This is a genomic window from Streptomyces sp. NPDC033221 (assembly GCF_055577005.1).
In genome coordinates this window covers 1-57,018 of record NZ_JBVIQN010000009.1, presented here as the reverse complement: position 1 = coordinate 57,018, position 57,018 = coordinate 1, and the positions used below count along the sequence as shown (strand labels likewise).

Genomic DNA, 57,018 nt, shown 5'->3' with positions numbered 1-57,018 from the left:
CCCGTACGCTCGCCGGGGAACTGCGGGTCTCCCGGGGCGTGGTCACCGAGGCGTACCAGCGGCTGATCGAGGACGGGCACGCGGCCGGCCGCGGACGGGGCGGTACGGTCGTGGTCGCCGCTCCCGTCACCGCGGCGGTACCGGTGCCCGCGCGCCCGGCCGAAGGGCCGCCGCCGGGCGCGGTGTTCACCGCCGAGCCCGGCGCGGACGTCTTCGACGCGGTACGGGCGGCCCCGGCCCGTATCGACCTCAGCCCCGGCACGCCCGACCTGGCCTCCTTCCCGCGCGCCGCCTGGCTGCGCGCGGAACGCCGGGTGCTCGGCACGCTCGCCGCCCCCGGTTTCGGTTACGGGGACCCGCGCGGCGCGCCGGAGTTGCGGCACGCCGTCGCGAAGTGGCTGGCCCGCAACCGTGGCCTCTCGGTCGCCCCGGACGAGGTGCTGATCGTCTCCGGCACCGCGCAGACGCTCGGCCTCCTGGCCCAGGTGCTGCGCGGCCGGGGCGTCCGCGAGCTGGCGGTGGAGGACCCCGGGTCGCTCGGGGCCCGCCAGCATCTCCGGCACTGGGGGATGCGCACGCCACCGGTACCGGTCGACGCGGACGGCATCCGCGTCCGGGAGCTGCGGGCCTCCGGCGCACCCGCCGTTTTGGTGACACCGGCACACCAGTTCCCGACCGGGGTGGTGCTCGGCGGCGCCCGGCGCCGTGAGCTGATGCGCTGGGCGGCCGACGGCGGCGGCCTGATCATCGAGGACGATTACGACGCCGAGCACCGCTACGACCGGCCGCCGGTGCCCGCCCTGCGCGCGATGCTGCCCGAGCACGTCTGCTACGCCGGAAGCATCTCGAAGCTGCTGGCGCCGGCGCTGCGGACCGGCTGGGCCGTCGCCCCGCCGGAGCTGCACGGTGCGCTGGTGGACGCCAAGCGGTTCACCGATCTCGGCAATGCCGCGCTGCCGCAGCTGGTGCTGGCCGACCTGATGGAGACCGGCGAGTTGGAACGCCGGCTGCGGCAGCTGCGCAAGCGGCACCGGGCGCGTCGCGACGCGATGATCCGGGCGATCGGCACCCATCTGCCGGGAGCGGCCGTGCAGGGCGCGGCGGCGGGCCTGCACCTGACGATCACCTTCGACGCGGACTTCGCCGACACGGACCTGGCAGCGGCCGCGCTCGCCCGGGGCGTCAAGGCGCAGCCACTGTCCTGGCACCGGCAGGGCCCCGGGCGGCCGGGGCTGGTGCTGGGCTACGCCGCGAGCACGGCGACCGAGATCGCGGAGGGATTGGCGGTCATCGGAAGCGCGCTGGGGTGAGCGCGGCGCCGCCGTACGGTCGGGGTGGGCGGGTCGGCCCGCCGCGTGCTTTCCGGGCGCAGGGGGTGGCTCCGCCGCGTACGTTCCGGGTGGTGCGTGCCCGTTCGTGACCGGTGCGCCGCACTCGCACGGCGTGTCGCGCGCGGCGCGTACGCCCGTCCGACACGCCGTACGTTTCTCCGATTCCGCAGCGACGACGCGGCGAAGAGCCGCCGGGTCCGCGGCCGCCCGGCAGGCAGGCACCCGGACCGTAATCCCGTACTGCTCTTGGAATACCAGGCGGTACGGGCCGGAGGGCAACGTTCCGGAAGGTGACACGCCGCCTCGCCATCACCCGTACGGTCCCGGCCACGACCGGCGGAACCGACCGCTCAGCATGGGCCGTTCAGCGCGGTCCGCGCAGCGATCTCCCGGCCGGGGCGCCCGCAGTTTGCCTACCCGCGACACCCGGTCACCGAACCCCCGGCAGTGGCACGCGCGGTGACGGTGGTACAGGCGGCGGGCGGCGTGGCGCACGCTTCGGAAGGCGGTGGCCACTCGGAAGGCGGTGGCGCCTCAGGAAGCAGCGGGAGCGGTCTTCTCCTGCTCTGCCTCGACCTGCTGGTTCCACAGCTGCTTGGACGCCTGCCAGCCGTCCTCGTCGTGCCCGTTGCGCCAGTAGCCGGAGATCGACAGGTCCTCGCGCGGCACGTTCCGTTCGACGCGCAGCAACTTGCGCAACTCCTTCACGAAGCCGGCCTCGCCGTGCACGAAGGCGTGCACCCGGCCCGCGGGGAAGTCCAGCGCGCGGACGGCCTCGACCAGCCGCTCGCCGACCGGCGTGTTGCCGCGGTGCAGCCAGGTGATCGCGGCGCCGGCCGGAGCTTCCAGCTTCTGCTCCTCCTCCGGTCCCGCGACCTCGATGAAGGCGTGTACGGGCACCTCCTCCGGCGCCCGGGCCAGCGAGGCGGCGATGGCCGGCAGGGCGCTCTCGTCACCGGCGAGCAGGTGCCAGTCGGCGTCCGCGTCGGGGGCGTAGGCGCCGCCGGGGCCGAGGAGCAGCGCCTCGTCACCCGGACGGGCGTGCGCGGCCCACGGACCCGCGAGGCCCGAGTCGCCGTGCACCACGAAGTCGACGGCCAGCTCCCGGGTGTCCGGGTCCCAGGTGCGCACGGTGTACGTACGGGTCTTGGGCCACTGGTGGCGCGGGAAGGCGGCGCGGATCTCCGCGATGTCCAGCGGCTGCGGGTAGTCCACGCCGGGGACCGGGAAGACCAGCTTGACGTAATGGTCGGTGTACTCGCCCGCCGAAAATTCCGCCAGGCCGTCACCGCCCAGCACCACGCGCACCATGTGCGGCGTGAGCTGTTCGGTGCGCAGCACCTGGGCGTGAATGAGCTTGGGCTTCTTGCGGGCCGGACGCTCTGCTGCCACGACGATCTCCCCTGCCACGGTCTTGTTAGGTTTACCTAACCTAACAGTTCAGGGGTGGAGCGTCGCGAGGAGCCTCTGCAGAGAGCCGCCCAGTCCCCACTGCTCGGCGAGCGATTCCAGCCGTTCCGGATCGGCCGGCTCACCGGGCAGCGCGGCATCGAAATCCGGCACCGGCACGTCGGCGGCCACCCGTACGACCTTCGGCGCCACCTCGACGTACGGGCGCGCCGCGGACAGCCGCTTGCGCTGCGAGGGGGTGAGCCTGGACGCCGGGTCGTCGGCCGCGGCCATGATTCCCGCCAGGTCCCCGTACTGGGCCAGCAGTTTGGCGGCGGTCTTCTCGCCGATGCCCGGCACGCCCGGCAGGCCGTCGCTGGGGTCGCCGCGCAGCAGCGCCAGATCGGCGTACCCCGGGCCGTCCACGCCGTACTTCTCGCGCAGCAGGGCCTCGTCGGTCATCTGGAGGGTGCCGACGCCCTTGATCGGATACAGGATGCGGATGCCGCGTGCGTCGTCGGCCAGCTGGAACAGGTCGCGGTCGCCGGTGACGATGTCGACCGGCCCGGCGGCGCGGGCGGTCAGGGTGCCGATGACGTCGTCCGCCTCGTAACCCGCGGCGCCCACCCGGGCGATGCCGAGCGCGTCGAGCACCTCCTCGATCACCGGGACCTGCGGCGAGAGGGTGTCCGGGATCTCCTCGGCGTCCGGTTCGGGGGAGCCGGCCGGCGCCTCCTCGGCGACGCGGTGCGCTTTGTACGAGGGGATCAGGTCGACCCGCCATTGGGGACGCCAGTCGAAGTCCATGCAGGCCACCAGGTCGTCGGGCTGGTGGTCCTGGACGAGCCGGGCGATGAAGTCCAGCAGCCCGCGCACCGCGTTGACCGGGGTGCCGTCCGGTGCCCGGACCGACTCCGGCACGCCGAAATAGGCCCGGAAGTAGAGGGAGGCGGTGTCGAGGAGCATCAGGCGTCGAGTCACACCCCGATGATGCCGCACCCCTGTGACAGGCGCGGAGGGTGCGCGGCGGCGAGCCGGGTGGGTGGTGTGAACCGGGTCACTTTTGTGTTTGTCATTTTTGAAAGGGGGCAGGCGCGCGGCCGGAGCGGAGCCGGTGGATATTCAACATTTCCACGGGTTAACGGCGGGCCCGACCCGTACCGCGCCACGACCTGCCGACGGGGGAGGCGGGTCGTACACAGTCAAATCGAGAGGTGTATGTGGCCAGGCTGCAAGCCGAGCACGTGTACAAAGTGTTCGGGAGACGACCCGAGGACGCGGTACGACGGCTCGAAGACGGTGCAAGCCGCGAAGAGCTACGGGCCGACGGTACGACCGCCGCGGTGATCGACGCGTCGTTCTCCGTGGACGAGGGCCAGATATTCGTCGTCATGGGTCTGTCCGGATCCGGTAAGTCCACGCTGCTGCGGACCCTCAACGGGCTGCTGGAGCCGACCTCCGGAAGCGTCCGGTTCGACGGTCAGGACCTGACCTCGCTCAGCGACAAGGAGCTGCGCAAGGTCCGCTCCGAGAAGATCTCCATGGTTTTCCAGCACTTCGCGCTCTTCCCGCACCGCAGCGTTCTGGAGAACGCCGCGTACGGGCTGGAGGTCCAGGGCGTACCGCGTGCGGAGCGCGAGAAGCGCGCCACCGAGGCACTGCACCTCGCGGGCCTCAAGGGCTGGGAGAAGTCCTGGCCCGACGAACTGTCCGGCGGTATGCAGCAGCGCGTCGGGCTGGCCCGCGCGCTGGCCACCGACGCCGACCTCCTGCTGATGGACGAGTCCTTCAGCGCGCTGGACCCGCTGATCCGCCGCGATATGCAGGACCAGCTCCTGGAGCTCCAGAAGACGCTGAAGAAGACCATCGTCTTCATCACCCACGACCTGAACGAGGCCATGCGCCTCGGCGACCGGATCGCCGTCATGCGCGACGGCCGCATCGTGCAGACCGGCAGCGCCGAGGACATCCTCCTCACCCCCGCCAACGACTACGTCGCGTCCTTCATCCAGGACGTGGACCGCTCCCGGGTGCTCACCGCCGGAGCCATCATGGTCGAGCCCGGCGAGGTGCTGGGCGGTACGGCGGAAGGCGGCGCGGAGCTGCGTACGGCCGAGGACCTCCTGGCCGCCACGCCCGCCAAGGTGCACCGGGACACGCCGGTCGCCGAGCTGTTCGGCCCCTGCTCGGCCGGGACCGTGCCGGTCGCCGTCGTCGGCGAGAACGGCGAGCTGGTCGGCGCGGTGCCGGTGCGGCGGCTGCTGTCCGTGCTCGGCGAGGGCGGGCAGCAGGACACGAACGCCGGGACGGCTCAGAAGGCTGACACGGCCGACGAGGCCGAGAAGGCCGGCAAGGCGGGGGCCGCTCAGGCCTCGGGCAAGGGCCGGGCGTCCGAGGGCAAGGTGACCGCCGGTGCCTAGGATCGACGTCGGCTCCTGGGCCAACACCTGTGTCGAATGGCTGCGCCACCACCTCACGTGGCTCTTCGACTTCGTCTCGCACGTCCTGACGGACATGTACAACGGCATCGAGGCGGTCCTGACCGCCCCGCAGCCGTTCCTGCTGATGGGCATCTTCGCGGTGCTCGCCTGGTGGCTGCGCGGCCTGCCCGCCGCGGTGCTCACCTTCGCCGGCTTCGCGCTGATCGACTCGATCGAGCAGTGGCAGGCCACCATGCAGTCCCTGTCGCTGGTGCTGGTCGCCTGCATCATCACCATCGTCGTGGCGGTGCCGCTCGGCATCTGGGCGGCCCGCAACCGTGTGGTCGGCGGCGCGCTGCGCCCGGTCCTGGACCTGATGCAGACGATGCCCGCGATGGTCTACCTGATCCCCGGCATCCTCTTCTTCGGCATCGGCGTGATGCCCGGCATGGTGGCGACCATCATCTTCTCGATGCCGCCCGCCGTCCGGATGACCGAGCTGGGCATCCGCCAGGTCGACGGGGAACTGGTCGAGGCGGCCGAGGCGTTCGGTACGCACCCGCGCCGCACCCTCTTCCGGGTGCAGCTGCCGCTGGCGCTGCCCACGATCATGGCCGGTATCAACCAGGTCATCATGCTGGCGCTGTCCATGGTCGTCATCGCCGGCATGGTCGGCGCGGAGGGCCTGGGGTCGTCGGTCTACAACGCGGTCAGCTCCGTGAACGTGGCCCTCGGCTTCGAGGCCGGTCTCGCCGTCGTCATCCTCGCCATGTACCTGGACCGGATGACCGGCGCCCTCAACGAGCGGGTCTCGCCGCTGGGCCGCCGCGCGCTGGCCAAGGCGCAGGCCGCGCTGGGCGGCGCGAAGTTCCTGTACTGGAAGCCCGCCACTTCCGTCGCGATGGTCGGTGTGGTCGTCCTGGCGCTGGTCGCGGGCGGTCTGAACGTCTTCGGCAAGGAAGGCGCGAAGTCCGACGGCGGCGGCCGTCCGATCACCCTCGGGTACGTCAACTGGGACGAGGGCAAGGCCACCACGTACCTGTGGAAGGAAATCCTCGAACAGCGCGGCTTCAAGCCGAAGGCGCAGGCCCTGGAGGCCGGCGCGCTGTTCACCGGGCAGGCTCGCGGCGACATCGACGTGCAGACCAACGCCTGGCTGCCCACCACGCACGCCGAGTACTACAAGAAATACAAGGACAAGCTGGAGGATCTGGGCGCCTGGTACGACAAAACCTCGCTGGAGATCGCGGTCCCGTCGTACATGAAGGACGTCAAGACCCTCGACGACCTCAAGGGCAAGGCGGGCGAGTTCGGCGGCAGGATCACCGGCATCGAGCCGGGCGCCGGCGAGATGAAGATCCTCAAGGACAAGGTCCTCAAGGACTACGGCCTGGAGGGTGAGTACAAGGTCGCCGAGTCCAGCACCGCGTCCATGCTCACCGAACTGGACCGCGCGTACGCGGCGAAGAAGCCGATCGCCGTGACGCTGTGGTCGCCGCACTGGGCGTACGACAAGTACGACCTGACCAAGCTGGAGGACCCCAAGGGCTCCTTCGGCTCCGGTGACGGCCTGCACCTGCTCGGCCGCAAGGGCTTCGCCAAGGACGAGCCCGAGGTCGCCAAGTGGATGAAGAACTTCCACCTGGACGAGAAGCAGCTCACCAGCCTGGAGAACGAGGTCAAGGGCGCCGGCGAGGGCCACGAGCAGGACGGCGTGCGCAGCTGGCTGAAGAAGAACCCGGGCCTGGTGGACAAGTTCGCCCCGTCGGCGAACGTCACCTACGCCAAGGGCAAGGACGCCGGTGCCGCGCCGAACATCGGCTACCCGGCGTGGGACGAGGGCATCGCCACCACGTACCTGTGGAAGAACGTCCTGGAGAAGCGCGGCTACAAGCCCAACATCCGCAACCTGGACGTGGGCCCGATGTGGACCGGCCTGTCCAGCGGGCAGATCGACGTCGAGTTCGACGGCTGGCTGCCGGTCGCGCAGAAGCAGTACTGGGACCAGTACAAGAACGATCTCGTCGATATCGGCGCGTGGTACGACAAGACGTCCCTGGAGATCGCGGTGCCGTCCTACGTCAAGGGCGTCAAGACGCTGGACGACCTGCGCGAGCACCAGGACGAGTTCAAGGGCAAGATCATCGGCATCGAGCCGGGCACCGGTGAGATGAAGCGCCTGAAGGACACCGTCGCGCCCGCGTACGGCCTGGGGGACTTCCAGGTCACCGAGGCCGGCACCAGCTCCATGCTGGCCGAACTGGACCGCGCCTACGCCGAGAAGGAGCCGATCGCGGTCGTGCTCTGGTCGCCGCACTGGGCGTACAGCAAGTACGACCTGACCAAGCTGGCGGACCCCAAGCACACCTGGGGCGACAACAACCAGATCAAGTCGCTGGGCCACAAGAGCTTCCCGGAGAAGTTCCCGGAGTTCAACGGCTGGCTGAAGAACTGGAAGATGTCGCCCGACGAGCTGGGCAGCCTGGAGCAGGCCATCCAGGACGCCGGCAAGGGCCACGAGAACGACGGTGTCGAGAAGTGGATCGACGCCCACCCGGGCATCGTCGACAAGATGGCGCCGGTGAAGTGAGGCGCTGACCGCACCACACGGGCCCCGCCCCCGGCCGTGCGCCGGGGGCGGGGCTTTCGGCTGTCCGGCCCGCCCGTCCGCCGTGCCGCGTACGGTGGGGCGATGACGACCGGTCAGCAGCGCCGCGCCCCGCGCGTGGTCTCCCTCGTGCCCTCGCTCACCGAGGCCGTGGCCGCCACCGCGCCCGACCTGCTCGTCGGCGCCACCGACTGGTGCAGCCACCCCGCCGGACTGGACGTGCCGCGCGTCGGCGGCACCAAGAACCCGGACACCGCCCGGATCGCCGCCCTCGCGCCCGACCTCGTGCTGGCCAACGAGGAGGAGAACCGCGCGCCGGACCTCGGGGCGCTGCGGGCCGCCGGGCTGGACGTCCTGGTCACCGAGATCCGGGACCTGGACCAGGCGCTGCGCGAACTGGAACGGGTGCTGGTACGCGGCTGCCGGCTGCCCAGGCCCGGCTGGCTGGACGACGCGGCGGACGCCTGGCGGGACCTGCGGGCCGGGGCGGCGGACGCGCGCGGCGCGATCGTGCCGATCTGGCGGCGGCCCTGGATGGTGCTGGGCCGGGACACCTTCGCGGGCGATCTGCTCGCCCGGCTGGGCGTCACCAACCTGTACGCGGACCACACCGACCGGTACCCGCGCATCCCGGTCGAGGAGCTGAACGCGCGTGGCGCCGACCTGGTGGTGCTCCCGGACGAGCCGTACCGCTTCACGGCGGACGACGGCCCCGAGGCGTTCCCGGGGCTGCCGTCCGCGCTGGTCAGCGGGCGTCATCTGACCTGGTACGGCCCGTCGTTGGCCGAGGCGCCCGCGGTGCTCAGGGCCGCGCTGGAAGCGGCTCACTGAGCGGTGCCGGCGCCGCCGTCGGCAGCGGCTTTTCCGGCGGCGGCGCGAGGAGCTGCCCGCGCGCCAGCCCCAGCGCGGTACGGACCCCGGCCACCAGCCAGGCCGCCACCAGGACGGCGAACAGCCCCACCGCGAGCCAGGTGAAGGCCGCCAGCCCCGAGTGCCGCGCCAGGCCCGCCGCGCCCGTCACACACGTACCGACCGGGAAGGTGAACGCCCACCAGGTCATCGAGAACGTCATCCCGGCCCGGAAGGCGCGTACGACCAGCGCCGTCGCCAGCGCCAGCCACAGCAGCGCGAAACCCGTCACCGGCACGCCGTACAGCAGCGCGAAGCCGCTCATCGCCTGTGCGTACCCGGCGCCGACCGCGCCCGGCGCGGCGTCGGCGAGGTTGTTGACCGCGGTCGTGGACTGGCCGAGCGGGCCGAGGACGAGGAACAGCGTCGGGGTCAGCGCGAGCGGCAGCGGGCCGTGGTGGATCAACCGGGCCAGCACCAGCGGCAGCACCAGCAGCGTGGCCAGCAGCGACATTCCGAACATCGCGTAACAGGCCAGCAGCATCGCCTCCTGCCACTGCCCGGCGGGCAGGTGCGGCACCAGGCCCGGGCCGAGCGCGGCCGAGACCATCGGGGCGACCAGCGGCAGGATCCACACCGGGGAGGCGCTGCCGGCCTCGACCCGGTGCCGGGCCACCATCAGGTACGGCACCGCCGCGGCCGCCGCCAGCCCGGTCGCCGTACCGGCGCACCACAGGACCGCGTCGACGGCGACGGCAGCGCGCTCACCCAGCACGTCCGGGCCGACGGCGAGCGTCCCGCCGCCGACCGCCAGCAGCGCCATCGCCAGACAGCCGTAGAACGGCGCCATCGCCGGGTCGAGCAGGTGGCGCCGCGCCTGGTCGGCATGGCGGAGCCAGTGGCCGGTACGGGCGGCGAGCAGGGCCAGGAGCAGGGCTGCGGACAGCGCCCAGACCGCGACGTACGCGCCGCGCAGGCCGGGGGAGTGCGACGGCAGGGCCGCTCCGGCGTTGGCGACGATGGCGGTGCCCATGACGGCGGCGTACCAGTTGGGGCCGAGGTGACGCAGGGCCGGCGGCGCTTCGGGGGAGCGGGCGGACATGCGGGGACCGGTGCGCGCGGAGGACTGCGTCAGGGTTGCCATGCCTCCAGGGTCGCGGCGCGCACCGCCGCCCACCAGGGACCCCGCGCCTATGGGGACATAAGGTGGAGTTATGACCAGCGTGAACACCGAGCCGTCCGGAACCGGGCCCGTGACCCCGCTCTCGCACCGTGTACCGGACCTCGGCGCGCTGGAGCTGCTGCTCGCCGTCGCCCGGCTCGGCAGCCTCGGCCGGGCCGCCCGCGAACGCGGCATCAGCCAGCCCGCCGCCAGCAGCCGGATCCGCTCGATGGAACAGCAGCTGGGCGTGGCCCTCGTCGAGCGCTCGCCGCGCGGATCGCGCCTGACGGACGCGGGCGCGCTGGTCACGGACTGGGCGCGGCGGGTGGTGGAGGCGGCCGAGGCGTTCGACGCGGGCGCCCAGGCGCTGCGCGGGCGCCGGGACTCGCGGCTGCGGGTCGCCGCCAGTATGACCATCGCCGAGTACCTGCTGCCGGGCTGGCTCATCGCGCTGCGCGGGCAGCGCCCGGACACCGCGGTGTCCCTGCTGGCCGGGAACTCCGCCGCGGTAGCCGAACGGCTCCTCGCGGGCGAGGCCGACCTCGGGTTCGTGGAGGGACTGGACGTGCCCGCCGGACTGGACGGCGCGGTCATCGGCCACGACCGGCTGGTGGTGGTCGTCGCGCCCGCCCACCCGTGGGCCCGGCGCCGTACGGACCTGACGCTGGCCGAACTGGCCGCAACCGCGCTGATCCTGCGCGAACGCGGCTCCGGCACCCGCCAGGTCCTGGACGCGGCACTGGCCGGGCACGGCGGACTCGCGGCGCCGCTGCTGGAACTGGCCTCCACGACGGCGGTCAAGGCCGCGGCGGTGAGCGGCGCCGGCCCGTCGGTGCTGAGCGAACTGGCCGTGGGGGAGGAGCTGGCGGCGCGGCGGCTGGTCGAGGTGCCCGTACTCGGTACGGGCTTCGGCCGCGACCTGCGGGCCGTCTGGCCGTCCGGGCACCGGCCGGCGGGCCCGGCCCGCCATCTGCTGGGGCTGACCCGGGCCCTGCCGTGAGGGCTCGGCTCAGCGGTCGGCCTGGTATGCGGCGTCCGCGCCGGTGGCCGTCCGGCCGTTGGGGGCGATGACGGTGACCGTGCGGTCGCCTCTGATCTGGAAGACGTTGGTGGGCCGCTGCCGGTTACGCGGGTTGCAGACCGGGACGGGGACGGTGAAGACGGTGCGGTAGCGCGCTCCGTCGGACGTGGTCACCTGCGTCACGAAGGTGACCACTCCCCTCTTGGCGGGATTGCTGCCGTTCGGTGCTTCGAAGATCCAGTTGCCCTGCGCCGTGCTCGCGGAGTCCGTCGGCACGACCGTGAGCGAGTTGTTCGCGTCGAACTGCACGGTCCGTACTTTGGTGCCGTCCTGGGTGTACGGCTTGGACAGCTCGAACGCCGCTCTCGCGCCGGCCTGCGGCGCCTGGATGTAGTCGTTCTCACTGCCGCCGCACTGGCCGGGGGCGGCCACGGCGGCGGAGCCGGACTGGGTGAGGATGCCGAGGGCCAGGGTGGCGGACAGCCCCACGGCGGCGGCGGACTTCAGGTGGCGTCGGTACGTCATGGCAGGACCCACTTCCGTAGGCAGGACAGCACGAAGCCGGGCTCCGCCGAAATCGGCCGAGCCCCCGGCGTTGACGCAGGTCAGCGTCGGTTCAGCGAGCGTATCCAGGCTGCGGTGCGGGAGGGCATCGCTGAAACGGGTGGGTTTGCCGCCGCAATTTGCAGTTCTCGGGAGCGGTTTTCAGGAACCGCCCGCCGCCCGCACCAGCGCGTCCATCACCCGGGTGTCGTCCCCGGCCTCCGGATGCCACTGCACGGACAGCACGAAGTGCCCGGCGCCGGGCAGCTCCAGGGCCTCGACCGTGCCGTCCGCCGCGTGGGCGGAGGGGAGCAGGCCGCTGCCGAGCCGGTCCACGGCCTGGTGGTGGTACGTCGGTACGGACACCGCCTCGGGAAGAATCCCGCCGAGCAGGGTGTCCGGCTCCGGCTTGACCTCGTGGCGGCCGAAGACACCGACCGGGCCCGCGTGCCCGTCGATGTGCTGGACGAGGGTGCCGCCCAGGGCGACGTTCAGCAACTGCATCCCGCGGCAGACACCGAGCAGCGGTACGCGCGCCTCCAGCGCGGCGTCGATCAGCGCCAGCTCCCAGGTGTCCCGGTCGCGCGCCGGAGGGCCGGTGCGCGGGTCGGTGTCGGCTCCGTACCGTACGGGCTCCACGTCCGGGCCGCCCGCGATCACCAGGCCGTCCAGCCGGGCGACGGCCGCGGCCGCGGTGCCCGGGTCGCCGGGCGGCAGCAGCGCGGCGAGGCCCCCGCAGCGCTGGACGAGACGGTGGTAGCCGGCCGGAAGCACGGCGGCGGGCAGGGCCCAGACGCCCCAGCGGGCGTCGTCGGCGACATAGGTGGTGACGCCGATGAGGGGCGGGGGCGTGGGCACGGGTCCTCCGGAGGGTGCGGGGGCGGACTTCGGGGTGACGGTCCCGGCGGGCTGCCGGTCAGTCGCGTTCCAGCTCGGCCTCGGCCGCGGCGAGCGCCGCGAACTCCTCCTCCGGGGCCGCCGCGACCAGCCGGTGCCGGGAGTAGAACGCGAAGTACGCCAGGGCGATGACGTAGACGCCGAGAGCCATCAGGGCGGCCTGCTTGTCGACGAGGAACGTCGCCACCAGCGCGGCACAGGCCAGGACGAAGGCGGTGGACGAGGTGAGGATGCCGCCGGGGGTGCGGTACGGGCGGTGCAGCTCCGGTTCGCGGCGGCGCAGCACGATGTGCGAGAGCGACATCAGGGCGTAGGAGATGGTGGCGCCGAAGACGGCGATGTTGAGCATCCGGGCGCCGTCGCCGGTCGCGGCGGCCAGCGCGAAGCCCAGCGCGCCGGGCACCAGCAGCGCCAGGTACGGGGCCTTGCGGCGGCTGGTCAGGGACAGGAAGCGGGGCAGGTAGCCGGCCCGGGAAAGCGCGAAGAGCTGCCGCGAACCGGCGAAGATCAGGGAGAAGAAGGAGGCCACCAGGCCCGCCAGACCCGCGTAGTTGACGATGCGGGAGACGGTGGTGGGCGCGCCGTGCGGCTGGAGCGCCTGCACGAGTGGGTCGCCCACGGACTGGATGGCGGCGGAGCCGCGGGCGCCGGTCGCGGCGACGAAGGTGACCAGGGCGAGCAGCAGCAGGATGCCCATCGCGGCGGCCATCGCCTTCGGCAGCGTACGGGCCGGGTCCCTGGTCTCCTCGGCGGCCAGCGGTACGCCCTCGATGCCGAGGAAGAACCACATGCCGAACGGGAACGCGGCCCAGATGCCGAGGATTCCGAAGGGCAGCCAGGAACTGGCGCCGAAGGCTCCCGCGTCGACGGGGATGTCGTCCAGCGCGCTGACGTGGAAGTCGCTGAGCGCGCCGAACGCGAAGACGACGACCGCGGCGACCGCGACGGCGGTGACGGCCAGGCTGAAGCGCAGGGCCTCGCCCACGCCCCACAGGTGGATTCCGATGAAGACCACGAAGCAGGCGAGGTACACGGGCCAGCTGGAGGTCAGGCCGAACAGGCCGAGGGATTCGACGTAGTCGCCGATGAAGATGGAGATCGCCGCGGGCGCGAGTACGTACTCGATGAGGATGGCGGTACCGGTCAGGAAGCCGCCCCAGGTGCCCAGCGCGCGCCGCGCGAAGCCGTAACCGCCGCCCGCCGTCGGCAGGATGGAGGCCAGTTCGGCGAGCGCGAAGACCAGACAGGTGTACATCAGGCCCATCAGGACCGCGGCGATGGCCAGGCCGCCGAAGCCGCCCTGTGCCAGGCCGTTGTTCCAGCCGGAGAAGTCGCCGGAGACGACGTACGCGACGCCCAGGCCGGTGAGCAGGAGCGGGCCGGCGCTGCCGCGCCGCAGGATGCGCTTCTGGAGGTAGGCGTCCTGCGGTGCCGGGTCGCCGGCCGCGGTGGCGGGGGGCGGTGCGGTACGGGGGTCCGTGCTGTCGGCCATGAGCCGCTCCTGCCTCGCCGAGGGGTGAGTGAGGGGGAAGTGCAGTAATGGTTTAGCCGCATACCTTTGTCGCGCGGTGCGGCCGAGCGCAAGCCCCCTGCGTAAAAGACTGGTTACGAAGGCGGCCCCGTCAAGAACCCCCGCAGCAGCGCGGCCGTACCCGCGCAGTGCTCGCGCATCACTTCCCGCGCGCCGTCCGCGTCCCCCTCCAGCACGGCCTCGACCAGGGCGGTGTGCTGCGCCTGCGAGTGCTCCAGGTTGCGTACCAGCAGCGGGATGCAGTCCAGCAGCTCGTTGACGCCCGCCCGCACCGCGGCGTACTGGGCCGCCAGCGACGGCGAACCGGCCAGTTCGGCCAGCGTCAGGTGCAGCAGCGTGTCGCGCCGCCGGTAGTCCGCCAGCGGCGCGTCGTGGGTGGCGGACAGGGCCTCCCGCAGCCGCCGCGCCTGCGCGTCGTCCAGGCCGTGCGCGGCGCACAGCCCGGCGGCGCCCACCTCCAGCACCTCGCGGAACCGCAGCGTGTCCTCGACGTCGACCTTCTCGACGCGGCGCCGCAGCTCGTCCTCGCCCGCGGTCTCCCGGCGCGGCCGGACGAACGTACCGCCGTACCGGCCGCGCCGGCTCTCCACCAGGCCCTCGTCCTGGAGGACCTTGAGCACCTCGCGCAGCGTGACCCGGCTGATGTGCAGCCGCTCCGCCAACTCCCGCTCGGCGGGCAGGCGTTCGCCGCCGGGGACCAGGCCCAGCCGGACGACCTGGAGTATCTGCTCCAGCGCCTCCTCGAAGCCGTTGCCCGCCCGTACCGGCCGCAGTACGGGCGCCAGCCGGTCCGCCGGGCCGTCCTCCGTACCGTGTCCCCGTCCGCCCGACACGCCGTTGTCCGCACCGTCCACCGGAACCCCTTCCCAACCAATGGTTCGCGGGCCTACCTTATGACCTCCGGATGCAGCGACAGGAGGCACCACCGTGGCAGACCGCACGCCCCCGCTCTCCGTCGACGAGCTGAGAAGGCTCGTCGACGCCGGGGAGATCGACACTGTCGTCCTCGCCTTCACCGACATGCAAGGCAGGCTCACCGGCAAGCGGTTCGCCGCCCGTCACTTCCTCGACGAGGTGCTGGAGCACGGGACCGAGGGCTGCAACTACCTCCTGGCCGTGGACGTGGACGTCAACACCGTCCAGGGCTACGCGATGTCCTCCTGGGAGCGCGGCTACGGGGACTTCGCCATGCACGGCGACGCCGCCACCCTGCGCCGCACCCCGTGGAACCCCGGCACCGCCCTGCTCACCGCCGACCTCGCCTGGCACGACGGCTCGCCCGTCGTCGCCTCACCGCGGCAGATCCTGCGCCGCCAGCTCGACCGGCTCGCCGAGCGCGGCTGGAGCGCGTACGCGGGTACGGAGCTGGAGTTCATCGTCTTCCGCGACACCTACGAGGACGCCTGGAACCGCGGCTACCGCGGCATGACACCGGCCAACCAGTACAACACCGATTACTCCGTCCTCGGCACCGGCCGCGTCGAGCCCCTGCTGCGCCGCATCCGCAACGAGATGGGCGCCGCCGGGATGACCGTGGAGTCCGCCAAGGGTGAGTGCAACCTCGGCCAGCACGAGATCGCCTTCCGCTACGACGAGGCGCTGACCACCTGCGACCAGCACGCCGTCTACAAGACCGGCGCCAAGGAGATCGCCGCCCAGGAGGGCATGGCGCTGACCTTCATGGCCAAGTACGACGAGCGCGAGGGCAACTCCTGCCACATCCACCTCTCGCTGCGCGACGAGGCCGGACAGCCCGTACTGGCCGACGACGCGGGACCGCACGGCATGTCGCAGGTCATGCGGCACTTCCTGGCCGGACAGCTCGCCGCGCTGCGCGACTTCACGCTCTTCTACGCCCCCAACATCAACTCCTACAAGCGCTTCCGGCCCGGCTCCTTCGCCCCCACCGCCGTCGCCTGGGGCCCGGACAACCGCACCTGCGCGTTGCGCGTCATCGGCCACGGCCACGGGCACCGCCTGGAGAACCGCCTGCCCGGCGGCGACGTCAACCCGTACCTCGCGGTCGCCGCCATGGTCGCCGCGGGCCTGTACGGCATAGAGCACGAACTCGAACTCCCCGAGGCGTGTACCGGCAACGCCTACACCGGCGACGCCGACCACGTCCCCGCCACCCTGCGCGAGGCCGCCGCCCTGTGGGAGGCCAGCCCCATCGCCCGCGAGGCCTTCGGCGACGAGGTCGTCGAGCACTACCTCCACATGGCCCGCGTCGAACAGGACGCGTACGACGCCGCCGTCACGGACTGGGAGCGCTTCCGCTCCTTCGAGCGCATGTAAGGAAAGCTGCGACGTGTTGCAAGAGCTGCGCATCATCAACCCGGCGACCGAGGAACCGGAAGCCGTCGTCCCCGTCACCACCCCCGCCGAGGTGGACGCCGCGGTCCGGCGGGCCGCGGCGGCGCAGGAGAAGTGGGCCGCACTGCCGCCCGGCGACCGGGCCCGCGTACTGCGGCAGTTCGCCAGGGTCGTCGAGGAGAACACCGAGCGGCTGGCCCGGCTGGAGCTGGCCGAGGCCGGGCACCCGCTGGGCAACGCCCGGTGGGAGGCGAACAACGTCGTCGACCTGCTGGACTACGCCGCCGGGGGAGTGGAACGGCTGACCGGCACCCAGATCCCCGTCGCGGGCGGTCTGAACATCACCGTCCAGGAGCCGCTGGGCGTCGTCGCGGTCATCGCGCCCTGGAACTTCCCGATGCCGATCGCCGCCTGGGGCGCCGCCCCCGCGCTCGCGGCGGGCAACGCCGTCCTCCTCAAGCCCGCCGAGACCACCCCGCTCACCGCCCTGCGCCTCGCCGAGTACGCGCTGGAGGCGGGCCTGCCCGAGGGCCTGTTCCAGGTCCTGCCGGGCGAGGGCGCGGTGACCGGCAACGCCCTCGTCGAAAACCCCGGCGTCGCCAAGGTCGTCTTCACCGGCTCCACCGCCACCGGCCGCCACATCGCCGCCAAGTGCGCCGCGCAGACCAAGCGCCTCACCCTCGAACTCGGCGGCAAGAGCCCCAACATCGTCTTCGCCGACGCCGACATCGAACGGGCCGCGGCCGCCGCGCCCGGCTCCTTCCTCGACAACACCGGCCAGGACTGCTGCGCCCGCAGCCGCATCCTGGTCCAGCGCTCGGTCTACGACCGCTTCATGGAACTGCTGGAGCCCGCCGTGAAGGCGTTCGTCGCGGGCGACCCGGCCGACCCCGCGACGCAGATGGGCCCGCTGATCTCCGCGGCCCAGCGCGAGCGCGTACGGTCGTACGTCTCCGAGGACGCGCCCGCCGCCATCCGCGGCGAGGCGCCCAAGGGCAAGGGCTTCTGGTACCCGGCCACCGTCCTGGAGGGCAGGCCGGACGACCGCACCGCCGTCGAGGAGATCTTCGGCCCGGTCGCCGTCGCGATCCCCTTCGAGGACGAGGCCGAGGCCGTACGGCTCGCCAACGCCACCGAGTACGGCCTGTCCGGCTCCATCTGGACCCGCGACGTGGCCCGCGCGCTGCGGGTGTCGGGCGCGGTCGCCGCAGGCAACCTCTCCGTCAACTCCCACAGCAGCGTCCGCTACTGGACCCCGTTCGGCGGCTACAAGCAGTCCGGCCTCGGCCGGGAGCTGGGCCCCGGCGCGCTCGCCGCCTTCACCGAGACCAAGAACATCTTCATCAGCACCGAGGAGAGCTAAGTGACCGACCAGACCCCCGCGGCCACCGGCGCCGAGTCCCCCGTGTGCCGCCGCCTCGTCGGCCGCACCGCCGTCATCACCGGCGCCGGCAGCGGCATCGGCCTGGCCACCGCCCGCCGCCTGGCCTCCGAGGGCGCCAACGTGGTCTGCGCCGACATCGACGAGACGGCGGGCAAGGCCGCCGCCGAGGAGGTCGGCGGCACCTTCGTCCAGGTGGACGTGACCGACTCCGACCAGGTGGAGGCGCTGTTCAAGACCGCGTACGACACGTACGGCTCGGTGGACGTGGCCTTCAACAACGCCGGTATCTCGCCCGCCGACGACGACTCGATCCTCACCACCGGGCTGGACGCCTGGAAGCGCGTCCAGGAGGTCAACCTGACCTCCGTCTACCTGTGCTGCAAGCACGCGCTGCCCTACATGCAGCGCCAGGGCAAGGGTTCCATCATCAACACGGCGTCCTTCGTGGCCGTGATGGGCGCCGCCACCTCGCAGATCAGCTACACCGCGTCCAAGGGCGGCGTGCTGTCGATGTCCCGCGAGCTGGGCGTGCAGTTCGCCCGCGAGGGCATCCGGGTCAACGCGCTGTGCCCGGGGCCGGTGAACACGCCGCTGTTGAAGGAACTGTTCGCCAAGGACCCGGAGCGGGCCGCGCGCCGTCTGGTGCACGTACCCGTCGGCCGGTTCGCCGAGCCGGAGGAGATCGCGGCCGCGGTCGCCTTCCTGGCCAGCGACGACTCCTCCTTCGTGAACGCCGCGGAGTTCCTGGTGGACGGCGGGATCGCAGGGGCGTACGTCACACCCGTGTAGGCCGCAGCCTTCTTCGCGGATACAGTCCGAAGATCACCACCGGGACCGGCGCCCCGGCGCGCCGGCCCCGGTGTGCATTGCCCGCAGGAACGTCACTGCCGACATTCCGCCCCAATCACCGGAGAACCATGCGCACCAGACACGCCCTCGCCCTGGGACTCGCCACCGCCGCGACCGTCACCACCCTCGCGGCCACCGGCCCCGCGGTCGCCGCGCCCGCGCACCCCGCGAAGGCCCCGGAGCGTACGAGCTGTCCGCAGCTCTCCAAGAGCATCACGTGGTACGGAAACAATCGCGCCAGGATCCAGCGCATGATCGACGAGCGCGGTATCTGCTCCCACCCCAAGCCGGGCCCCGAAGGCCGCCCCGTCGCCGCCTTCGACTGGGACAACACCGTCGTCAAGAACGACATCTCCGACGCCACGCTCGCCTGGTCGCTCAAGCACGACAAGATCCTGCGGCCCAAGAGCTGGAAGTCCACCAGCCCCTGGATGACCACCGCCGCCGACCGCGCCCTGACCAAGGCGTGCGGCACCTCCGTACCCGCCGGCCGCCCGCTGCGCACCTCGAAGAACGCCGCCTGCGCCGACGAGATCATGGAGATCCGCAGCGAGGCCCGCACCATGAGCGGCAAGGCCGCCTTCGCGGGCGAGTGGAACCACCGCCGCACCAAGCCCGAGTACGCCTGGATCCCGCAGCTGTTCGCCGGCCTCACCCCGGCCCAGGTCACCTCGTACGCCAAGCAGGCCCGCGCCGAGAACCTCGCCGCGCCCATCGGCACGAAGCAGACCGTCGGCACCCACCAGCTCGCCGGCTACGTCCGCTACTACGACCAGCAGAAGGACCTGATCCGCACCCTCAAGGCGGCCGGCTTCCAGGTCTACATCGTCTCCGCGTCCTCCGAGACCATCGCCGAGGCGTGGTCCGGCGGCGTCGGCATCGACCGCGCGCACACCATCGGCGTCCGCAGCCTCACGGAGAACGGCCGCTTCACCACCGGCATCCGCGGCTGCGGCGACGTCAAGGACGGCCACGGCGAGGTCCTGCCGTACATGGACGGCAAGCGCTGCCTGATCAACCAGGAGATCTTCAAGATCAAGGGCGCCGAGGCGTGGCGGTTCCAGGACCCCGCGCACCGCATCGCCCTCGGCGGCGGCGACGCCAACACCGACGTCACCTTCGTCAACGACGCCACCGGCGTGCACCTGGCCATCAACCGCAACCAGCCGGAACTGATGTGCCGCGGCTACGACAACGCCGACGGCCGCTGGGTGGTCAACCCGATGTTCATCGAGCCGCTGCCCCGTAAGTCCGGCACGTACCCCTGTGCCACCAAGGGCTACACCAACACCGACGGCGGCCTCGGCGCGGTCCGCCGCCCCGACGGCACCGTGGTCCCCGACCAGAAGGACCGCATCCACGCCTGACCCGGCCGGAGGGCCGTACCTTCTTGTCGGCTACAGGAAGGTGCGGCCCTCCCCGCGGTACGTCGGCACCGTCGCCACCACCCGGTCCCCTTCGATCAGATGCAGCTCCGCGAAGCGCTCGCACAGCTCACCGGCCTTCGCGTGCCGGAACCACACCTTGTCGCCGAGCCGCAGCCCGTCCGTGGCCGGCCCCAGCAGCGGCGTCTGCACCTCCCCGGCCTCCTCCTGCGGGTCGTAACGCAGCCCCTCGGGCAGATACGGCACCGGCGACCGGTCCCGCCCCGCGACTCCGGACGCCGGATACCCACCGCCCAGCACGGTCACGACACCATCCCCCGGCCGCCGCACCACCGGCTGAGCGAACACCGCCGCCGGACGGCCCGAGAACGACCGGTAGTTGTCGAACAGCCGCGGCACATACAGCCCCGACCCCGCCGCCACCTCCGTCACCGCGGCCTCCGCCGCCGTGTGCTGCACACTTCCCGTACCGCCGCCGTTGACGAACTCCAGATCCGGCGCCTCGGCCCGCACCGCGCGTACCACCTCCCAGCGCCGCCGCGCGATGTCCCGGCGCGCCGCCGTCTGCATCGCCCGCACGGCCCGCGAGCGCAGCGGCTGCCCGGCAACCGCGTCACCCACACCCGCCACATGGCCCTCGTACGCCATCAGACCCGCCACCCGGAACCCCGGACGACGCGTCACCGCACGGGCCAGCGCCGCCACCTGCTCCGGCCGGCTCAGCGGCGAGCGCCGCGCGCCCACCCGCACCCGGCCGCCCAGCGGCCGGAAGGCGGTGTCCCACTCCAGGCACACCCGGACCTCCTCGCCGCCCCCCACGGGCCGGGCCGCGTCGATCAGCTCCAACTGCGCCACGTCGTCGACCAGCACGGTCACCGCCCCCGCCGCCTTCGGATCGGCGGTGAGTTCCCCGAACCCCGCCCGGTCCGCCGACGGATACGCGAGCAGGACGTCCTCGAACCCCGACCGGGCCAGCCACAGCGACTCGGCCAGCGTGAAACTCATGATCCCCGCGAAGCCGTCCCGCGCCAGCGCCCGCTCCAGCAGGGCCCGGCAGCGCACCGACTTGCTCGCCACCCGCACCGGCTTGCCCTGGGCCCGCCGCACCAGGTCGGCGGCATTGGCATCGAACGCCCCCAGATCGACGACGGCCAGCGGCGCGTCCAGACCGGCGGTGGCCCGGTCGAGGCGGGCCCTGTCACCAACTGTGTCGCACATGTACCCGGACATGGCCCGCAGCCTGCCAGAACGCGCTACGGGTGGGTAGGGGGAGAGAACACGACAGACCGGGCGCCGGACGCCCGGGTACGGCGGACGAGTTGGAGCACCGGCGGCGCCAGCCCGTAGAGTGAGCGGACGCCGCAACCAGCAGGTCAGCGGTGTGATGTCCGGATACGAACCACCCTGCCCCGATTGATGGTCGGGCCGGGGAACACAGGCGCGAGGGGGAGCGCGGGTGAGCACCGAAGCCGACTTCGCCGACGCTCCTCGTCTTCCCCGCACCCCGCCACAGGTACCGGCACCGCCGGCCGAGGACCCGCAGACCGCCGTCCTGCGCCCGGTCCCGCCGACCAGGCCCGCCACCCCCGGCCCCCTGCCGCCCGCCGCACCCACCACGAGTCCGGCCACGCCCCACGCCTCGGCGGACGTCCCGCGCCCGGCCGGCGTCCCCCCGCGCCCCGCCCACGTCCCCGCACCACCCCGTACGGACACCCCGCCCGTCCCGGCGCAGACCCCGGCGGACCGTTCCGCCACCCCCGCACCCACCCCCCGCGACACCGCCGCCTTCCACCTGGCCAACAGCAAGGCCCTCTGGAACGGCGCAGAAACCCACCCCCAAAGCCTGGCCACCCCACCGACCCCCACCCAGCCACCGACCGACATCGCACCACCCCCCACCGGCCCCCCGCTCACCGGACCGTCCGCACCACCGGTCCCCGTGACACCGCCACACGGCGGCGCCAAGGCCCCCCGGCGCACCGTCCTTGCGGCCGCCGGACTCGTACTCGGCCTCGGCCTGGTCGCGGGCGCCACCGCCGGCACCTGGCTCGCCGACGACCCGAGCGGCAGCCCCGCCGCCGAAGCGGTCTTCGCCCAGGGCCGCGAGGTCTGGCACAGTACCGCCGTCGACACGCTCTTCCCCCGCACCCTGAACGGCCTGGGCACCGGCCCCGGCGGCGCCGACCGCACCTGGATCCGCGCCGCCGTCGCCCCCGACAGCGGCTGCGCGAACGCGTTCGACCCGCTGCTGGCCAAGGCCCTCGCGCCGGTGGGCTGCGACCGCCTCGTACGCGCCACCTACGTCGACGCCACCCGCACCAACCTCGTCACCGTCGGCGCCGTCGCCGCCAAAGCCGACCGCTCCACCATGCAGGACCTGCGCCGCCGCTTCGCCAAGGAACACCTCGACACCCGTACGGACCTGATGCCCCGCCCGTACGCGGCCAAGGGCACCCCCGCCGCGGACTTCGGGCCCGCCCAGCGTGCCAGCTGGAGCATCCGCGTCCTCGACGACCTGCCCGTCGTCGTCTACGCCGTCTCCGGCTTCGCCGACGGCCGCCCTGTCGACGACCCGCAGCCCGCCGCCGAAGCCACCCGCACCGGCGCCACCACCGCCCCCGCCGAAGCCGGACTGGGCCACGACGCCAAGGCCGTCGCCGACCGCATCGAGCAGACCTTCCGCAAGCAGGCCGCCAAGGGAACCACGGAGCCGCAATGACCAGGAGGCCCCTGCTGCGCGCCGTCGGCCTCGCGCTGTCCGCCGCCGCGCTGACCGTGCTCCCCGCCCTGCCCGCCCAGGCCGACGGCATACGCGCCCAGGAATGGGCGCTGAAGGCCATGAACGCCCAGCAAGCCTGGGAGACCACCAAGGGCGACGGCATCACCGTCGCCGTCCTGGACACCGGCGTCGACGCCGACCACCCCGACCTCCAGGGCCAGGTGCTGCCCGACAACGACCTGGTCGGCTTCGGCGCGCAGCCCGGCGACGGCTCCTGGGCCGAGCACGGCACCGCCATGTCCGGCATCATCGCCGGCCACGGCCACGGCGCCGACCAGGCCGACGGCGTCATCGGAGTCGCGCCCGAAGCCAAGATCCTCCCGGTCCGCGTCATCCTGGAGGACAGCGACCCGCAGCGCCGCCGCGCCCGCGCCGAACGCGCCGGCGCCCTCGCCGACGGCATCCGCTGGGCCACCGACCACGGCGCCGACGTGATCAATCTGTCCCTCGGCGACGACAGCAGCTCCGCGCACCCCGAACCCCGCGAGGACGCCGCCATCCAGTACGCCCTGAGCAAGGGCGTCCCCGTCATCGCCTCGGCCGGCAACGGCGGCAAGGACGGCGACCACGTCTCCTACCCGGCCGCCTACCCCGGCGTGATCGCCGTGACCGCCGTCGACCAGTGGGGCTCCCGCGCCGACTTCTCCACCCGCCGCTGGTACGCCACGGTCTGCGCGCCCGGCGTCGGCGTCGTCATCGCCAACCCCGACCGCAAGTACTACGAGGGCTGGGGCACCAGCGCCGCGTCCGCCTTCGTCTCCGGCGCGGTGGCCCTCATCCGTTCCGCCCACCCGGATCTCAGCCCCGCCCAGATCAAGAAGCTCCTCACCGACACCGCCCAGGACGCCCCGGAAGGCGGCCGCAACGACGAACTGGGCGCGGGCATGGTCGACCCCGCCGCCGCCATCGACAAGGGCAAGGCCCTCAAGCCCACACCCCAGAAGCCCGAAGCGGCGGCCTACGACAAGCAGTACTTCGGCGCCGGCCCGACCAACGCCCCGGCCACCGGGAACACCACCTGGCTCCCGTGGACAGCGACAATCGCCGGCCTGGCCCTGATAACCACCTCCGCCCTCTTCTGGCGCAAACGCATCTGATCAGTCCCCCTCGCAGCCCCCCCTCACCGCCCCGGCCCCAGCCCACCCCAGGCCGCACCCAACCACCCACCGAACCGGTCCCAGCCCACCCGTACCCGCACCCAGCCACCCACCCCCAGAACCACGACCCCTCCTTCCCACCCTTCCCACGGAAGGGGGCGGGCCGGAGCGGCCTGCCGCGCAGGCCCGCCCCCGAACCTGACCGCCCCGCGCAGCGGCCACCGCCCGCCGCAGGCGCAAACAGCGCCGCACCCGCAAGCGAACGGGTCACCGCCGAAACACCCAGCCGCCGCACCCGCAAGCGACGGCCACCGCCCCCCCGCAGCCCGCCGCAGGCGAACGCCGCCGCACCTGAAAGGGCCAGGACCGACCGGCCCAACCCCCGGGCCCAAAGGGCCCCCCGCTAGGCTCGGGCACGTGCTCAAAAACATCCCCACCTCGGACTTCTCCGACGACGACGGCACCGCCGACCCTGAGCTGACCGCCGCGCTGACGGATCACGCGGCCGCCCCGTCGGCCGAGACCGAATCCCGGCTCCTGCGACTGCTGAGCCGGGCCCGGCTCCTCGTGCCGGTCGTCGCCGTCCTCGGCGAGGTGGAGACCGGTCCGGACGGTCTGAAGCGGGAGAAGACCAGCGACATGGCCGTGCCGACGCTGCAGGCCCCGGACGGCCGCCGCGCGCTGCCCGCCTTCACGTCGATGGAGACGCTGCACCGCTGGCGCCCGGACGCCCGCCCCGTGGCGGTACCGCTGCGGCAGGCCCTGCTCGCCGCGGCCCACGAGAAGGCGGACACCGTCGTCGTCGATCTGGCGGGCCCGGCCACGTACCAGCTGACCGGCGCCGCGCTGCGGGCCCTCGCGGAGGGCCGGGAGAGCAGCGACCCGCGCGAGGACCCGGCCGTCACCGACGCGCTGCGCGCTCTGCTGGCCGCCGAGCCGGAGGTGCTGGCCGCCCGCCTGGACCCCTCGGCGGAGGCCGACGCGACCCTGGCCCTCGGGCTCGCCCCGGAGGCCGCGCCGGCCGCCGTGGCGCAGCGCCTGGCCGAGGCGCTGGCCGCCGATGAGACGCTGCGTTCCCGGCTCGTACGCGGTCTCGACCTTGCCCTGCTGCCGTCCGGCGCCGACACCACCGGCGCTTTCTTCACCCGCTGACGACCTGCTGACGACCTGCTGGCGTCTCCCGCCGGGACCCCGCCGCCGGCGGGCCGCGGCGGGCCGCCGCCAACAGGCGGAACCCCGTGACCGGCCTCACAATGCGTAGGAGAGAGCAAGATCCGCGCGAGGAGGCCCCATGGAGACGACAACGGAGACCCGCACGGTCGTATCCGAGTTCCTCGGGACGCTGCTCCTGGTGTTCTTCGCCGTCGGCTCCGCCGTGCTGGCCGGCGAGTACATCGGAACCTTCGGCATCGCCCTGGCATTCGGCTTCACCCTGTTGGCCCTGGCGTACGCGATCGGCCCGATCTCGGGCAGTCACGTCAACCCGGCGGTGACGCTCGGCATGCTGCTGGCCCACCGCATCACGCCGCGTACGGCGATCGAGTACTGGATCGCCCAGCTGCTGGGCGGCATCGTCGGTGCCGCGCTGCTGTTCCTGGTCGCCAAGCAGGTGCCGGGTCTGAAGACCAGCGAGGCCTTCGGGTCCAACGGGTGGGCCGACCGCTCGGCCGTGCACATCAACCTCGGCGGCGCCTTCGTGGCCGAGATCGTGCTGACGTTCCTGCTGGTGTTCGTGGTGCTCGCGGTCACGCACCGGGTGGCGGTGGTCGGCTTCGACGGGCTGCCGATCGGCCTGGCGCTGGCGGTCGTGCACCTGATCGGCATCCCGCTCACGGGGACGTCGGTGAACCCGGCCCGCAGCATCGGCCCGGCCCTGTTCGCGGGCGGCGGCGCGCTGTCGCAGCTGTGGCTGTTCATCGTGGCGCCCCTGATCGGCGGCGCGCTGGCGGCGGTGGTGCACCAGGTCACCCACCCGCCGAACGAACCCAAGCTGGTCGCGGACGAGCGCTCCGCGGTGTAGCGCCGTGCGCCGGCCGTACCCCGGGGCCGCACGAGAAGCACGAGAAGGAGGCCGCCCCCGGCATCGAACCGGGAGCGGCCTCCCCTCGTGCGCACCCGGTACGGGCTACCCGTAAACCGGCCCCGTGAACTTCTCCCCGGGCCCCTGCCCCGGCTCGTCCGGCACGAGGGACGCCTCGCGGAAGGCGAGCTGGAGCGACTTCAGCCCGTCCCGCAGCGGAGCGGCGTGGTAGGAGCCGATCTCGGTCGCGCTGGCCGTGACCAGCCCGGCCAGCGCCTGGATGAGCTTGCGGGCCTCGTCCAGGTCCTTGTGTTCGGCGCCCTCCTCGGCGAGCCCGAGGTTGACCGCCGCCGAGGACATCAGGTGCACGGCGACCGTGGTGATCACCTCGACGGCCGGTACGTCCGCGATGTCGCGGGTCATGGAGTCGAAGTCCGGGTTCACGGGGGCGGCGGGGCCGCCCGGGTCCGCCGGTCCGGGCTGCTGCGGGGTCTGGTCACTCATGGCTCGCGCTTCACTTCCTGCTCAGGGGGTCGGCTCAACCATATGGCCCGCTCGCGCGCGAGGGAGGTCCGCCCCTGCGGCCCGCCCGCGCGCGAGGAAGGGGCCGCCGCTCACGGCCTTCCCGCAGCCGAGTGGGGCCCGCCCCTCGGCTCGTGTATTCTGGGAATCCGACCGGTCGAGTACTGACGTGCCCGACCCACAAGTGGAGGCTCCGATCTCCCACCCGAACCGACCTCACGGTCGGCGGGTCAACGGTCCGGCTGCGCCCCGCGATGACATCGCGGCGGTGCTCCTGATCCTTTGAGGAGCCCCGCCTGTGTCCCGTCCGGGGCGTTTTTCGCGTTCCGGCGCGGTTGGTCACATCGAAACAGACGTTACGCGGCAGTCCGCCAGGCCGTCGCGTGGTGCTACCGAGGAGGATCCATCAGCGCCGAGCCCCGCATCAACGACCGGATTCGCGTCCCTGAGGTGCGACTCGTCGGTCCCAGTGGCGAGCAGGTCGGCATTGTGCCGCTTGCCAAAGCCCTGGAGCTTGCGCAGGAGTACGACCTCGACCTGGTCGAGGTGGCGGCGAACGCACGTCCGCCGGTCTGCAAGCTCATGGACTACGGAAAGTTCAAGTACGAGTCGGCCATGAAGGCCCGTGAGGCGCGCAAGAACCAGGCGCACACGGTCATCAAGGAGATGAAGCTCCGGCCGAAGATCGACCCGCACGACTACGACACCAAAAAGGGTCACGTCGTCCGGTTCCTCAAGCAGGGTGACAAGGTCAAGATCACGATCATGTTCCGTGGTCGCGAGCAGTCCCGCCCCGAGCTGGGCTTCCGACTGCTGCAGCGGCTCGCGGAGGACGTTCAGGACCTGGGGTTCATCGAGTCGAACCCCAAGCAGGACGGCCGCAACATGATCATGGTCCTCGGTCCGCACAAGAAGAAGACCGAGGCGATGGCCGAGGCCCGCGAGGCGCAGGCTGCCCGCAAGGCGGAGCGCCAGGGTCTTGCTCACGAGAGCGAGCAGGACGTCGAGGAGCCCGCCGAGGAGCCCGCCGAGGCGTGATCCAGGGCGGGGGCCCCGGAGCACGCCGGGGTGATCGCCCCGGATTCCAACCGATACATCTGACGCCCCCGGGCGCCGGCCCCGGCCGGTGGGGGCGCCATCCAAGAGGAGAGAACGGCGCATGCCGAAGAACAAGACGCACAGCGGTGCCAGCAAGCGCTTCAAGGTCACCGGCTCCGGCAAGGTGATGCGCGAGCGCGCCGGCAAGCGCCACCTGCTCGAGCACAAGTCGTCCCGCGTGACGCGTCGCCTCACCGGCAACGCCGAGATGGCCCCGGGCGACGCCGCGAAGATCAAGAAGCTTCTCGGCAAGTAAGTCCTGACCGCCACGCCCCACGGCGCGGCAGCAGGACCTGGACCGGGACCCATTCGATTCGGGCCGTGTGGCGACAACCACGGCCCCGCTACAAGGAGTTAACAAGTGGCACGCGTCAAGCGGGCAGTCAACGCCCACAAGAAGCGCCGGGCGATCCTCGAGCAGGCCAGCGGCTACCGCGGCCAGCGTTCCCGCCTCTACCGCAAGGCGAAGGAGCAGGTCACCCACTCCCTCGTCTACAACTACAACGACCGCAAGAAGCGCAAGGGCGACTTCCGTCAGCTGTGGATCCAGCGCATCAACGCCGCTGCCCGCGCCAACGGCATGACGTACAACCGCTTCGTGCAGGGTCTGAAGGCCGCCAACATCGAGGTGGACCGCAAGATCCTGGCCGAGCTCGCGGTCAACGACTCCAACGCGTTCGCCGCGCTGGTCGAGGTGGCCCAGAAGGCGCTGCCGAGCGACGTCAACGCCCCGAAGGCCGCCTGAACCACGGCGCCTGACCGAGGCACGTCACGGACCCGCAGGCCCCGGCCTGCGGGTCCGCCGCTTTCTGCACGCCCCACCCACCCGAGGAAGAGTGAGCCGCCGCCCATGGGCACCCCCGAGTTGATCTCCCCGCGTTCCGCCCGCGTCGCCGCCGCCCGGCGGCTGGCCCGCCGCAACTTCCGCGGCAAGGAGCGCCGGTTCATCGCCGAGGGCCCGCAGGCCGTACGCGAAGCCGTCGAGCACCGCTCCGGCGGCGAGCGCACGCTCGTCGAGCTGTTCGCCACCCCGGAGGCGGCCGAGCGGCACGCGGAGATCGTCGCCGCGGTGCGGGCGGCCGGTGTGCCGGTCCGCTTCGCCGACGACGCGACCATCGCCGAGCTCTCCCAGACCGTCACCCCGCAGGGCCTGATCGGCGTCTGCCGGTTCCTGGACTCGCCCTTCGAGGAGATCCTGGCGGCCCGGCCCAAGCTGGTCGCGGTGCTCGCCAACGTACGCGACCCCGGAAACGCCGGTACGGTGCTGCGCTGCGCGGACGCCGCGGGCGCCGACGCGGTCGTGCTGACCGACGCCTCCGTGGACCTGTACAACCCCAAGTCCGTACGCGCCTCCGTCGGTTCCCTCTTCCACCTCCCGGTCGCCGTGGGCGTACCGGTCGAGCAGGTCGTCGGCGGGCTGCGGGACGCCGGGGTACGCATCGTGGCGGCCGACGGCGCGGGCGCCGACGACCTGGACGCCGAACTGGACGCGGGCACCATGAGCGGCCCCACGGCCTGGGTCTTCGGCAACGAGGCGTGGGGGCTGCCGGAGGAGACCCGCGCACTGGCGGACGCCGTGGTGCGCGTCCCCATCCACGGCAAGGCCGAAAGCCTCAACCTGGCCACGGCCGCCGCCGTCTGCCTGTACGCCTCGGCCCGCGCCCAGCGCACCACCGGAGGGTGCCGGTCCGCCTCGCAGCACTAGTAGTGTTGCGTGCCCGGGGGACCGGAAGGGGGCAGCGGGGATGGGTACGAGGGCATCCGGTACGACGGTCGCTGCCGATCCCTGTCCGGACGGCGGTCCCGGGCTCTTAGGGGCCGAGGTCACCGGCGCCGGGCTGCACCCCGACGACCTGCCCGACGGCCTGGTCGTCGCGGACGAGACCGGCCGGGTCGTCTGCTTCAACGCCGCCGCGGCCCGGATCACCGCCATCGACCCGCACGACGCGCTGGGCCGTCCGTTGGAGAAGGCGCTGCCGCTCCAGGACATCGAGGGCCGCCGCTGGTGGCAGCTGACCGACCCGTACGGGGGACTGGCGATCCGCAGCGGCCAGCCGGAGCGCAACCTGCTGCTCGGCGGCCGTGAGGTGCTGGTCTCCGCACGGTACGTACGCAGCCACCCCACCGGCCCCGTCCGGCGCCTGGTCGTCGCGCTGCGCGGCACCGAGGCGCGGCGGCGCACCGAGCTGAGCCACGCCGAGCTGATCGCCACCGTCGCCCATGAGCTGCGCTCGCCGCTCACCTCGGTGAAGGGCTTCACCGCCACCCTGCTGCAGAAGTGGGAGCGCTTCACCGACGACCAGAAGCGCCTGATGCTGGAGACCGTGGACGCGGACGCCAACCGCGTCACCCGGCTCATCGCCGAACTGCTGGACATCTCCCGTATCGACTCGGGCCGTCTGGAGGTGCGCCGCCAGCGGGTGGACATGGTCTCCGCGGTACGCCGGCACGTCCAGGCGCAGACGACGGCGGGACAGCTGCCGGACCGCTTCCTGATCCGCATGGTCGGGCCGCTGCCCGATCTGTGGGCGGACCCGGACAAGGTGGACCAGGTGCTGGGGAACCTGCTGGAAAATGCGGTGCGGCACGGTGAGGGAACCGTCACCATCGAGGTGGGACCGGCATCGAGCGCCTCCGGGGCGGAAGGGACGAGCGTCACCGTGAGCGACGAGGGCCCCGGCATTCCCGAGGAGTCGATGAGCCGCGTCTTCACCCGCTTCTGGCGGGGCAGCAAGCGCGGCGGCACCGGCCTGGGCCTCTATATCGTCAAGGGCATCGTCGAGGCCCACGGCGGCACGATCACGGTCGGCCGGGCGCCCGCCGGCGGTGCCCTGTTCCGATTTATCCTGCCCGTCGGGACCCCGGCCTTCATGGCCTGAGCGGCGCCCGGCGGGCCCACCCCCGTCGGGGCTCGGATGAGGCGCGGCCGCCCTGCCCCGTAGACTGCACCTTTGGCACCTTTGGCACTGCACACGTCGGGGGCAAGCCGCGCGCCAAGCCCATCGGAAGCACGGGAAGAGATGTCCGCACCCAATAAGTCGTACGACCCTGTCGAGGTCGAGGCCCTGAAACCGGAAGAGATCGCCCGGATGCGGGACGAGGCGCTCGCCGCCATCGCCGCCGCGGGTGACCTCCAGGAGCTGCACGAGGTCAAGGTCGCGCAGACCGGCGGCACCTCGCCGCTGGCGCTGGCCAACCGCGAGATCGGCGCGCTGCCGCCGCAGGCCAAGGCCGAGGCGGGCAAGCGCGTCGGCCAGGCACGCGGCCAGGTGAGCCAGGCGCTCAAGAAGCGCCAGGAGGAGCTGGAGGCGGAGCGCGACGCCCGGGTGCTGGTCGAGGAGGCGGTGGACGTCACGCTGCCGTACGACCGCGCCCGCCCGGGTGCCCGGCACCCGCTCACCACCCTGTCCGAGCGGATCGAGGACGTCTTCGTGGCCATGGGCTACGAGGTCGCCGAGGGTCCCGAGGTCGAGTCGGAGTGGCTGAACTTCGACGCCCTGAACCTCTCGCCGGACCACCCCGCCCGCACGACGCACGACACGTTCTTCGTCGAGAACGCCGCGACCGGGACCGACCAGTCCGGTGTGGTGCTGCGTACCCACACCTCGCCCGTGCAGATCCGGTCGATGCTCGACCGCGAGCCGCCGCTGTACGTGGTCTGCCCCGGCCGCGTCTACCGCACCGACGAGCTGGACGCCACCCACACCCCGGTGTTCTCCCAGGTCGAGCTGCTCGCCATCGACGAGGGCCTGACCATGGCGGACCTCAAGGGCACCCTGGACCACATGGTCGAGGCGCTGTTCGGCGAGGGGATGCAGACCCGGCTGCGGCCGAACTACTTCCCGTTCACCGAGCCGTCCGCCGAGATGGACATGGTCTGCTACGTGTGCCGTGGCGCCTCCGTCGGCGACCCGGAGCGCCCGTGCCGTACCTGCTCCAGCGAGGGCTGGATCGAGCTGGGCGGCTGCGGCATGGTCAACCCGCGGGTGCTGGTGGCCTGCGGCGTCGACCCGGAGAAGTACAGCGGATTCGCCTTCGGGTTCGGCATCGAGCGGATGCTGATGTTCCGCCACAACGTCGAGGACATGCGAGACATGGTCGAGGGTGACGTCCGGTTCACCCGGCCTTTCGGGATGGAGATCTGATGCGGGTCCCGCTTTCTTGGCTGCGGGAGTACGTCGACCTGCCGGACGGTGAGTCCGGCCGTGACGTACAGGCCAAACTCGTCGCCACCGGTCTGGAGGTCGAGACCGTCGAGCAGCTGGGCGCCGGTCTGGAAGGCCCCCTGGTCGTCGGCAAGGTCCTGACCATCGAGGAGCTGGAGGGCTTCAAGAAGCCGATCCGCTTCTGCACGGTCGACGTCGGCCAGGCCAACGGCACGGGTGAGCCGCAGGAGATCGTCTGCGGCGCGCGCAACTTCGCGGTCGGCGACAAGGTCGTCGTGGTGCTTCCCGGTGCCACCCTGCCCGGCGACTTCAAGATCGCCGCGCGCAAGACGTACGGCAGGGTCTCGCACGGCATGATCTGCTCGGGCGACGAGCTGGGCATGGGCGATGACGGCAGCGGGGGCATCATCGTGCTGCCCCCGGAGTACGAGCCCGGCACCGACGCCATCGAGCTGCTCCAGCTCGTCGACGAGGTCCTGGACATCGCCGTCACCGCCAACCGCGGCGACTGCCTGTCCATGCGCGGCATCGCCCGCGAGGCCGCCATCGCCTACGGCCTGCCGCTGCGCGACCCCGCGCTGCTGGACGTGCCGCCGCCGAACTCCTACGGCTACCCGGTCAAGGTCGCCGACCCGATGGGCTGCGACCGCTTCACGGCCCGTACGGTCGTCGGGCTGGACCCGGAGGCGCGCTCCCCGATCTGGCTACAGCGCCGTCTGCAGAAGGCCGGGATGCGCCCGATCTCGCTCGCCGTCGACGTCACCAACTACGTGATGCTGGAGCTCGGCCAGCCGCTGCACGCCTACGACCGCTCCCGCGTGGACGGCACGATCGGTGTGCGCCGCGCGGAGCCCGGCGAGAAGCTGACGACCCTGGACGGCACCAAGCGCGTCCTGGACGCCGGTGACCTGGTCATCACCGACAACCGCGGCCCGATCGGCCTCGCGGGCGTCATGGGCGGTGCCAACACCGAGATCGCGGACGCGGTGGCCGATCCGGAGACCGGCGTGGTCGACGGCACCACCGAGGTCGTCATCGAGGCCGCGCACTTCGACGCGGTGGCCATCGCCCGTACCGCCCGCCGCCACCGGCTGACCTCCGAGGCGTCCAAGCGCTTCGAGCGCGGCGTGGACCCGCAGGCCGCGTCCGCCGCGGCGCAGCGTACCGTCGACCTGCTGGTGCTGCTCGCGGGCGGCTCCGCCGAGGCCGGCGTCACCGAGGTCGTCTCGCCCAGCGGGCCGCGCACGATCACCGTGAGCGCGGACCACCCGGACCGCGTCGCGGGCGTCACGTACGGCCGCGAGACCGTCGTACGCCGTCTCCAGCAGGTGGGCTGTGACGTGTACGGCCAGGATGAACTGGTCGTGACCGTGCCGTCCTGGCGGCCCGACCTGACCGACCCGAACGACCTGGCCGAAGAGGTCATCCGCCTGGAGGGCTACGAGAACCTGCCCTCCACGCTGCCGAAGCCGCCCGCCGGGCGCGGCCTGACCGAGCGTCAGCGGCTGCACCGCCGGGTCGGCCGCGCGCTGGCCGGCGCCGGCTACGTCGAGGCGCTGAACTACCCGTTCATCGGCGAGACGGTCCTCGACCAGCTCGGCGTCGAGGACGACGACCCGCGCCGCCGGACCGTGCGGCTGGTCAACCCGCTCTCCGACGAGGAGCCGCTGCTCCGTACGACGCTGATCCCGGGCCTGCTCGGCGCGCTGCGCCGCAATGACGGCCGGGGCTCGCACGACCTCGCGCTCTTCGAGACCGGCCTGGTCTTCCGGCCGACCGGCGACGAGCAGCCGTCCGTACGGCTGCCCGTCGACCGCCGGCCGGCCGACGAGGAGATCGCCGCGCTCGACGCCGCGCTGCCCGAGCAGCCGCGCCGGGTCGCGGTGGTGCTCGCCGGCGCCCGTGAGCAGGACGGCTGGTGGGGCAAGGGCCGCCCGGCCACCTGGGCGGACGCCGTCGAGGCGGGCCGCACCGTGGCGCGGGAGGCGGGCGTCGAGCTGATCGTCCGCCAGGACCAGCACGCGCCCTTCCACCCGGGCCGCTGCGCCGCGCTGCTCGCCCTGACCGACGGCGAGGAGGTGCTCGTCGGCAACGCCGGTGAGCTGCACCCGCGCGTCACCAAGGCGCTCGGCCTGCCGGAGCGCACCTGCGCGATGGAGATCGACCTGGACCGCCTGGAGCGGGCCGGTCTGGGCGTGGTCGAGGCGCCGCGGATCTCCACCTTCCCGGTCGCCACCCAGGACGTCGCGCTGATCGTGGACGCGTCGGTCCCGGCGGCGGAGGTCGAGGCGGCGCTCCGCTCCGGCGCGGGCGAACTGCTCGAATCGCTGCGGCTGTTCGACGTGTTCACCGGCGAGCAGGTGGGCGAGGGCAAGAAGTCCCTGGCCTACGCGCTGCGCTTCCGGGCGCCCGAACGGACGCTGACCGCCGACGAGGCGTCCGCCGCCCGTGACGCGGCGGTCGCCGCCGCGGTCGGGCGGACGGGCGCGGTGCTGCGCGGCGCGTGATCCACGCGCCGACGGCGCCCGTACCTGACGGGAACCCCACCGGGGCCCGGCGACGCACCTCACGTTCGTCGCCGGGCCCCGGTGCGTTTCCCCAGCCTTCACCCGATCGGGTGAGATCGGAGCGCGAAGCGTCCACCTGAGCACACCAGGTCGCAAGAATCGTCACCGGACGATGCGGCGTGCTCAGACAGCGGGCCTGCCGCGTACAAGGGCCGGGCCGACCGCCTCGATGGTTGCTGGGGGAGCATCGGCATGATCCGATCCTGGGCGCGGCGGGGTGCCGCGCGGCTGAGGGCCGCGCGGGTCCGGCGGGCCTTCGTCCTCGTGCTGCCCGGTCTGTGGGTGCTCGGCGTGCTGGTCTGGGAGCTGTGCACCCCCGCCGAAGGCCAGTTCCTCCAGCTCCTCGCCGCGGCCCCCGCCATAGCCTGCGCCGGCACGGGCCGGCGCCAGTGTGTCGTACTCGGCGGCCTGTGCGCCCTGCTGGCGCTGCTGCCGTTCGGCGCGTCCCCCGGCGTGCACCCCCTCACCCGTGTCGGCACGTGCTGCGCCGTCCTCGTGGTCGTCGCCGCCAGCTATCTGACCGCCGGCCGGCGGCTGCGCCTGCTGCGGGAACTGGAACGTACGAAGGGAGTGGCCACCGCGGCGCAGCGGGTGCTGCTGCGTCCGCCGCCCGCGCGCGTGGACGGCATCGTGGTCGCCGCCGACCACCTGGCGGCGGACGAGGCGGCGACGGTCGGCGGCGATCTGTACGACGTCGTGGCGACACGGCACGGCGTACGGGTCGTCATCGGCGACGTACGCGGTCATGGCATCGGAGCCATGGGCACGGTCGCCGCGGTGCTCGGCAGCTTCCGTGAGGCGGTCCACGATGAGCCGGAACTGGGCGATGTGCTGCGGCGCCTGGAGCGCGCCCTCCAGCGGCACCTGCGGGAACGGGCCCGCGCGGAGCACCCGTCGGCGGGCGGCGGGGAGCCGGAGAACCCGCTCTGCGAGGAGTTCGTGACGGTGCTGCTGGTGGAGATCGCCCGGGACGGCGCCGTACGGACCCTCAACTGCGGCCACCCCTGGCCGTACCGGCTCAGCCGCAGCGGCGCGCTGCCGGACGCGCCCGGCGAACCGATGCCGCCGCTCGGCCTCTTCCCGCTGCCCGCCGACCTGCCGGTGACGGACTGCCCGCCGCTGCTGCCCGGCCAGGCGATCTTCCTGCACACGGACGGGGCGACGGACGCCCGGGACGCCGACGGGACGTTCTTCCCGCTGCCCCGGGCGCTGGACGAGAGTGTCCGGTCGGTCCGGGACTGCCGCGCCTCCGCGGTCGTCGAAGGACTGCGGGCCGCGCTGCTGCGGCACTCCGGCGGGCGGCTGTCCGACGACGTGGCGCTGCTGGTGCTGTGCAACGACCGCCTCCGGGTACCCGCCCAGCCGGACGCGGCGGACGTACCGCGCGGGCGTGTCCGGGCCGGACGGGCGGAGTGAAGCGGGGCGCGGCCGGTTCACACCCCGTGTGAAGGCCACCTCATTAGGCTGATCTCAGGGGTTGTTGAGTCGACAAGTCTACGAGCGGCCGTCCCGGCCGGGGGTGGCGGGACGGCCCCGTCAGGAGGGCACCATGGAGCCCAACAGCCTGCTCGACGCGATTCTCGACGAGGCAGGCATATCGCACGCCGGGCTGGCGCTGCACGTCAACCAGCTCGGCCGGCAGCGCGGACTCGCGCTGCGCTACGAACACACGGCCGTCGCCCGGTGGCTGAAGGGGCAGCGGCCACGGGGCCAGGTACCCGACCTGATCTGTGAAGTCCTCAGCGAACGGCTGCACCGGGCCGTGGGACTCGACGACATCGGACTGAGCCGGCCGGGAGTGCGCCGCGCCCCGGACACGCCGCTCTCCGGATTCGTGGAACGGGCCACCGCGCTGTGGCGCTCCGACGAGCAGCAGCGCCCCCATGTCCTGTCCGCCCCCGCCCTCACCGGTACCTCGGCGGTCATCCCCGTCTGGGAGTGGGAGAACCCGCCCGAGGACTCCGACGTGTCCCGGGACGGCCTGACCAGGGTCTCCATGGCGGACATCGAAATGCTCCGCGCGGCGCGTACGCACTACGAGCAGATGTACCGGAAGGCGGGTGGTATCGCGACGAGAACGCGGGTCGTGGGATTCCTCAACACCGAGGCGGCGCCGCTGCTGCGGGGCAGCTACACCGACGCGACGGGACGACAGCTCCACCGGGCCACCGGCGGACTGGTGGCCGTCGCGGGCATCTGTGCGTACGACTCGGACGCCCTGGGGCTGGCCCAGCGCTACTTCCATCAGGCGCTGCGGCTGGCCAAGGCAAGCGGGGACCGGGGGCTCGGCGCGTACATCATCGCGCTGCTGGTCAACCAGTCCCTGTTCGTACGGGAGTACCGTCAGGCGGTCGCCTTCGCGGAGGCCGCCCTGCGCACGGCGGGGCCGCAGATCACCCCGGCGCTCGCGGCGGATCTCTACGCGATGCAGGCCAAGGCGTACGCACGCCTCGGGGACGGCGCGAGCGCGCTCTCCTGCATCCGGCGTGCGGAGGCGGCGGCCGAGCGCATCCGCCCTGGTCAGGAACCCGACGAAACGGATTACGTCCAGCCGGGCCTGGTGAACGTCCAAGTGGCGGAGGCGCTGCTGAGCCTGGGGGACCTGCGTGCTGCCCGGGCCCACGCGGACGCCGCCGTCGACACCCCCGCGCACGACCGGGGCCGGGTCCACCGGCTGGCCATGCTCACCCATATCGAGCTGCGCCAAGGGGACGCGGACCAGGCTGTGGCCAACGCCGCGCAGATGACCGAACAGGCGCGGGGAATGGAGTCGCAGCGGTTACGGGACCGGCTGCGGGCGGTGCGCGAGCACCTGGCCGAAACCGGAGGTTCCGCCACCGACGAAGCTGCCGATCTGATCGACGAGGCGCTGCGCGTTCCACTGTGAAGCCGGCCCGTGTCACCTTGCCAGCCCAACGGCGGAAGGTGGCACATACGTGCGATGGAAGAATCTCAGTGAGCAGACCGTGTACGAGAACCGCTGGTTCCGGGTCAACCTCGCCGATGTCGAACTCCCCGACGGCCGCCATCTGGATCACTTCCTGATCCGGTTGCGGCCCGTCGCCGTGGCCACAGTGGTCAACGAGGCCAACGAGGTGCTGCTGCTGTGGCGGCACCGCTTCATCACCGACACCTGGGGATGGGAACTCGCCGCGGGGGTGGTCGAGGACGGCGAGGACATCGCCGCCGCGGCCGCCCGGGAGATGGAGGAGGAGACCGGGTGGCGCCCCGGCCCCCTCGAACACCTCCTCTCCGTGGAGCCGTCCAACGGCCTCACCGACGCCCGGCACCACATCTTCTGGTCCGACCAGGGCGCGTACGTGGGCCATCCCGAGGACGACTTCGAGTCCGACAAACGGGAGTGGGTCCCCCTGAAACTGGTACCCGACATGATCGCGAGAGGGGAGGTGCCGGCCGCCAACATGGCGGCCGCACTGCTACTGCTGCATCACATCCGGCTGGGGTGACCCGGGCCGCGGCGCGTTCGGTGCGCCGCCGGTCCGCCGGCCTCAGCGCCCCATCGCCTGCCATACGGCGATCGCCAGCGCCGCGAGCCCCGTGAGTGCGGCGATGGAGGGCAGCGGCCAGCGGCCGTGCTCCAACCGCGTGACGCGGGCCTGCACGTCGCCCGCGTCACGTTCGTTCTGTTCGGAGCGCTGCGCGAGCAGCGCCAGCTGGCCGTCGACACGTGCGGTCCGCACATCGAGGCAGCGTCTCAACTCCGCCATGTCGGTGGCAACCAGGTCGGGTTCGGGGTGGGCGGTCACGGTCCGCTCCTCATTCCTCTCTCGGGCGGGACTTCGTTGTCCATACGCGCACCAGTCAACTACCTCGGCACGTACGGCGGGAGCGTGTGCGGGACGAATATGCGGGTCTGCCGCGCACACCCCGTGTGAAGTCACCCGCCGTGACGGCCGCGGAGGGGGTGAGCGGTTCACACGGGGTGTGAACCGCGCACCCGAAGCGGCCGCGTTCACACGGTCCCGACCATGGCCCGTAAGGCAGAAGCTGTTCTCAACGGGGGCCGCTGCCGGTGGACGGGCGCCCATCGGCCGGTTGTCCGCCCGCCGTCTTTCCCCCGAGCGGCGGGCGGACCACAACGGGGGACGCCACTCAGGGGGCCGGAAGGACGGCGGGCGGCACACACGGTCGCGGGCATCGCACCGGCGACGCGGAAAGGGCGGGTCCGGGGCACCGGGCCCGCCCTTACTCGTGGGCGCGGCCGGGACTCCGCTCTAGGCGACCGACGAGTAGGGGCGTAATGTCCAGTTATTGGTGTATTCGGCGCGATTTGGGAGGTGCGCCATGACCACACATCCTCCCCAGGGATGGGGCGCTCCCACCCCGCCGCCTCCGGCGGACAGGCCGCACCGGTCCTGGCGTCCGCACTGGCGGATCATGACGTGGGTGGTGCTGGCCTTCAACGTCCTCATGCTGATCTGGCTGATCACCGGACTCCACGCCGCCAGCGGTGCGGAGGACTGCGGCGGGCAGACCGGCGACGCACTCCGGCTGTGTCAGGACGCGAACGACGTGGGTACGGCCATGGGCGCGGGGCTCGTCATCGCCATCTGGGCCGCGGGAGCGGTGATCCTGGCCGTGCTCTGGCTGGTGACGGGCTCGATGGCCAAACGCGGGGAGCGCCGGTGACGGCGCGCGGAAGCGGCGCGGTCAAGAGGCGGCGAAACGGCGCGCGGGCCGCCCCCGGGTCGGGAAGCGGCCCGCGCGCCGTGCTGCCGGCGGTGGCTCAGTACGAGTAGAACCCGGAGCCGGTCTTGCGGCCCAGCCGGCCCGCGTCCACCATGCGGGCGAGCAGCGGGGGAGCCGCGTAGAGGGCTTCCTTGTACTCCTCGTACATGGACCCGGCGACCGAGGCGACCGTGTCCAGGCCGATCAGGTCGGAGAGTTTGAGCGGGCCCATCGGGTGGGCGCAGCCCAGCTCCATGCCGTTGTCGATGTCCTCGCGGCTGGCGATGCCGGACTCGAACATCCGGATCGCCGAGAGCAGGTACGGGATCAGCAGCGCGTTGACGACGAAGCCGGAGCGGTCCTGGGCGCGGATCGCGTGCTTGCCCAGCACGTTCTGGACCAGCGCCTCGGCCCGCTTGATCGTTTCCTCGCCGGTGGTCAGCGCGGGGATCAGCTCGACCAGCTTCTGCACCGGTGCCGGGTTGAAGAAGTGGATGCCGATGACCTGGTCGGGGCGGGAGGTGGCGACGGCCAGCTTCACCAGCGGGATGGAGGAGGTGTTGGAGGCCAAGATCGCGTCCGGGCGGGTGATCACCTGGTCGAGGACCTGGAAGATCTCCGTCTTGACCTGCTCGTTCTCCACGACCGCCTCGATGACGAGGTCGCGGTCGGCGAACTCACCGAGGTCCGTGGTGAAGCTGAGCCGGCCGAGCGTCGCATCGCGCTCCGCGACAGTGATCTTGCCGCGCTCGGCTGCCTTGCCGAGGGAGTTGGTCAGCCGCGTACGGCCCAGCTCCAGCGCCTCGCCGGTGGTCTCAGCGACCATCACGTCCAGGCCGGAGCGGGCGCACACCTCGGCGATGCCGGCGCCCATCTGGCCGCAGCCCACCACTCCGACGCGTTCGATGTCGGTCACATCGTGCCTTTCGCTGATCTCGGGGTCCGGCGGCGCGCGGGGGCCGTCCGTACCTGCGGCAGGGACCCCGGCGTCCGCCTCGGCCCCGACGTTACTCCGCGGGGTGCTGTGCAGCGGGGGCAGGGGCGGGCATTCTGGTGCTCCAGGACGGACGTTCCGGACACTTTGGGGGCCCGGCATGAGACGGATCACACGAAGAGCGTTCGCGGTCGCGGCCCTGACGGCGTCCGCCACGGTATCGGCGCCGGGCGGCGCGGCGGCCCGCGGCCGCGGCGCGGACGGCGGCCGGCCGGAGTTCCGCGGCATGTGGCTGGCCACGGTCGCCAACCGGGACTGGCCCTCGAAGCCGGGGCTGCCGCCCGCCGCGCAGCAGGCCGAACTGCTCGCCTACCTGGACGCGGCGGTGACGCGCCGCCTGAACACGGTGGTCTTCCAGGTGCGGCCGACGGCCGACGCGCTGTGGCCCTCCCCGTACGAGCCCTGGTCGGAGTACCTGACCGGCGTCCAGGGGCGCGACCCGGGCTGGGACCCGCTCGGCTTCGCCGTGCGCCAGGCCCACCGGCGCGGCCTGGAGCTGCACGCCTGGTTCAACCCGTACCGCATCGCCAACCACACCGACCCGTCGCGGCTGGTGCCCACCCACCCGGCGCGGCTGCGTCCCGACTGGGCGGTGCCGTACGGCGGCAAGCTGTACTACAACCCGGGCCTGCCCGAGGTCCGCGCCTTCGTGCAGGACGCGATCCTCGACGCGGTGGAGCGCTACGACATCGACGGCGTCCACTTCGACGATTACTTCTACCCCTACCCGGTGGCGGGCCAGACCTTCGACGACGACGCCGCGTACGAGGAGTACGGCGGAGACTTCGCGAACCGGGCGGACTGGCGGCGCGACAACATCGACCTGCTGGTGCGCGAGACGGGGGAGCGGGTGCGCGACGCGCGGTCGCCGGGCGGCGGCCGCGGGCCGGGCCGCCGGCGCAGAAGGCACCGTACGCATCACCGTCCCGTACGGTTCGGTATCAGCCCCTTCGCCATATGGCGCAACCAGGCCACCGATCCGGCCGGATCCGACACCCGCGCGGGCGTGCAGACGTACGACGACCTCTACGCCGACACCCGTAAGTGGGTGCGCGAGGAGTGGATCGACTACATCGTGCCGCAGGTGTACTGGAACATCGGCTTTCCCGCGGCCGACTACGCCAAGCTCCTGCCCTGGTGGTCGGAGACCGTCACCGGCACCCGCGTCCAGCTGTGCATCGGCGAGGCACTGTACAAGGCGGGCGCCCCCGGGCAGCCGCCCGCCTGGCAGGACCCCGCCGAACTCTCCCGTCACCTCACCCTGGCCCGCCGCCACCCGCAGGTGCGCGGCCACATCTTCTTCTCGGCGAAGGAGGTGGCCGAGGACCGCACCGGAGCGATGGCGCGGGTCGTCGCCGACCACTACCACGGGCCGGTGCGGCCCCCGCGCCCCGCGTGAGGGCGGCGGCCCGGGCCGCTACTCCTGGGCGTCGGCCGTGAAGTGCCGTACGACGGTGTCCGGGCCCGGCGACATCAGCGTCTCGTGGCCGTCCTCGAAACGCACGCGGTACGGCGGCGTGCCGTCCGGCCCCAGAACTTCGATGATCTCGGCGGACCGGTCGTGCTGCCCCACGATCCTGCCGTGCACCAGCAGCCGGTCTCCCACACTCGCTCTCATCGGCTACGGCCTCCTCGTCAGTCGGTCGGAGGGTGACTGTTGCGTGGCCGCAAGTCTACGGCCGGGCTCCGCCGATGCACCCGCGAAACGCGCCACCCGCACGCGGAGCCGGACCGGCTCCGGCCACCCGCCGGTCAGGTGGCCGAGCGCTGGGTGACCGCGATGCAGACGAGTACGGCGACGGCCGCGACCGGGGCGGCCAGCGGCAGCTGTTCACCGAGCAGCAGCACGGACCAGACCAGCGTCAGCAGCGGCTGGGCGAGCTGGAGCTGACTGGCCTTGGACACGCCGATGGCCGCCATGCCGCGGTACCAGACCACCAGGCCGAGGAACTGCGAACCGAGGGCCAGCCACAGCAGGCCCGCCACCGCGTGCCCCGTCAGGTGCGGCGGTTCGGCGAGCAGCGCCAAGGCCGCTCCAGGGAGGGTGATCGGCAGGGCCAGCAGCAGCGCCCAGCCGGTCACCTGCCAGCCGGGCAGGTGCCGGGCGAGCCGGCCGCCCTCGGTGTAGCCCGCCGCGCAGATCAGGAGAGCGGCGAACAGGTAGAGGTCGCCGGTGCTCAGCGCGCCGCCGCTCTGCTGGACGGCGAAGCCGATGACGACGACGGCGCCGGCCAGCGCCGCGGCCCAGAAGGTGCGGGACGGCCGGGCGCCGGTCCGTACGGCCGAGAACGCGGCGGTGGTCAGCGGCAGCAGACCGACGACGACCGCGGCGTGCGAGGTGGTGGAGGTCTCCAGCGCGAGGGTGGTCAGCAGCGGGAAGCCGAGGACGACACCGGCCGCCACGACGGCCAGGCCCGCCCAGTGGCGGCGCTCCGGCAGCCGGACGCGGAAGACGGCCATGCAGCAGCCGGCGATGGCGGCGGCGAGCACGCTGCGCAAGGTCACCACCGTCCAGGCGCCCATGCCTTCGAGGGCCCAGGCGGTGGCGGGGAAGGTGAGGGAGAAGGAGGCGACGCCGAGGGCGGCGAGCAGGGTGCCGCGGGCGGGGGGCGCGGAAGCGGCGGCGTGCGCCACGGTGACCGGGTGGGTGGCCCCTGCGGCGGGACCGGCGGGCTCGGTGGCCGGGGGCGCTGCTTCGGCGGTCCCGGCGCCCGGTGTGTTCACCACTATCGTCGCACCCGGAGTAGCGCTATCGTGATCTCTCATGCACGAGCGTAGCAGCGTCGCAGACCTGGCCGCCATCCTCCGAGACAGCCTCAACCGCTACTCGCCGGGAGAGAAGCTGCCGTCGAGCCGCGCCCTGGTGGAACGGCACCGGGTCAGCCCGGTGACGGTCTCCCGCGCCCTGGCCGAGCTGGCGGCCGAAGGGCTGGTCGTCACCCGGCCCGGCGCCGGCGCCTTCCGCGCGGAGGCCCGGCCGCAGGCCGGCCCGGTCGACACCTCCTGGCAGGAGATCGCGCTGAGCGCGGAGGCGGCCGACGACCACACACCGCGCGGCGTCGACGCCTCCGGCGTACTGGCCACCCTGTCCGAACCCGCCATCGGCGTCATCGAGCTGAACGGCGGCTACCTGCACCCCACCCTCCAGCCCGAGCGCGCACTCGCCGCCGCGCTCGCGCGGGCCGGGCGCCGCCCCGGAGCCTGGGGCCGGCCGCCGATGGAAGGCGTCTCCGAGCTGCGGGCCTGGTTCGCGCGCGAGATCGGCGGCCCCGGCGGAGCGCTCGCGGCCTCCGACGTGCTGGTGACGGCGGGCGGCCAGAGCGCGCTGACCGCGGCGCTGCGGGCACTGGCCCCGCCCGGCGCCCCGGTACTCGTCGAATCGCCCACCTACCCCGGCATGCTGGCCGCCGCCCGCGCGTCCGGGCTGCGACCCGTACCCGTACCGATGGACGCGGACGGCGTACGGACCGATCTGCTCGCCGACGCCTTCCGCGCCAGCGGCGCCCGGCTCTTCGTCTGCCAGCCGCTCTTCCAGAACCCGACCGGAGCCGTACTGGCCGCCGGGCGCAGGGCCGAGGTGCTGCGGATCGCCCGTGCGGCCGGTGCCTTCGTCGTCGAGGACGACTTCGCGCGCCGCCTCGTCCACGAGGGCGCGCCCGCGCTGCCGCCCACGCTGATCGCCGACGACCCGGACGGCACGGTCGTGCACGTCTGCTCCCTGACCAAGGCCACCTCGCCGAGCCTGCGCGTGGGCGCGCTCGCCGCCCGCGGGCCGGTCCTCGACCGGCTGCGCGCCATTCAGGTCGTGGACAGCTTCTTCGTCTCCAGGCCCCTGCAGGAAACGGCCCTGGAACTGGTGGGCTCCCCGGCTTGGAGCCGCCATCTGCGCACCATCTCCGGGCAGTTGGCGGTACGCCGGGACACGCTGGCCGCGGCGCTCCGGATGCACTTCGGCAGTACGGATCCGGCGGGGGCGGGGCCGGGCGTGCGGATCGTCCCGCCCGGCGGTTACCACTTCTGGCTGCGCCTGCCCGACGGCACGGACGAGGCGGCACTCGCCGGCGCGGCGCTGCGCGCGGGCGTCGCGGTCGCACCCGGCCGCCCGTACTTCGCCGCCGAGCCCCCGGCCCCGCACCTGCGCCTGACCTTCGCCTCGGCCGCCGGCGCCGCCGAACTGACCGAGGGGGCGCGGCGGTTGCGTGCGGCGTACGAGGAAGTGTCGGGAGCCGACCGGTCCGACGGCCAGGGCCTGCACGGCTCCGCCCCGGGCACCCCGTAATCCGTTCGACGGCGCGTGGCTCCTCTGCGAGTCTCCGTCCATGAACGACAGCACACCCGACGCCCCCGCCGAAGGCGCCTCCGCGACCGTGTCCGACGCCGTACCCGACGGCATCCCCGCCGGTTACGAGGTCTCCACCGACGCCGGCCGGCTGGACCTGGCACTGATCCACCACTGGCTCTCCACCGACGCCTACTGGGCGCTCGGACGACCCCGCGAGCGCCAGGACCGTGCGGTGGCGGGCTCGCTCAACTTCGGTCTGTACGAGACGGATTCCGGCGGCCCCGGCCACGGGCGGCAGGTCGGATACGCCCGTGTCGTCACCGACCGCACCACCTTCGCCTGGCTCTGCGACGTCTACATCGCCCCCGCCGCCCGCGGCAAGGGCCTCGGCACGGCCCTGATCACCCACATCCGCGACCACCTGGAGCCGTACGGCCTGCGCCGCATCCTGCTGGCGACGGGCGACGCCCACGACGTGTACGCCCGGGTGGGCTTCGAGCCGCTGTCCGAGCCCGGCAAGTGGATGGCGCTCGGCCTCCAGTAGCGGCGCCGGGCCCGGCCCTAGGCGCTCCGGCTCAGTGCCCCAGGATCTCCCGCAGCTCCGGCTGGAGCAGGTCGGCGTGGGCGCGCACGAGGTCGTCGCACAGGTCCCAGATGCGCTCCACGGGCAGCGCGGCCGCGGTGGCCGGGTCCGCCATCGCCGCGTGCCTGATGTGGCGCGGCTCGCCGTCCACCGCCGCCCGTACGACCAGTTCGTTGGCGCTGACGTAGGCCCGGTTCAGGGCCGCGCACTGCGGGGGCAGGGCGCCGACCCGGGTGGGCTGCACACCGAGCGAGTCCACCAGGCACGGCACTTCCACCACGGCCTCGGCGGGCAGGTTGTCGATGAGGCCGTGGTTGGGGACGTTGCCGTAAACCGTGCGCGGGGTGCCGGAGACGATGCTGTGGATGATCTGCGGCGCGTACTCCATCGTCCCCTCCACCGGCAGCGGCGATCCGGTGGCGAGCGCGTCCCGGGTCCGTTCGTACTCCGCGGTGTTCTCCTCGATGATGTCCAGGTACGTGCCGATCGGCAGCCGCAGCCGCTCCACCTCACTGTCGTGGTGGAGGTACCAGGGCACGTATTCGGAGGAGTGCTCGCTGGTCTCGGTCGGGTAGTGACCGAGCCTGCGGTACATGTCCACCCGCACCCGGCGCAGCAGCTGCGGATCCTTGGCGATCGCGTCGTCGAGCAGCGGGTAGAGGCTCTGCCCGTCCCGTTCGAAGCGCAGCACCCACGCCTGGTGGTTGACCCCGGCGGCCTGGTACGAGATCTCCCCGTACGGGACGCCCAGCAGCTCGGCCAGGTCGTGCACGGTCCAGTACACCGAATGGCACAGGCCGACGACGCGGCGCAGCGGCGTGGCCCGGTCCAGGTACATCACGTTCATCGCCATCGGGTTGGTGTAGTTCAGCAGCCAGGCGTCCGGGCAGAGTTCGGCGATGTCGTCGGCGAGGGCGCGCAGCAGCGGGAAGGTGCGCAGGGCGCGGAAGATGCCGCCGATGCCGAGGGTGTCGCCGATGGTCTGGCGCAGCCCGTAGCGGGCGGGGATGCGGAAGTCCGTACGGGTGGCCTCGTCCATGCCGACCTGCACGGTGTTGATGACGAAGTCGGCGCCTTCGAGTGCGGCGCGCCGGTCGAGGTGGGCGGTGACGACCGGCTCGGCGCCGCGGGTGGCGCCGATGTGGCGGGCCGCGCCTTCGGCGGTGGCGAGGCGTTCGGGGTCGATGTCGTGCAGGGCGACGTGGATGCGCCGCAGTTCGGGGAAGGCGAGCAGGTCGGCGAGGAGTCCCTGGGTGAACACGACGCTGCCGGCGCCGATGAACGCGATCTTCACGGTGCCGGTGCGGGCGGTCCCGCCGGTGCGGCCGGCCTTGGTGGTGCTGGTCATGCGTGGCTCCCTGGTCGGGTCGTGAGGGCGGCGGCACGGGCCTCGTCCCAGGTGGGCTGGGCCGCCGTACCGCCGTGGGCTCGGGTGGACAGGGCGCCGCAGGCGGCGGCGAAGGAGAGCGCCGCGGGCAGGTCCATGCCGTGCAGGACCGCGGCGATGAAACCGGCGTCGAAGCTGTCACCGGCGCCGACGCTGTCCACCGGCTCGGCGGGGACGGCGGCGGTACGGGTGAGGGTGACGCCGTCGTGGGCGAGCGCGCCGGCTGCGCCGTCCTTGACGACGACCAGCGGGCCCAGGCGGGCGAGGGTGGCAGGGGCGTCGCCTTCCGTGGTCCCGGGTGTCGCCGCCGCGGCCAGCGCCCGTGCCTCCGCCGCGTTCGGCAGCAGGATGCCGGTGGACTTCAGGACGGGGCCGATGAGTTCCGGGTCCCAGCGCCGCGTGGGGTCGTCGTTGGTGTCGAGCGAGGTGGCCGCGCCGTGCCCGCGGGCCCGCGCGAAGATGTCGCCGAGCGAACGGGCCAGGCGCGGCATCAGGAAGAACGATCCGGCGTGTACGTGCCGGCAGTCGGCCAGCAGCCGGTCCGGTACATCCTGCGGTCCGGTGGCGGCCAGGCATCCGGGGGCGGTGAGGATGGCGCGGTCGTCGCCGCGCGTGAGGACGGTGGTGAGCGGGGTGGGCAGCTCCGGGTCGGTGACCAGGGCCGTGACGTCCACGCCGCGCTCGGCCAGTGCCGTACGGACGAAGGCGCCCGCGGCATCGTCACCGACCCGCCCGGCGAACGCCACGCGCAGTCCCAGCCGGGCGGCGCCGCAGGCCGTGATCGCGGCCGAGCCGCCGAGCAGCAGGCCGCCGGTGGCGACGAGGTGTTCGCGCTGCCCGTACTCCAAGGGGTGCGGGACCGGGCCGACCACGACGTCGGGGTTGGCGTCGCCGATCACGAGGAGGTCGAGGGAGCGGGGCACGGGTACCTCCGGTAGGGGCGGGGAGGGCGGGAAGCGGGGAGCGGGCTACCCCTTCAGTCCGCTGGACGTCAGCGACTGGATGAAGGTCTTCTGTGCGAAGAGGAACGCCACCAGGACCGGCAGCACGGTGATCACATTGCCCGCCATGATCGCCGACCACCGGTTGTGATGCTGCCCCTGAAAGGTCGTCAGCCCCAGCTGGAGCGTGTACTGGGTGTCGTGGTTGATCGCGATGAGCGGCCAGGTCAGATCGTTCCAGGTGGTGAGGAAGGTCAGGACGGCCACGGTGGCCAGCGCCGGGCGGGCCAGCGGCAGTACGACGGAGTACAGCACCCGCAGCCGCGAGCACCCGTCGATCCAGGCCGCCTCCTCCAGCTCCCGGGGCAGCGCCAGGAAGAACTGCCGGAACAGGAAGACCGCGAACGGCGTGACCAGGGACGGCACGATCAGCGCCCCCAGCGTGTCGATCAGCCCCAGGTTCTTCATCACCAGGAACGTCGGGATCATGGTGAGCTGGAACGGTATGACCATGGTCGCCAGCATCAGCCCCAGCAGCACCCGCGACCCGGCGAACCGCATCCGGGCGAAGGCGTAACCGCCCAGCGAGCCGAGCGCCAGGTTGGAGAGCACCGCGGTGACCGCGACGATCGAGGAGTTGGCGAACCAGCGCGGGAACATCGCGTTGCCCAGCACATACTCGTACCCGTCGAGGTCGATGCCGGACGGCCACAGCGACGGCGGGAAACGGTTGATCTCCGCGTTGGTCATCACCGAACTGAGCACCAGCCACACCAGCGGCAGCGCGAAGCCCAGCGACAGCGGCGCGAGCAGCAGGTGCCAGGCGCTGAAGGGCAGCCGGCGGCGCCGGGCCGGGGGCCGTGGCGCGGCGCTCCCGCGCGGGCCTGCGGTTTCGGGCGGGTCGGCCGCACCGGGTGGCACGGCCGCGGGCGCGGTCAACGGACCGCTCCTTCCGGTACGGTGCCCGGCCGGCGCCGCCGGTACAGGCGCAGGGCGGTGCCCACGACGAGCAGGGCGACCGCGAGGACGTACGCGGCGGCGGCCCCGTATCCGGCGGTGAACATCTGGAACGCCTGCTCCCATACGAAGTAGACGATGACGGTGGTCGACCCGAGCGGGCCGCCCTTCGTGGTCACATAGATCAGGTCGAACACCTGGAGCGCGGTGATCAGTTGCCAGAGCAGCAGGAAGACGGTCACCGGCGTCAGCGAGGGCAGCTTGATGTGCCACAGCACCCGCAGCCGGCCCGCGCCGTCCAGCCGCGCCGACTCGATCAGTTCCGGCGGTACGTCCTGGAGCGCGGCCAGGTAGACGACGACGCAGAAGCCGATCCCGCTCCACAGTGAGATGAGCACCAGCAGGTACAGCGCCTGCCCGGGGTCGGAGAGGAAGCCCTGCGGGGACACGCCCAGGCGGTGCAGAAGGGAGTTGGCCACCCCGAACTGCGGGTCGAGGATGAAGAAGAACAGCACGCCCTGCGCGGCGGCCGAGATCACGAACGGGATGAAGATCAACGTTCGGTAGAGGCCGATCAGCCGGATACGGCGGTTGAGCGCCAGCGCCAGGGCCAGCCCGCCGATCAGGCTGAGCGGCACGTACAGGCCCGCGTAGGCCAGGGTGTTCTCCACCGCCGTACGGAAGCCCGGATCCCGCACCAACGCGTGGTAATTGTCCAGACCCACCCAGCGCCCCGGCGTGACCAGGTCGTCCGCACGGAAGGAGAGCAGCAGCGACCAGACGACGGGGACGATGCTCAGCCCGAGGATGATCAGGACGGACGGGCTGATGAAGGCCCAGGCGGTGGCGTTCTCCCGGCGGGCGCGGCCGGAGAGGGTACGAGGGCGGCGGGGCGCGGGGGAGCCCGGCGACCGGCGCGTGCGGTGATGCGCGTCTCCACCCGCGTCCGTGTTCGGGTTCGTGGGCCGTCGGCCGGTGCTGTCGCGGCGCGGGTCCAGGGTGAAGGCGCGGGGGGTCGTACGGCGGGGCGGCGTACCGCGTGCCGCGGTGGGCCCGGGCCGGTTACGGCCGCCCGGCGTCGTGTGGCGGCCTGCCCGGGGCTCTGACGGCATGGCACCCTCTTCCGTCCGGCCGCGTCCGGCCGCCGCCTCGTGGGCGTCGTCCGGTCTCATCGCGGGATCAGCAGGGCCGCGTCGGCTTTTTCGGCGCAGGTCCGCAGCGCCTCGGCGGGCGAGCTGCGGCCCAGCAGCACCGCCACGACCGCCTCACCGACGGCCTGCGATATCTGCGGGTACGCCGGGTGGACGGGCCGGACCCGCGCGGTGTTCAGCGCGGTGGTGAACACCGGCAGCCCGGTGGTCCGCATCGAGTGCCGCCGCCATTCCGGGCGCGCGGCCGACGCCTTGCTCAGCGGCAGGCTGCCGCCGCCCAGCGCCCACCGCACGTCCTGCGCCGGATCGCCCAGCCAGCGCAGGAACTCGACCGCCGCTCGCGACCGTTCCGGGCCGTTGTCGAAGACGGTCCAGGTGTCCGGGCCGGCGATGGTGCAGGGCCGGCCGCTGTACGTCGGCGGCGGCACCACGTCGTAGTCGACCTCGCCCGCGATGATGTCCGGCAGCTCCCACGGGCCGGTGGCCATCATCCCCATCCGCCCGCCGATGAAGACCTGGTGCATCTGCTCGCTGCCCGGCTTGGGGTCGACGTAGACGCTCTTGTCGGCGGCGAGCCGGGCCAGGGTGGCCAGCGCCCGTTCCCCGACGTCCTTGAAGCCGATGCTGTGCCCGTCCGGAGCGATGACCTCGCCGCCGAGGTCCCACACCAGCGGCCACAGCCGCCACACGGTGTCCTCGTCGCCGGTGCCGGGCCAGCTCGTACCGAAGGTGCCGCGGCCAGGGTCGGTCAGCAGGCGTGCCGTCCGGACGAAGTCGTCCCACGTCCAGCCCGTCTTGGGGTACGGCACCCCGGCCTGCCGGAACAGCTTCCTGTTGTAGACGTAGCACAGCGAGTCCAGCACGGCGGGCGCCGCCCGCACCTGGCCGTTGAGCTCGACGGCGTCGCGGACCGAGCCCCACAACTGCGGCCAGTACGCGGTGCCGCGCAGCGCGTCGCTGAGGTCGACGACGCGGGGGCTGCGGGCCACCCGGGCCAGGTCGGCCCCGAAGACGTACGCGATGTCCGGGTACGAGCCCGCGGCCAGCGCCGCCGTCACCTTCTGGAGCATGGCATCCGCCACGACCCCGCCGCCCCCGGCGTCGACCCGGATGCGCGACTGTCTGCGGTTGAAGTCGTCGACGAGTGACTGGATGGCCTTGCGGCCGGTGTCGGCCTGCCCGTGCCACAGTTCGACGAGGATCCTGCCGTCGGCGCCCACGCTCCGGGCCGCCGAGGAGTTGCAGGCGCCGAGGAGCGGCGCGCCCGCTGCGCCGGCCGCCAGCGCGGCGCCGGTGTGCAGGAGGCGACGCCGGGTCGTCCCGGCAGGGTGCCGGGCGACGCCACCGCCGTCCCGTAAGTCCGCTGTGCCCGTGTCCCCGCCGGTCAGGTCGCGCATCACCGGCCACCCCCTCGAAGAACCGGTCCAAGGTTCCGCAGAACCGTTTGCGCCCGCCCCCGGGCCCCCGAACCGCACGGTCGGGAGCCCTCAAGAGCTAACCAGCAGGCATCGATCAGTGCAATGGTGCTGCGGCTACGGGTGGGGCGGCGGCAGCCTGTCCATTTGCTGAGGCAGTTGGGGTTTGTGGGTTCGCCGGGTCCGCCGGGTTCGCCGGAGCCGCTGGGGCTGCTGGGGCTGCCGGGTCCGCGTACGTGAACCGGTCCGTGTCCACCGTGGCGCTCGTGCCGCCCGCCGTCGTCACGGTGACGTGCACGGTTCCCGCGCCGGCGGGTGAGGTGCTGCTGCAGAAGGAGTCCCCGCAGGACACATGCGCGGCAGGCGCGTCCCCGAACGCGATGGTGCCGTCCGCCAGATTCCTGCCGATGACATACACCGAAGTCCCGCCCCCGAAGGGCCGCTGAGCACACTCAGGCCGGTCACCACCGGGGCGGCAGGCGGCGTGGGCGGCGGGCCGGTGTAGCCGAAACCGCCCGGGGCTTCCGCGGCTCCGCCCGGTGTGACGACGGTGACGGGGACGCTGCCGGTACCGCCCGGCGTGGTGGCGGTGCACCGCGTGGCCGTGCAGTGCGACGCGGTGGCCTTGCCGGTGCCGAAGAGTACGAACCCGTCGTCCAGGCCGGTTCCGGTGAGGGTGACGGCGGTGCCGCCGGCGCCCGGCCCGGTGGTCGTGTCGATCCCGGTCACCGCCGGCTCGTCCGGCACCTCGGCGGGCTGCTGCGGGCCGTTGACCGTGTACGTGCTCACGTTGTTGGCGGGATGGACGTCGTCGCGGTTGGCGACGGTGGCCCTGACCACCCCGGACGGCCGTGCCGCACCCGAGGTCACCTGCACCTTCATGAAGTCACCGCGTCCGGGTACGCGGGTCCCGCGGAAGGTCGCCTCCAGGTGCCGCCCGTCCGGCGACACGGTCTGGTCGAAGGTGTAGTCGTACGGCGTCGAGTACATCAGCGCGCCACCGGTCCTCAGTCCGGGCGGCAGATCGACGGTCAGGTGCGTGACACCGGTTGTGTCGGCCGTGCCGACGGAGGTCCAGCTGACCGAGAAGTTGCCGTAACTGTTCGGGGTGGTCGGATAGTTGCCCGCCTGTGAGACGGCCACGTCCGGACCGGTGGGAGCGGTGGGAGTGACGGAAGCGGTGGCGGCGAGGGCGGGGCCCACCGTGAACGGGGCGGTGAGGGCGAGGGTGAGAGTGAGGACGAGAGCGTGGACGAAGGCCGACCAGGCCGCTGCTAATCGAATGGTCATGCTCTCCGTCATCGCCCGTACGACAGTTCCGTTACGCCCCTTCCGTCACCCCTGTGACCCCATGGGCAGAATCCGGCCGCACGGCACCCCGCTCGTCTCCGCACCCCCGGCCACCCGGGTCTGCTGCCAGCCGTACGCTCAACTGGCCGCCCAGCTCCCGGAAGCCCAACACCCGTCCCACGCGCCGCGAGGCCGCTGGACGGGCGCGCCACTGGGGGAGGAGCCCGCCCGCGAGCGCGTGCGCCACGGCGGCGGACGCCACCCGGCGGGCGAGTCCCCGGCCGCGCCGGTCCGGCGCGGTGAGTACACAGAGGTGAGCGGTCCCGCAGGGCCACCGGCGGTATCCGGCTGCGGCGGCGACGGGGGTGGTGACGAGGGCCTCGGAGGCGTACGCGTACGGGTACGGGCGCTCCGGCTCCGTACGGATGACGAAGGCAGGCGACGTGATCTCCGCCAGCCCGCTCTCCTCCGCGTCCATACACCCGACGGCCTTCAGCAGATCAGCCACATCGACGTGTTCACCCGGAAGCCGTTGCACACCATCTCCGTCCGCCACGGACCGGAACGCGTCCTCCGCAACGTACGCCAACGTGGCCGGGCCCAGGACCTCTGCGACGGGCAGCACTGCGCGGATGGCGTCCGGACAGGTCAGCGCGTCGGCCGGTACGGTACTCAGCGAGGCGCGCAGGACGCGCGCGGCTGCGGAGTCCGGTGCGGTGACGATGGCCGACGTCCCGAGCGCCACGATCCCCGCCCAAGTAGGCGGGCAGAGGTCGGAATCGGGGGAGACGGCCACGGTCGGCGGGCTGCCGGGCGGCGGAAACGTCACGGGCGCCGCGCTCAGCGTCTCCCACAGTCCCTGTACCCGCCGCAACAACGCGCCTTCGGCGGGCGACGTCGTCACCGCCGCCACCAGACGCGCAGAGGACCTGCCGACAAGAAGCCGTTCTCCAGCGCTGCTTCCAAATCGGAGCCGGATTCGTAGCCGACGACCGGCAGGCCGGGCCACCGGGCAGCCACGGCGGAGAGGCAGCCGGCCCAGGTGTCGCGGGAGTCGCTTCCGGAAGCCGAGGCTTCGGGGGCCGTGAAGACGTTGGACAGGCCGACCACTTCGCCGCTGAGGGTGGCGATGGCTCCGGCCAGGACTTTCCCGTCGGCGGACCGGGCGCGCAGGAAGCGGGTGGCATCGTCGGCGAGCAGTTCCGGCCGGAACGGGCCGCAGTCGCCGGGATCGGCGCCCCAGGCCGCGGCCCAGGCGGGCAACTCGCCGGGAGCGGCGATCACGTCCCAGACCACCGGGCAGGCGGACGACGCCGCTTGAGCGGGGGTGGGGCTGGGCGTGTGGGCCGGGCGGTGGATCCACTGGGCCTCGAAGAGCACTTCGAAGCCCGCCGGGGCCAGATCCAGGCACGCGAAACTGTCCTTGACCGAGCAGCCGGGGGCGGCCAGGTCGATCCGGGCCAGCAGCTCAGCGGACGCACCGGGGCGGTCGGTGAGCGTGACGGCGTCCGGGTAGAGCGGGGGAGTGCGGCGGGAGCTGGCCCAGGAATCGTCGCCGAAGTCGCCCAGCAGGCCGTGGGCGCGGCAGACCGCGTCACACCACTCGGCGTTGTTACGAGCTGCCGCGCGCACCCGGGCGGCACGGCCGGTCATGTCCGCCACGGCTGCGGTGGCCCCCGGATCGGTCATGCGCCGATCATGGCACGCGGCCAACCCCGTCTCTACGGAGCGTTGCCCTCCTGGCCGCAGGTCTTCCGTCGCCATGACATGGCAGGTCACTAACCTGACATGTATGAATCAGGGGAACAGTCATGACAACGCACACGGCGGCGACCTGACCGGCGAACGGGCCGCCTCAGCGGCACACGCCGATGGTTACGAGATCAGGCCCGGCGTCCCGACCGCCGACACGTACCGGCGACTGCGCCGCGCGACCGGCCTCGGTGCCAAGTCCGCCGAGGGCGCGGCGATCGGCCTGCCGAACACCTGGTACGGCGTCACCGCCCACGCGCCCGGCACCCCGGGGGCCGATGAACCGGGCGGCACCGCACCCGACGGCGATGCGCCCGGCACCGGCGTACCCGGTACCGCCGTACCCAGTGGCGCCGCATTCGACGGCGACGACGAACCTGTCGGCATGGGCCGGATCATCGGCGACGGCGGCTGCTTCTTCCAGATCGTCGACATCTGCGTACTGCCACAGCACCAGGGCCGCGGCCTGGGCAAGCGCATCATGGCGGCGCTCACCGCCGAACTGGAGCGCCGCGCACCGGCGGGCGCCTACACCTCACTGATCGCCGACGGTGACGCCCGCCACCTCTACGCCAAGTTCGGCTTCGCCGAAACCGCCCCCGCCTCGGTCGGCATGGAACTCCTGCTCCGCCCGGCCGACTGAGCGCCGACCGCCGCACTCACGGCTCCAGCAGGCCCAGCAGCGCGCCGTGCAGTTCACGGGGCGCGACGAGGAAGCCGGGAGCCCCGGCCCGCCACGGACGGCCCGCCGTGTCGGTCACCACGGCGCCCGCCTCCCGGGCCACCAGCGCGCCGGGCAACAGGTTGGCGTCGTCCCGCCCGTACTCCCAGAACGCGTCCAGCCGCCCCGCCGCCGTGTCGGCTATCTGCCACGAGGTGGGGCCCAAATTGCGTAGGGTGCCCACGGCGGGCAGTACGGCGGACAGGGACCGGCCGGCCGCCGCCACGGCCGCGGGCTGCCCCGCGACGAACGGCGGGTGGCTGGTGCCGACGAGGGCCGCCTCCAGCCGTGCCCTCGCCGACGGCGAGATCGTCTCGCCGTTGCGGGTGGCGCCGTGGCCGGCCGCGGCGAGATACGTCTCACCGAGCAGCGGCGCATGCAGGGCGGCGGCCACCGGCTCACCGTCCCGTACCAGCGCGAGGCTGACGCAGAAGTACGGCAGATCCCGCATGAACTGCACAGCGCCGTCGATCACGTCCACCATCCACACGTCCCCTGCAGCCGGCAGCGCGGGGACCGGTGACGCGTCCGCTTCCACGCCCAGGCTTCCGTCGGCATGCAGTTCCTCGGCCCAGGGGACACCGGGCAGCAGCGCGTCCAGGTGCCCGCGCATGACGGCGACAGCCGGTTCCTCCAAGGCCCGGTAGGCCACAGTCAGTTCCGCCATGGTGTCGGCGGGCGGGGCGGCTCGGCGCGGGGTTTCGAGCAGCAGTGCGCCGACTTCGTGGGCTGCGGCCGCCATCGGCGCGAGCAGGGACGCGTACGTCATGACCTTCTCCATGTGCTTCTCAGATGTCGAGGGCAGCCCGTCGCTCTCGGACGCCGGGACGGCATGCCCGTCCTTCCCGGCGCCGGAAGCGGCTGCTGCCGTCGATCCTGAGCCGCGCGCACCGTAATCGGACTCTCCGCGCCCACGAGATGAGCGAAACTGTCACTCGTGACCCGGAAATCAAGCAGTACCGTAAGCGCCTCCACCACCCCCGGCACGGCCCCCACCCCCGTCCCCCTCCCCGTCCCTCCCTCTCCCTCCTCGTCCGTTCTCGGTCTCCGTGATCAGCGACTGATCGCCGCGTTGCAGTGCGACGGGCGGCTCAGCGCCGAGCGGGCCGCCGAGGTGCTGGGGGAGAACCCCCGTACGGTGCACCGCCGCTGGCAGGCGCTGACTGGCGACGGCACGGTCAAGGTGATCGCCCGGCCCGTACGCCCCGACTCGGTCGGCGCCCTGCTGCTCCGCATCAAGGTGCTCAAGGGCAAGCTGGACGCCCTCACCGCCGCCCTGGCCGCCCGCCCGGACATCCCGTTCATCGATCTGTCCGCCTCGGGCGACGAAATCTCCGCCGTCTCGCTGACCGACCCGGGGTCCCGCGACCACCTGGTGTTCCGGCAGTTGCCGGCCACGCCGGCGGTGGCGTCCGTGTCCGCCGCCACCGTGCTGCACGTGTTCTCCGAGGCGTCCGACTGGCGTCACGACGTACTGACCGCCGAGGAACGCGCCGCCCTCACCCCGGCACCGAACATCACTACACCGCCCGCCACTTCCGGCCCTGTCGCCTCGGGGCCCGCCGCTTCCGGGCCCGCCGCCTCGGAGTCCGCCGCTTCCGGGCCCGCCACTTCCGATCCCGCCCCCGACGCCGTCGACACCGACATCCTGGCCGCCCTGCGGGACGACGCCCGCACCCCGGCCGCGGCGATCGCCGACCGCACCGGGCACCCCGCCTCCACCGTCCGGCGCCGCCTCGCCCGCCTGCTGACCGGCGGCCGGCTCAGTACGCAGGTGGTCGTGGACCCCAAGCGCCTGGGTCTGCTCATCGACGCCAACGTGATGATGCAGGTGCCCCCGGACCACCTGGACGCCGTGGGCCGCACCCTGGCCCGGCACCCCGCAGTGCACGGCGCTTTCGCCACCACCGGTGCCGCGAACCTGCACGCCGCCGTCTGGATACGGGACCTGGCCGCCCTGTACCGGCTGATCAGCGAAGACCTGACAGGCCTGGGCATCGCCGGTGTGGAAACGTTCATCGTCGGCCACGCGGTCAAACGCCCCGGCAGCTGAGCCGGACGGCTTCGCGTGCATGGAGCGTGGCAGCTTGCGGAAAACCTCGCGAGCCCCTCGCGAACCACTCACAAGCACCTGCTGACCACTCACGAGGCACCTGCTCACCACTCATGAGGCACCCGTAAGCCACTCGACGAAACCGGAGAGGCCGCTTACGATCAGCGGCGACGGCATCGCGTGTCGGTCACCGACCGGGTGAGGCATGGAGGTGCCCGTGAGTTTGCCTTACGGAGGCATTCCACAGTGTCAGTGCAGTTGAACCACATCATCATCCACTCCCGGGACAACCGGGAATCCGCCACCTTCCTGGCGGACCTCCTCGGCCTCGAAGTCGGTACGGAATGGGGTCCGTTCATCCCCGTGGACACCGCCAACGGTGTCACCCTGGACTTCGCCACCATCCCGGCGGAGTCCATCGTCATGCAGCACTACGCTTTCCTGATCAGCGAAGCGGAATTCGACACCGCCTTCGCGCGGATCCAGCAGGCCGGCCTCACCTATTTCGCCGACCCGCACCGAAAGCAGCCGGGGGAGATCAACCACAACGACGGCGGACGCGGGATCTACTTCTTCGACCCGGCGGGCCACGCGATGGAGTTCATCACCCGCCCGTACGGCGGCGGCGACCCGCAAGAGGCGTCGGACGGCGCGGAAGAGAACCCGTCCGTCTGAGCGAGCCCCCCAGCGCACGTCTTGCCGGGAAGGCAGGCGTCCCGGTACCCCCTCGGTACCACTGGCACCCCCGGCACCCGGTATCTCCGGGTATCTGAGTCCGTGACGGGGGCGGGGGGGGGGGGGGGGGGGGGGGGGGGGGGGGGGGGAAAGGGGGGGGGGGGGGGGTTGGGTGGCGGGGGGGGGGGGGTATCTTC

At 72.7% G+C, this 57,018-nt stretch carries 52 protein-coding genes (1 of these 52 only partly in view); 30 read left to right on the top strand and 22 right to left on the bottom strand.

Features of this window, described 5'->3' with window-relative positions; genetic code table 11:
• On the top strand, positions 1-1,310 hold the 3' portion of the coding sequence (gene pdxR, locus ACZ53K_RS14175) for a MocR-like pyridoxine biosynthesis transcription factor PdxR (RefSeq protein WP_468835410.1). Its footprint begins 199 nt before the window's first position; the window shows 1,310 of its 1,509 coding nt (coding positions 200-1,509); its start codon lies beyond the left edge, outside the window; the stop codon is at positions 1,308-1,310.
• Between the two features lie 555 nt (positions 1,311-1,865).
• Here pdxR and ACZ53K_RS14170 read toward each other — a convergent pair.
• Positions 1,866-2,723, bottom strand: coding sequence for a siderophore-interacting protein (locus tag ACZ53K_RS14170; RefSeq protein WP_468835406.1), 858 nt, complete (start codon positions 2,721-2,723; stop codon positions 1,866-1,868).
• 48 nt (positions 2,724-2,771) lie between these two features.
• Positions 2,772-3,686: a 5'-3' exonuclease gene (locus ACZ53K_RS14165; protein WP_468835913.1), complete on the bottom strand. Its 915-nt coding sequence runs from the start codon at positions 3,684-3,686 to the stop codon at positions 2,772-2,774.
• A gap of 254 nt (positions 3,687-3,940) precedes the next feature.
• On the opposite strand from ACZ53K_RS14165, the gene ACZ53K_RS14160 reads away from it, so the two are divergent.
• The 3 genes from ACZ53K_RS14160 (at position 3,941) to ACZ53K_RS14150 (ending at position 8,579) form a co-directional block, all read left to right on the top strand.
• Positions 3,941-5,140: a quaternary amine ABC transporter ATP-binding protein gene (locus tag ACZ53K_RS14160; RefSeq protein ID WP_468835403.1), complete on the top strand. Its 1,200-nt coding sequence runs from the start codon at positions 3,941-3,943 to the stop codon at positions 5,138-5,140.
• The gene (locus ACZ53K_RS14155; RefSeq protein WP_468835400.1) at positions 5,133-7,730 is read left to right on the top strand and encodes an ABC transporter permease/substrate binding protein; all 2,598 of its coding nucleotides are present in this window, start codon (positions 5,133-5,135) and stop codon (positions 7,728-7,730) included. The genes ACZ53K_RS14160 and ACZ53K_RS14155 overlap by 8 nt, the downstream gene beginning before the upstream one ends.
• Positions 7,731-7,832: 102 nt before the next feature.
• Positions 7,833-8,579, top strand: a complete 747-nt coding sequence (locus tag ACZ53K_RS14150; RefSeq protein WP_468835397.1) for a helical backbone metal receptor — start codon at positions 7,833-7,835, stop codon at positions 8,577-8,579.
• On the opposite strand, the gene ACZ53K_RS14145 is transcribed toward ACZ53K_RS14150, so the two are convergent.
• Positions 8,551-9,741, bottom strand: a complete 1,191-nt coding sequence (locus tag ACZ53K_RS14145) for a TDT family transporter (protein WP_468835394.1) — start codon at positions 9,739-9,741, stop codon at positions 8,551-8,553. The two genes, ACZ53K_RS14150 and ACZ53K_RS14145, sit on opposite strands and share 29 nt — an antisense overlap.
• A gap of 70 nt (positions 9,742-9,811) precedes the next feature.
• Between ACZ53K_RS14145 and ACZ53K_RS14140 the strand changes: the two genes are divergently transcribed.
• The gene (locus tag ACZ53K_RS14140) at positions 9,812-10,759 is read left to right on the top strand and encodes a LysR family transcriptional regulator (protein ID WP_468835392.1); all 948 of its coding nucleotides are present in this window, start codon (positions 9,812-9,814) and stop codon (positions 10,757-10,759) included.
• A gap of 9 nt (positions 10,760-10,768) precedes the next feature.
• Here ACZ53K_RS14140 and ACZ53K_RS14135 read toward each other — a convergent pair whose 3' ends face one another.
• The 4 genes from ACZ53K_RS14135 to ACZ53K_RS14120 form a co-directional block, all read right to left on the bottom strand.
• The gene (locus tag ACZ53K_RS14135) at positions 10,769-11,305 is read right to left on the bottom strand and encodes a hypothetical protein (protein WP_468835389.1); all 537 of its coding nucleotides are present in this window, start codon (positions 11,303-11,305) and stop codon (positions 10,769-10,771) included.
• Between the two features lie 180 nt (positions 11,306-11,485).
• Positions 11,486-12,181: a gamma-glutamyl-gamma-aminobutyrate hydrolase family protein gene (locus ACZ53K_RS14130; protein WP_468835386.1), complete on the bottom strand. Its 696-nt coding sequence runs from the start codon at positions 12,179-12,181 to the stop codon at positions 11,486-11,488.
• Between the two features lie 58 nt (positions 12,182-12,239).
• Positions 12,240-13,712 carry an ethanolamine permease gene (gene eat / locus ACZ53K_RS14125; protein WP_468835383.1) on the bottom strand — a complete coding sequence of 491 codons (1,473 nt, stop codon included), beginning with the start codon at positions 13,710-13,712 and terminating at the stop codon, positions 12,240-12,242.
• Positions 13,713-13,825: 113 nt separating this feature from the next.
• Positions 13,826-14,584, bottom strand: a complete 759-nt coding sequence (locus ACZ53K_RS14120) for a FadR/GntR family transcriptional regulator (RefSeq protein ID WP_468835910.1) — start codon at positions 14,582-14,584, stop codon at positions 13,826-13,828.
• Between the two features lie 94 nt (positions 14,585-14,678).
• Here ACZ53K_RS14120 and ACZ53K_RS14115 point away from each other — a divergent pair, with 94 nt between their 5' ends.
• The 4 genes from ACZ53K_RS14115 (at position 14,679) to ACZ53K_RS14100 (ending at position 19,664) form a co-directional block, all read left to right on the top strand.
• Positions 14,679-16,046: a glutamine synthetase family protein gene (locus ACZ53K_RS14115; RefSeq protein ID WP_468835381.1), complete on the top strand. Its 1,368-nt coding sequence runs from the start codon at positions 14,679-14,681 to the stop codon at positions 16,044-16,046.
• 13 nt (positions 16,047-16,059) lie between these two features.
• Positions 16,060-17,427 (top strand): aldehyde dehydrogenase family protein, encoded by a 1,368-nt coding sequence (locus ACZ53K_RS14110; protein WP_468835378.1) that lies wholly within the window; start codon positions 16,060-16,062, stop codon positions 17,425-17,427.
• The gene (locus ACZ53K_RS14105; RefSeq protein ID WP_468835375.1) at positions 17,428-18,237 is read left to right on the top strand and encodes a 3-oxoacyl-ACP reductase; all 810 of its coding nucleotides are present in this window, start codon (positions 17,428-17,430) and stop codon (positions 18,235-18,237) included. It abuts the gene before it with no gap.
• A gap of 128 nt (positions 18,238-18,365) precedes the next feature.
• Positions 18,366-19,664 carry an HAD family hydrolase gene (locus ACZ53K_RS14100; RefSeq protein ID WP_468835372.1) on the top strand — a complete coding sequence of 433 codons (1,299 nt, stop codon included), beginning with the start codon at positions 18,366-18,368 and terminating at the stop codon, positions 19,662-19,664.
• Positions 19,665-19,694: 30 nt separating this feature from the next.
• Here the strand turns inward: ACZ53K_RS14100 and ACZ53K_RS14095 are convergent, their stop codons facing one another.
• Entirely contained in the window at positions 19,695-20,912 is a 1,218-nt protein-coding gene (locus ACZ53K_RS14095; protein WP_468835369.1) for an amino acid deaminase/aldolase, read from the bottom strand.
• Between the two features lie 226 nt (positions 20,913-21,138).
• Between ACZ53K_RS14095 and ACZ53K_RS14090 the strand changes: the two genes are divergently transcribed.
• From ACZ53K_RS14090 to ACZ53K_RS14075, 4 genes are all read left to right on the top strand, one after another.
• Positions 21,139-22,401, top strand: a complete 1,263-nt coding sequence (locus ACZ53K_RS14090) for a hypothetical protein (protein ID WP_468835366.1) — start codon at positions 21,139-21,141, stop codon at positions 22,399-22,401.
• Positions 22,398-23,558 carry a type VII secretion-associated serine protease mycosin gene (gene mycP, locus ACZ53K_RS14085; RefSeq protein ID WP_468835363.1) on the top strand — a complete coding sequence of 387 codons (1,161 nt, stop codon included), beginning with the start codon at positions 22,398-22,400 and terminating at the stop codon, positions 23,556-23,558. The genes ACZ53K_RS14090 and mycP overlap by 4 nt, the downstream gene beginning before the upstream one ends.
• Before the next feature lie 417 nt (positions 23,559-23,975).
• Positions 23,976-24,710 carry an SseB family protein gene (locus tag ACZ53K_RS14080; RefSeq protein ID WP_468835360.1) on the top strand — a complete coding sequence of 245 codons (735 nt, stop codon included), beginning with the start codon at positions 23,976-23,978 and terminating at the stop codon, positions 24,708-24,710.
• A gap of 139 nt (positions 24,711-24,849) precedes the next feature.
• Positions 24,850-25,578 carry an MIP family channel protein gene (locus ACZ53K_RS14075; RefSeq protein ID WP_468835358.1) on the top strand — a complete coding sequence of 243 codons (729 nt, stop codon included), beginning with the start codon at positions 24,850-24,852 and terminating at the stop codon, positions 25,576-25,578.
• A 105-nt stretch (positions 25,579-25,683) separates the two neighbouring features.
• On the opposite strand, the gene ACZ53K_RS14070 is transcribed toward ACZ53K_RS14075, so the two are convergent.
• Complete coding sequence (locus tag ACZ53K_RS14070) at positions 25,684-26,082, bottom strand: DUF1844 domain-containing protein (protein WP_468835355.1); 399 nt, start codon at positions 26,080-26,082, stop codon at positions 25,684-25,686.
• 423 nt (positions 26,083-26,505) lie between these two features.
• Between ACZ53K_RS14070 and infC the strand changes: the two genes are divergently transcribed.
• From infC to ACZ53K_RS14020, 10 genes are all read left to right on the top strand, one after another.
• Positions 26,506-27,138 (top strand): translation initiation factor IF-3, encoded by a 633-nt coding sequence (gene infC / locus ACZ53K_RS14065; protein WP_078623950.1) that lies wholly within the window; start codon positions 26,506-26,508, stop codon positions 27,136-27,138.
• Between the two features lie 121 nt (positions 27,139-27,259).
• Positions 27,260-27,454, top strand: a complete 195-nt coding sequence (gene rpmI, locus ACZ53K_RS14060) for a 50S ribosomal protein L35 (RefSeq protein WP_030017691.1) — start codon at positions 27,260-27,262, stop codon at positions 27,452-27,454.
• Positions 27,455-27,559: 105 nt separating this feature from the next.
• Positions 27,560-27,943: a 50S ribosomal protein L20 gene (gene rplT / locus ACZ53K_RS14055; RefSeq protein ID WP_030017690.1), complete on the top strand. Its 384-nt coding sequence runs from the start codon at positions 27,560-27,562 to the stop codon at positions 27,941-27,943.
• 105 nt (positions 27,944-28,048) lie between these two features.
• Complete coding sequence (locus tag ACZ53K_RS14050) at positions 28,049-28,903, top strand: TrmH family RNA methyltransferase (protein WP_468835351.1); 855 nt, start codon at positions 28,049-28,051, stop codon at positions 28,901-28,903.
• Positions 28,904-28,943: 40 nt separating this feature from the next.
• Positions 28,944-30,077, top strand: a complete 1,134-nt coding sequence (locus tag ACZ53K_RS14045) for a sensor histidine kinase (RefSeq protein WP_468835348.1) — start codon at positions 28,944-28,946, stop codon at positions 30,075-30,077.
• 141 nt (positions 30,078-30,218) lie between these two features.
• Complete coding sequence (gene pheS, locus ACZ53K_RS14040; protein ID WP_468484641.1) at positions 30,219-31,343, top strand: phenylalanine--tRNA ligase subunit alpha; 1,125 nt, start codon at positions 30,219-30,221, stop codon at positions 31,341-31,343.
• Entirely contained in the window at positions 31,343-33,871 is a 2,529-nt protein-coding gene (gene pheT, locus ACZ53K_RS14035; RefSeq protein ID WP_468835344.1) for a phenylalanine--tRNA ligase subunit beta, read from the top strand. Before pheS ends, pheT begins: the two co-directional genes overlap by 1 nt.
• 252 nt (positions 33,872-34,123) lie before the next feature.
• Positions 34,124-35,347 (top strand): PP2C family protein-serine/threonine phosphatase, encoded by a 1,224-nt coding sequence (locus ACZ53K_RS14030; RefSeq protein ID WP_468835341.1) that lies wholly within the window; start codon positions 34,124-34,126, stop codon positions 35,345-35,347.
• Between the two features lie 133 nt (positions 35,348-35,480).
• Entirely contained in the window at positions 35,481-36,818 is a 1,338-nt protein-coding gene (locus tag ACZ53K_RS14025) for a transcriptional regulator (protein ID WP_468835338.1), read from the top strand.
• A gap of 49 nt (positions 36,819-36,867) precedes the next feature.
• Entirely contained in the window at positions 36,868-37,398 is a 531-nt protein-coding gene (locus tag ACZ53K_RS14020) for an NUDIX domain-containing protein (RefSeq protein ID WP_030017683.1), read from the top strand.
• A 42-nt stretch (positions 37,399-37,440) separates the two neighbouring features.
• On the opposite strand, the gene ACZ53K_RS14015 is transcribed toward ACZ53K_RS14020, so the two are convergent.
• Complete coding sequence (locus tag ACZ53K_RS14015) at positions 37,441-37,698, bottom strand: hypothetical protein (protein ID WP_468835334.1); 258 nt, start codon at positions 37,696-37,698, stop codon at positions 37,441-37,443.
• A gap of 538 nt (positions 37,699-38,236) precedes the next feature.
• Between ACZ53K_RS14015 and ACZ53K_RS14010 the strand changes: the two genes are divergently transcribed.
• Complete coding sequence (locus tag ACZ53K_RS14010; RefSeq protein ID WP_468835332.1) at positions 38,237-38,581, top strand: hypothetical protein; 345 nt, start codon at positions 38,237-38,239, stop codon at positions 38,579-38,581.
• 97 nt (positions 38,582-38,678) lie between these two features.
• On the opposite strand, the gene ACZ53K_RS14005 is transcribed toward ACZ53K_RS14010, so the two are convergent.
• On the bottom strand, positions 38,679-39,536 hold the full coding sequence (locus ACZ53K_RS14005) for a 3-hydroxybutyryl-CoA dehydrogenase (protein WP_468835329.1): 858 nt from the start codon (positions 39,534-39,536) through the stop codon (positions 38,679-38,681).
• A gap of 178 nt (positions 39,537-39,714) precedes the next feature.
• Between ACZ53K_RS14005 and ACZ53K_RS14000 the strand changes: the two genes are divergently transcribed.
• Positions 39,715-41,013, top strand: a complete 1,299-nt coding sequence (locus tag ACZ53K_RS14000; RefSeq protein ID WP_468835326.1) for a glycoside hydrolase family 10-like protein — start codon at positions 39,715-39,717, stop codon at positions 41,011-41,013.
• 18 nt (positions 41,014-41,031) lie between these two features.
• On the opposite strand, the gene ACZ53K_RS13995 is transcribed toward ACZ53K_RS14000, so the two are convergent.
• Together ACZ53K_RS13995 and ACZ53K_RS13990 are read right to left on the bottom strand one after the other, a co-directional pair.
• Entirely contained in the window at positions 41,032-41,232 is a 201-nt protein-coding gene (locus ACZ53K_RS13995; RefSeq protein WP_468835323.1) for a DUF1918 domain-containing protein, read from the bottom strand.
• Positions 41,233-41,366: 134 nt separating this feature from the next.
• Positions 41,367-42,380 (bottom strand): DMT family transporter, encoded by a 1,014-nt coding sequence (locus ACZ53K_RS13990; protein WP_468835320.1) that lies wholly within the window; start codon positions 42,378-42,380, stop codon positions 41,367-41,369.
• Here ACZ53K_RS13990 and ACZ53K_RS13985 point away from each other — a divergent pair.
• Positions 42,379-43,893: an aminotransferase-like domain-containing protein gene (locus ACZ53K_RS13985; protein WP_468835316.1), complete on the top strand. Its 1,515-nt coding sequence runs from the start codon at positions 42,379-42,381 to the stop codon at positions 43,891-43,893. The two genes, ACZ53K_RS13990 and ACZ53K_RS13985, sit on opposite strands and share 2 nt — an antisense overlap.
• Positions 43,894-43,933: 40 nt before the next feature.
• Positions 43,934-44,440: a GNAT family N-acetyltransferase gene (locus tag ACZ53K_RS13980; protein WP_468835313.1), complete on the top strand. Its 507-nt coding sequence runs from the start codon at positions 43,934-43,936 to the stop codon at positions 44,438-44,440.
• Positions 44,441-44,471: 31 nt separating this feature from the next.
• On the opposite strand, the gene melA is transcribed toward ACZ53K_RS13980, so the two are convergent.
• From melA to ACZ53K_RS13940, 8 genes are all read right to left on the bottom strand, one after another.
• Complete coding sequence (melA, locus tag ACZ53K_RS13975) at positions 44,472-45,827, bottom strand: alpha-galactosidase (RefSeq protein ID WP_468835311.1); 1,356 nt, start codon at positions 45,825-45,827, stop codon at positions 44,472-44,474.
• Positions 45,824-46,789, bottom strand: coding sequence for a carbohydrate kinase family protein (locus tag ACZ53K_RS13970; RefSeq protein WP_468835308.1), 966 nt, complete (start codon positions 46,787-46,789; stop codon positions 45,824-45,826). The genes melA and ACZ53K_RS13970 overlap by 4 nt, the downstream gene beginning before the upstream one ends.
• A gap of 45 nt (positions 46,790-46,834) precedes the next feature.
• Positions 46,835-47,746 carry a carbohydrate ABC transporter permease gene (locus tag ACZ53K_RS13965; RefSeq protein ID WP_468835306.1) on the bottom strand — a complete coding sequence of 304 codons (912 nt, stop codon included), beginning with the start codon at positions 47,744-47,746 and terminating at the stop codon, positions 46,835-46,837.
• Complete coding sequence (locus tag ACZ53K_RS13960; protein ID WP_468835304.1) at positions 47,743-48,876, bottom strand: carbohydrate ABC transporter permease; 1,134 nt, start codon at positions 48,874-48,876, stop codon at positions 47,743-47,745. Before ACZ53K_RS13960 ends, ACZ53K_RS13965 begins: the two co-directional genes overlap by 4 nt.
• A gap of 56 nt (positions 48,877-48,932) precedes the next feature.
• The gene (locus ACZ53K_RS13955; RefSeq protein WP_468835300.1) at positions 48,933-50,312 is read right to left on the bottom strand and encodes an extracellular solute-binding protein; all 1,380 of its coding nucleotides are present in this window, start codon (positions 50,310-50,312) and stop codon (positions 48,933-48,935) included.
• A gap of 300 nt (positions 50,313-50,612) precedes the next feature.
• The gene (locus ACZ53K_RS13950) at positions 50,613-51,632 is read right to left on the bottom strand and encodes an IPT/TIG domain-containing protein (RefSeq protein WP_468835297.1); all 1,020 of its coding nucleotides are present in this window, start codon (positions 51,630-51,632) and stop codon (positions 50,613-50,615) included.
• 19 nt (positions 51,633-51,651) lie between these two features.
• Positions 51,652-52,524 carry a GNAT family N-acetyltransferase gene (locus tag ACZ53K_RS13945; RefSeq protein ID WP_468835294.1) on the bottom strand — a complete coding sequence of 291 codons (873 nt, stop codon included), beginning with the start codon at positions 52,522-52,524 and terminating at the stop codon, positions 51,652-51,654.
• Complete coding sequence (locus ACZ53K_RS13940; RefSeq protein WP_468835291.1) at positions 52,521-53,309, bottom strand: hypothetical protein; 789 nt, start codon at positions 53,307-53,309, stop codon at positions 52,521-52,523. Before ACZ53K_RS13940 ends, ACZ53K_RS13945 begins: the two co-directional genes overlap by 4 nt.
• Before the next feature lie 193 nt (positions 53,310-53,502).
• On the opposite strand from ACZ53K_RS13940, the gene ACZ53K_RS13935 reads away from it, so the two are divergent.
• Positions 53,503-54,015, top strand: coding sequence for a GNAT family N-acetyltransferase (locus ACZ53K_RS13935; RefSeq protein WP_468835907.1), 513 nt, complete (start codon positions 53,503-53,505; stop codon positions 54,013-54,015).
• A 16-nt stretch (positions 54,016-54,031) separates the two neighbouring features.
• Here ACZ53K_RS13935 and ACZ53K_RS13930 read toward each other — a convergent pair whose 3' ends face one another.
• Positions 54,032-54,862, bottom strand: a complete 831-nt coding sequence (locus ACZ53K_RS13930; RefSeq protein WP_468835288.1) for an inositol monophosphatase family protein — start codon at positions 54,860-54,862, stop codon at positions 54,032-54,034.
• A gap of 168 nt (positions 54,863-55,030) precedes the next feature.
• Here ACZ53K_RS13930 and ACZ53K_RS13925 point away from each other — a divergent pair, with 168 nt between their 5' ends.
• Together ACZ53K_RS13925 and ACZ53K_RS13920 are read left to right on the top strand one after the other, a co-directional pair.
• On the top strand, positions 55,031-56,146 hold the full coding sequence (locus ACZ53K_RS13925; protein WP_468835285.1) for an AsnC family transcriptional regulator: 1,116 nt from the start codon (positions 55,031-55,033) through the stop codon (positions 56,144-56,146).
• Positions 56,147-56,392: 246 nt separating this feature from the next.
• Entirely contained in the window at positions 56,393-56,821 is a 429-nt protein-coding gene (locus ACZ53K_RS13920) for a VOC family protein (RefSeq protein WP_468835282.1), read from the top strand.
• The last annotated feature ends 197 nt before the right edge of the window (positions 56,822-57,018 follow it).

Excerpts from the sequence above, each read along its gene's own strand:
- ACZ53K_RS13960 (WP_468835304.1), bottom strand. The coding sequence starts at position 48,876 with ATGCCGTCAGAGCCCCGGGCAGGCCGCCACACGACGCCGGGCGGCCGT.
- ACZ53K_RS13980 (WP_468835313.1), top strand. The coding sequence starts at position 43,934 with ATGAACGACAGCACACCCGACGCCCCCGCCGAAGGCGCCTCCGCGACC.
- mycP (WP_468835363.1), top strand. The coding sequence starts at position 22,398 with ATGACCAGGAGGCCCCTGCTGCGCGCCGTCGGCCTCGCGCTGTCCGCC.
- pheS (WP_468484641.1), top strand. The coding sequence starts at position 30,219 with ATGTCCGCACCCAATAAGTCGTACGACCCTGTCGAGGTCGAGGCCCTG.
- ACZ53K_RS14145 (WP_468835394.1), bottom strand. The coding sequence starts at position 9,741 with ATGGCAACCCTGACGCAGTCCTCCGCGCGCACCGGTCCCCGCATGTCC.
- ACZ53K_RS14140 (WP_468835392.1), top strand. The coding sequence starts at position 9,812 with ATGACCAGCGTGAACACCGAGCCGTCCGGAACCGGGCCCGTGACCCCG.
- ACZ53K_RS14025 (WP_468835338.1), top strand. The coding sequence starts at position 35,481 with ATGGAGCCCAACAGCCTGCTCGACGCGATTCTCGACGAGGCAGGCATA.
- ACZ53K_RS14100 (WP_468835372.1), top strand. The coding sequence starts at position 18,366 with ATGCGCACCAGACACGCCCTCGCCCTGGGACTCGCCACCGCCGCGACC.
- ACZ53K_RS13950 (WP_468835297.1), bottom strand. The coding sequence starts at position 51,632 with ATGACGGAGAGCATGACCATTCGATTAGCAGCGGCCTGGTCGGCCTTC.
- ACZ53K_RS14075 (WP_468835358.1), top strand. The coding sequence starts at position 24,850 with ATGGAGACGACAACGGAGACCCGCACGGTCGTATCCGAGTTCCTCGGG.
- ACZ53K_RS14070 (WP_468835355.1), bottom strand. The coding sequence starts at position 26,082 with ATGAGTGACCAGACCCCGCAGCAGCCCGGACCGGCGGACCCGGGCGGC.
- ACZ53K_RS14010 (WP_468835332.1), top strand. The coding sequence starts at position 38,237 with ATGACCACACATCCTCCCCAGGGATGGGGCGCTCCCACCCCGCCGCCT.
- ACZ53K_RS14095 (WP_468835369.1), bottom strand. The coding sequence starts at position 20,912 with ATGTCCGGGTACATGTGCGACACAGTTGGTGACAGGGCCCGCCTCGAC.
- ACZ53K_RS14165 (WP_468835913.1), bottom strand. The coding sequence starts at position 3,686 with ATGCTCCTCGACACCGCCTCCCTCTACTTCCGGGCCTATTTCGGCGTG.
- pheT (WP_468835344.1), top strand. The coding sequence starts at position 31,343 with ATGCGGGTCCCGCTTTCTTGGCTGCGGGAGTACGTCGACCTGCCGGAC.
- ACZ53K_RS14045 (WP_468835348.1), top strand. The coding sequence starts at position 28,944 with ATGGGTACGAGGGCATCCGGTACGACGGTCGCTGCCGATCCCTGTCCG.
- ACZ53K_RS13955 (WP_468835300.1), bottom strand. The coding sequence starts at position 50,312 with ATGCGCGACCTGACCGGCGGGGACACGGGCACAGCGGACTTACGGGAC.
- eat (WP_468835383.1), bottom strand. The coding sequence starts at position 13,712 with ATGGCCGACAGCACGGACCCCCGTACCGCACCGCCCCCCGCCACCGCG.
- ACZ53K_RS13940 (WP_468835291.1), bottom strand. The coding sequence starts at position 53,309 with ATGACCGATCCGGGGGCCACCGCAGCCGTGGCGGACATGACCGGCCGT.
- ACZ53K_RS13985 (WP_468835316.1), top strand. The coding sequence starts at position 42,379 with ATGCACGAGCGTAGCAGCGTCGCAGACCTGGCCGCCATCCTCCGAGAC.
- ACZ53K_RS14000 (WP_468835326.1), top strand. The coding sequence starts at position 39,715 with ATGAGACGGATCACACGAAGAGCGTTCGCGGTCGCGGCCCTGACGGCG.
- ACZ53K_RS13995 (WP_468835323.1), bottom strand. The coding sequence starts at position 41,232 with ATGAGAGCGAGTGTGGGAGACCGGCTGCTGGTGCACGGCAGGATCGTG.
- ACZ53K_RS14030 (WP_468835341.1), top strand. The coding sequence starts at position 34,124 with ATGATCCGATCCTGGGCGCGGCGGGGTGCCGCGCGGCTGAGGGCCGCG.
- melA (WP_468835311.1), bottom strand. The coding sequence starts at position 45,827 with ATGACCAGCACCACCAAGGCCGGCCGCACCGGCGGGACCGCCCGCACC.
- ACZ53K_RS13930 (WP_468835288.1), bottom strand. The coding sequence starts at position 54,862 with ATGACGTACGCGTCCCTGCTCGCGCCGATGGCGGCCGCAGCCCACGAA.
- ACZ53K_RS13990 (WP_468835320.1), bottom strand. The coding sequence starts at position 42,380 with ATGAGAGATCACGATAGCGCTACTCCGGGTGCGACGATAGTGGTGAAC.
- rpmI (WP_030017691.1), top strand. The coding sequence starts at position 27,260 with ATGCCGAAGAACAAGACGCACAGCGGTGCCAGCAAGCGCTTCAAGGTC.
- ACZ53K_RS14050 (WP_468835351.1), top strand. The coding sequence starts at position 28,049 with ATGGGCACCCCCGAGTTGATCTCCCCGCGTTCCGCCCGCGTCGCCGCC.
- ACZ53K_RS14150 (WP_468835397.1), top strand. The coding sequence starts at position 7,833 with ATGACGACCGGTCAGCAGCGCCGCGCCCCGCGCGTGGTCTCCCTCGTG.
- ACZ53K_RS14135 (WP_468835389.1), bottom strand. The coding sequence starts at position 11,305 with ATGACGTACCGACGCCACCTGAAGTCCGCCGCCGCCGTGGGGCTGTCC.